Raw genomic sequence first — 57,123 nt, 5'->3', positions numbered from 1 at the left:
AGTACGAGAAAAAGGGCTATCTTTACTTCGCGGATATCTCCCGCCTCAGACGCTAGGTGAAAGCGAGCAGAGAATCGCCTGCAGTCCGCTATTCCTGTGCTAAGCTTTTTCCAGGTTTCAGGCGAGACGAGGAAATATGGAAAATAACCCAAACGAGAAAATGACCAATATCGTTATTGGCGAAGCCGTTATGCTGCTGGTGAGCGCGGGTGTAGATATCTCGTGGCGCACCGTGACGGAAACGCTGCAGCTTCAGCTTAAAATGGAACAGGACAGCGAGCGTCTGATGGCGATGCGCCATGCGATCAATCAGGTGCATAACGAACTGCGCGCCCACTATGGCGTGCATGGCGCAGTAACCGGTCGTCCGTTGCCAGAGAGACTGCTGCACTAACGCGGCAGTCACCGTTAAGCCTCTCAGAAAATTCCTTTTCTTATCATTGAGACTTTCGCTGACGCGCTGCCATGCCAGGCTGAAGAGAGTGAAAGCACTTAGAACAGGAGAGAGCGATGAAAATCTGGATTGCCGTTTCCCTTGCCGCCGCGTTGAGCTGTTCCGTTATGGCGTCGCAGGGGCAGTTTGAAACCACTGCGCCGGTGCCCGCAGGTCAGACGGCGCATCACTGATTAAATACCTTCGTCGTCCGGCGTGCGGCCTACCACGATCTCCAGGCAGTGACGCAGCACATCCAGTTGCACCACATCGGTGGTGCTCTCCAGTTCAGCGATGAGATAAAGAATAATCGCTTTGCTGGTAACGCGTTTGCCATGGATGACAATGTCGCGAATCACGCCATCCAGTACGCGAGACTCTGCTTCCAGGCGATCGCCCGCTTCACGGAAATGATGAATAATGTCGGCTTCTGCAGACGCGCTGTGCTGAGTATTCGGTTGAATTGACATAGTATGTTCTTTTAGTATGGCCTGCGATCATCGCGTAGCGCCGTTAAATAATGGCTGCTCAGGCTGAGCGCCGCGGCTCGGCCTGAACCAGTTGCGACATCCGGCGATTAGCGGCTGAACAGCATGCCAATGAGCAGATGAAGCTGCTGCTCTTCCTCTGGTCCCGTCGCCTGCTCCAGCCGACGGATCAGACGTGAGCACAACGCCTTGCGATTCAGGTTTTGGCCAGCGCGCAGAATCTCTGTCACAACCTGACCCAGGGTTTCCTGCTGCGAAGGCAGCGCGGTGGTGCTGATATAGCGAACTGTGTCTGCGATTACGACATTCTGGCGCATGGTGAACCCTCTGCGTTAACAAGCGATTAAATTATGGTCGTCAAAACCTGCAGTAAAGTTATACAACTCTTGCAAACTTGTACAGCCCTGCCGAGCTTGTACAGGTCTTATTTTTGTGCAAAAAGTGCTGGATCGCTGGAAAAGCTCGTATTTACAGGCTTTAAGCCGGTTAAAACGTTCAGATAAAGTTGTACAACTTTGCGGGCAGGGCAATCTGGCGCAGATAGACAGGTGTCGTCCCTGACAACGATCTCCGGCCGGGACGCGTCAGACGCGCCCGATAATGAGGTTATCTTTCATCGTCGTTTTCCGGCCGGAGCCGGATGACGTCCTCGCTGTGTTTTCCATCATCTTCCCGCCCTGCGACTGTTAGCCAGTGCAGTTCGGATCGATCCCGGATGTCATGATGCTGATAGCTCTTCAGCCAGCGTCTGGCCTCCGAGATAGCCGTTAGCCTTGCGGCGTGGGTTTCATTTTCAGCCATCCGACCCAGCTCAGCGATGAGTGTCTCAACGCTTATTTCTTTCTCACCGAGAGCCAGGCTAATGACAGCTTCGCCAATAATGGCGTGACCTTTCTCGTCGTTGTGAAATAACACGTAGTCTCCTTTTGTTTGCGAATTAGACATAACCTCATTTGTCAGTTTAGTAACCACAAACCTGGACAGAATTTTAATTTTGTAAAGGGCACCTCTGTAACGCAAAAAAAGCGCCCTTCGCTGGCCCCCCCCCAAAAAAAACTGTAACTTACCTTCAAGCGAAGCGGTAGACTAAAAAAAAGATCGCTGCTGAATTTTAATCCTTTTAAATACATAAGGTTAAAATTTTAAAAATCATAATCATAATCATGATCCCTTCTACCGCGTAAGTCGATGCAGATAACTATTATTTTTCCTCTTTTCCCGCCTGAATTAACAAAATTCATCTCGTCAGGGCACAAATACCTCAGCGTAAATTGGCGTTCGGCTACCTGTAACTGTTAATGTGGCGGCGACAATCACCAGAACCGGAGCATTCATGCTTACAACAATAATTTACCGCAGCCATCTTTCTGACGATGTACCTGTGAAATCCCTTCCTGGCATGGTGGATAAAGCCAGCCAGCTGAATGCATCCCATGAAGTGACCGGCATCCTGCTGTTTAACGGCACGCATTTTTTCCAGATTCTGGAAGGGCCGGAAGCAGGCGTGCTGGATATCTACAGCCGCATCTGCGCCGACAAGCGCCATCACAACGTGGTAGAGCTGATGCGCGACTACTCGCCAGCGCGCCGTTTCGGCAACGCCGGTATGGAGCTCTTTGATCTGCGCGAGCATGAGCGGTCCACCGTCCTGCAGGCGGTGCTGGATAAGGGCACCTCGCGCTATCGCCTCACCTACGACGATCGCGGCTTACAGTTCTTACGCACCTTTGTCGAGTCGCGCGAAAAAGAGAACTATTTTGAAGTGCCGCCGGTTGAATACTGGGACTTTATTGCCGACCAGACAGGCGCCTCAGACGCCTGGCCCGCCAATCACGGCGTGACCTTTAAGCCGGTTATCGACCCGCTGGGTCGTCAGGTCACGGCGATTGAGGCTATCGCTACGCTGAATGAAGAGGGAGAGGTCGCGCCTGAAGGTTTGCTGAAATATCAGGCCAGCCTGAACGCCGCCAGACAGGCGTTCAACCAGGCGGGCAGAGCCTGCCCGGAAGGCATGCCGCTCTACGTCAGCCTGCTGCCGATGACGCTGGTGGTCATCCCTGAGGCGGTGCGCGTGATTGTGGATGAGATCCGCAGTGCCGGACTGGTGCCGGAGCAGGTGATTATCGGCGTCAGCGAAACAGAGGTGATTTCTCAGCTTGATGCGTTTTCGGTTGCGGTAAGGCAGCTCAAGGAAGTGGGCATCAGCTTGTCGATCGATAACTTCGGTGACGGCTCTGCAGGGCTTTCCATGCTGACCCGCATTCAGCCCGATCGTATTCGCATCGGCGCGGGCATTATCCGCGACGTCCACCGCAGCGGCCCAAGACAGGCAGTGGTTCAGGCAATTATCAAGTGCTGCTCCGCGCTGGAAATTACCGTCATCGCCGCCGGCATTGAACGTCCGGAAGAGTGGATGTGGCTGGAAGCGGCAGGCGTTATCAACTTCCAGGGCCGTCTGTTCAGCGATACCGGCGCCGCCGTCGCCTGGCCGGAGCTTCGCGAAGCGATTTAACGGATTGCCCGTCGAGCAGGGATGCTCGTTCACTCTCTTCACTTCCCCTCCCTCGCCCTTTTTTATTGCATGCAGAGTCAGTATGCTGCTTCCTGTCTTTCTTTTTTACAGGAGTTGCCGTGACTGAAAAACGCTATTACGTCAGCGATGCGCTGGAGACTGAAAGCCAGGTAATAAGCTGCACGCCACAGGACGAGGATCGCTACTGCGTCATTCTTTCTGCCACGCTGTTCCATCCGCAGGGCGGCGGTCAGCCCTCTGACAGAGGCACCATTAACGACGTAAACGTGCTGCAGGTGGTGCAGGATGGCGACCAGGTGCTTCACTTTACCGATGGGCCGCTGGAGCCGGGTCCGGCACGGCTAAAGGTTGACGCCGGGCTGCGCGCCCTCCACTCCCGCTACCACTCCGCCGGCCATCTTATCGGCCTGGCGGGGGAGAAATATGGCTGGCTGGGCGTAAAAGGAAACCACAAGCCGGGCGAAGGTCGCATCGTTTTTGAGGCCGTCGCGCCTTTGACGCCTCTCACCCTTGATGAGCTTAATGCCGATGCGGCGGCGCTGGTTCAGCGCGGCGACAGTCGCGTTATCACCGACGCGGCGGGGAAACGTATGGTGACCTGGGGCGATCTCAAACCCTATGCCTGCGGCGGTACCCACGTGCAGAATACGCTGGAAATCGGCAACATCCGTATCCTTAAGCTCAAAGAGAAAAAAGGGCAGCTCTCCGTTCAGTACGAGCTGGATGCCTGAGTTTGCCCTGATCTCGATTAATCTTACCTTTCAGAGATATCGGCAAAACGTTGCGTATCTCGCCCAGGACATTCCTTACGCTGCACTATGATGAAGGGGTAACACACAGCAACGTGTTGCCTACGAAATCAAGATGCTAAAGACACGCTCTGTTGCCCGCCCCGTGCGGGCCTTTTTTGTGGACGGCATCCCTTGCCCTGGCTAGCGGCCGATGCAGGCGCGGTAATCCGCTGCGCCACTGCAGGCAATCTGTGCATTGATGCGCGCCATCATCTCGCTGAAAAAAGGATTGGAAGTGGCGCGCATAAACGTCTCCGGGCCAACAGTCAGGCTGCTGGTTTCGCCACGTAGCGAGAGAGTACCCAGCGAGATGCCGTAGCGGTTCTTCTCGCCTGGCTGCGTGCCATAGAGATCGTCGCTCAATGGAAAAGGCACGGCGATATGCGACAAAGAGAACATATCCTGCGGCCAGGCAAGGTTTAAAGGTTCAATCCGTTCGTCGACCTCGCCCGCATTGATGGTGCGCGCCTCAGTTTGATAGGTGGCTGGCGTTCGGTTAGTAATGACGGTCGTCGCGTACGCGCGCGGCGCGGCAGGCAGCAGACGACTGACCGCTGAGGGAAGCGGCGCGCGGAACAGCGCACTCATATTGGCCGCCTGGTTGATATCAAAAATCACCAGGCTGCTGCCGTTGCGCGGCAGATCGCGATAGAGCGCATCGACCACCGCGCGCGTGCTGACCGTGGCATCCATAACCGACTGAAAGGTGAGCACCGGCGCCAGCGCGCTAATCTGGCCGCTACGCGCGGCCTGAGCAATCTGCCCCTGCAGCGACTGAGTCAGCAGCCAGGACTGGCGCGCGGCGTTCACGGGAAACGAATTGTATTTGAAGGGGTTATATTCCGGTACAACGTTGAGCCAGGCGGTTCGGGCGAAGGCAGGAAACAGCGCAGGCCAGCCTGCAACACCGGCGAAACGGGCATAGCCGGTAACGCCAGTCATCGGCGACAATAAAACGATCTGCTGCGGGGCGCGCAGCGTTTTATCGCTCAGGCTCTCCAGCGCATATTTCATCGCCAGTGCGCCGCCGTTGGAGTAGCCCACCAGATGCAGCGGCCGCTGCGCGCCTGCCAGCCGGGTCGCCTCCCGCACCGCCAGCCGGGTCGCCGCCATCCAGCTCTGCCAGTTAACGGCGGTGAGGGATCCCGGCGCCGTGCCATGCCCAGGCAGCCTCGGCACAACCGCGACAAAGCCGCGCTGCTGATAATCGTGCGCCAGATAACGCACGCTGTAGGGGGAGTCGGTCAGGCCATGCAGCAGCACTACCGCGCCCCGAATGTCGCCTTTGGGCATCAGAATAAACGAGCGATTCCAGTCGGTATCGAAGCGCGCCGGATAAACTGCGCTGCCAGGATAAAAGCGGTTCAGCGCGTTTTTATCCTCATCGCTGAGCGCATCGCTCAGCTCGGTTTTCATCTCATGGAAAATGCGCGCTTCCCGCTGCTGATAGTCGGCGAAGCTGGCGCGATCAATCTCATCGGCGGACATCTCATCGGCCACCCAGCTGTGCCAGGGATGCAGCGGCGATCCCTGCTCTGACTGGTAAATACGACCGGTAAAGAAAACCAGCAGCAGAACAGCGCTGACGATCAGCGCCCGTCTGGTCAGCGTTAAGAGAGTCTGAGTCCGTGCCATCTGTTGGTCCTCCGGTAAGCTGACGGCGATTTTGTCCTAAAAGCCGCTGCGCCACCAGCCCGACATCGCCCTTAACTAAAATGCAGCCTTAACAGGTTTTAAAAAAACGTAGCCGTCAAGCCGTCGCATAAAAATGTGCGCAGCGGCACAGCAGCAATTTTTAAATCGACCATAGTGACAGGTTCATTTCAAATAAACCCTGCCATAAATAATAACAGGGTTATGTGGTAAATCATCGCCCTACTTATATACTCAACTTATAGAGTCCGAAGCATTAATTAGGCTGCAAACCGGCTTATCCGGCCTGAGCATTATTGAAAACTGACGGGGAGCTTTCCAATGCGTAATTTCAGGTTACCGCTGTTGATTGCCCTTTCTCTTTTAGGCGGCTGTCAGATGACGCCGCAGGAAGCAAGAATGAAATCTGCTGACTTTCATCAGGTTAGCAACCGAAGCGCCGGACAGTTAAGTGAATGCATCTATAGCGGCTGGTCATCCACCGAGGTTGTGCAAAAAGATAACACCACCCATCTTGAGCATGAAAACCAAAGAGTGACGGTCTATACCTGGGAAAATTCAATGTTCGCCGATGTGTATAAACGCGGCGCAGGATCGGAGGTGCATTTTTATAAAACCTTTACCATGGGGCCGGAAGTGCTCGCGGATCGCAGCCGCATAGTGAAACGCTGCGCCTGACGCGTATTTATATCGGCTGGCCGACGCCAGCCGATCATCCGTTAATTAATCTCAGCGACGGCCTTTAATTACCGAGGCTTTCCAGCTGAAATCGGGAACTTCGCTCTCTTTCATCGCTTCAGGTTTCTTTCTGCGCGCGGGCGACTTTTTAGCTTTTTCGGCCTGCGCTTTTTGTTTCGCCAGTTTCACGCTCATAATCTGCTGCCGGGCTTCGGCGGTAAACTCTTTCTCTTTTTTGACGTCCGGCTCTTTGCCGGTACGCTGGCGATACTTTTCCATTAATCCTTTTATAACGCCCTCTACCGCCAGCCGCTCATCCGGGTTGAACTGGTCGATGGAAATCATCTTTTTATCGTTCATAGCGTCGCGTCCTGAGTGAATGCACAGCGGTGAGTGTACGCTGAATAGTGATTGATTGCTGCTGCTTCGGCTTTCTTGTACCCTTCCCGCTCCCTGACAGAAGGAGTTCATATGACCGATCATCGCACGAAAGACCCGCTGCACGGCGTCACGCTAGAAATGCAGGTGAATGCATTAGTGACGCGCTTTGGCTGGCTGGAACTAAGTAAACGGAGCGCTATCAACTGCTTCAAAAACGATCCGAGCGTTAAGTCGAGTTTGAAATTTTTGCGTCGTACGCCCTGGGCGCGCGCCGAAGTGGAAGCCCTCTATCTCGATTCGCTGAATGAACCGGCTGTTGAAGCCAGCGCCGAGCCAGCATTTAATCCCTGGACGGCCGGTCGGAATAAGTAGAATAAGTAGTTGAGCGCTGAAACGGCTATCGTCGATCTATGAATATCGATCTGCTGGGTTTCTTGCCCGCCCTGCTGCCTGTGGCCCTCTCGCCCGGCGCCAGCTTTACGCTGGTGATGAACAGCGCGTTGGCCGGCGGGCGTAAAGGGCTTTACCGGACGCTGACTGGAACAGCGATAGGCATCTATACCCATGCGCTGCTTATCGGGCTCGGTATCACCGCTGTTATCGCGTCGGCACCGCTGCTCTCTGGCGCGCTGCAAATCGCAGGCACGCTCTATCTTCTCTGGCTCGGCATCCAGCTTATTTGCAGCGCTCTTCGCGCCAGCCAGACGGCGTCTGAAAAGCCTGTCGCTTCCGTTACGGTAAAAGAGGCCTGGCTCGCTAACCTCCTTAACCCCAAAGCCGTCATGTTCTATCTGACGGTGGTTTCGCCGTTTGCAGGCCGTCATGGTGGCCTTTCTTCCTTTCTGCTGCTGGCCTCAGTTCATATCGTGGTGATGAGCGTCTGGCTGCTTGCAGTTAGCCATACGCTGATTTTTTCGGCCAGGAAGGCCGACCCCGCCCGCCTTAAAAAATATGTCAATATCGCTGGCGGGCTGGTGCTCATTTTTATTTCGGTAAAAGGTCTGATGCGCTGACCTTATCGCATTCTCCTGAGGCTTATTCACCGCTTAAAGACGGAATGGCGAAACGAAGATGCGTAAGCCGGGTATCAGCAACGGCGCTGTCGGCATCATCCAGCGAGTGTCAGTCAGCGCGACTGCCGCGCGCGCGCCGCCGCGATCAGCCCGTCCAGCCACTCCTGATGACCATTGATCATGGGATTGGGTTTCGTCTTTGCCAGCTCTTTAGCGGGTTTGCCGTTCTGAACCTCTTGCGTAAGGATGCGCACGCGCTTGTCTGATAAATCTTCAATCAGCCAGGCGTGCAGGACATCCAGCCGATCGTCGCTGCCCTCTTCTCCCGCCCAGCCGTGCCAGGAAAGACGCGCGGGCTCGCCCTCTGTGGGCGCAACATATTCAGTCACCTGCGCCTCTACCGGGAAGCCGAAGGTTTCAAAGTAGAATCGGACATCCTGCGCCAGCTCGGGGCCTTTATCGTCATAAAAGCGCGGATTCGCTGAGTTCTGATAATAACTCGGCCATAGCGACGGCTGGTTCAGCAGCGGCCAAATCTCCCTGCTGCTCAGGCCGGAAACAATCACTTCGTTAGAACAAAAATTGTCGCTGAAGCCCGGCACAAAACCGTCGGGCCAGTTAATGGCATTCATTTTCATCGTTTTTTTCCTGGATTACGGGGCTACCAGCCTCGGTAGCGAACAAAACAAGTATCAAATCGCGCAAGAAATAAGGCCAATCGCCATTTATTATCTTTGATATTTGCCATGCTAATATCTGGTGATGCATCAACGCTCTTTTAACGCTCATCCCTTAACGCTGGAGTCTATGAAAACCGATATCCGCACCCTCGATCTCAATTTGCTCAAAACCCTCGACGCGCTGCTCGATGAGCGCAGCGTGACGCGCGCGGCAGAACGATTATCGCTCACTCAGCCTGCCGTCAGCGGCATGCTTACGCGCCTGCGCGAATGTTTTGACGATCCGCTTTTTACCCGCACGCAGCGCGGCATTATTCCGACGCTGCGCGCCCTTGAGCTGGCGCAACTGGTGAAAACCATACTGGCGGAAGTCGCGGAGCTGTTGCAGCCGAAAGCTTTCGATCCGGCGACGGCGGAGATGACCGTCCGGATTGCCGCCACCGATTATGCCTTGCGTGCGTTAATCGTGCCGTTTATGGCGGCGTTGCGCCGTCAGGCACCGGGCATTCGCGTGGCGGTCACGCCCGTCAGCAGCCAGCCTCTCACGGCGCAATTTGAGCGCGGCGCTATTGATATTGCCCTGATTACGCCCGACAGCACGCCCGATGGTCTGCATGCGCGCGCCCTGTTCGATGAGGAATATGTCTGTTTGATGCGGCAGGATCACCCGCTGTCGCAGCAAGACGGCTTAACCCTCGATAGCTTTTGCGCGCAGGATCATGCGTTATTCTCTTATGCGGATGGCAGTTTTAGCGGCATTACCGATGAGGCGCTAGCGGCCCTTGGCCGAACGCGCCGCGTGACGCTCTCGGTGTGCAGCTTTCTGGTGCTGCCGGAGATCCTGCGCGTTAGCGATTTGCTTAGCGTGGTGCCGCGTCGGCTGACGCGCGATCTGCCTGGCTTGAGCGTACTGCCGCCGCCGCTGACGATTCCCGGCTTTAGCAAGATAGCCGTCTGGCACGAGCGAACGCACCGGGATGCGGGACATCGCTGGGTCCGCGCGCTTCTGTTTGCGACTGCGCAACAGGGGTGAGGTTTACACCATCAGGATAATTACTCACTGCATGTTCGTAACGGCGTGGTATGTCAGCTGAAGAGGAAAGAAACCATCCCTGGTGATATGGAGAAAAAAGCGGGCGCGTTAACCGGCGTGACGGGAACTAAACAGCAGCGGCACCTTAGCTGCGCAGCAGCGCCAGCACCATGTCCGACGTCTGATTGGCGATTTTCATGACCGCATTTTGACCCTGTTGCAGGATCTGCGCCTGCGCCAGGCGGCTCGCTTCCTGCGCGTAGTCGGCATCCTGAATGCGGCTGCTCGCCGACTGCGTATCAATGCTCTGCTGCGCCAGCACCGTTCTGTTCGATTCATAGCGGTTAATCTTCGCGCCGTAGTAGGAGCGATAAGCGCTCACTTTCTCCAGCGCCGCATCCAGCGCTTTGCTGGTAACGGAAATATCACTGCTGGTTAACAGCGTCGTATTCTTCAGCCCCAGCGTTTTCAGGTCAGCGGGCGTCGGCTTCAGGGTATCGAACTGCATCTGCTGACCAAAATCGGCGCTGGTCACGACGTCAAAATGCTGGCTCTTAATGGGCGGTACTGCGGGTTGCGTTACCGGCTCCGGCAGATCGCCCCAGGTAAGCTGGCTGGTAAAAGAGCCGTTGCCCACCACGACCACAATCAGATCTTCCGTCACCTTATCCAGGCTGATGCGCTCCAGCGGATTGCTCTTGATGGTGCCGTTGTTATAGTCGCCGGTTGCGGTATCCTCATAACGATCGCCATCGCCGCTGTAGCTGATGTTCATGCCGTTATAGCTCATCGAGGCGCTGCCGCTCAGCGACCAGCTCGCCCCGCCCTGAAGCAGCTGGGAATCGTCATAGGTGGCGCCGCTGTCAAAACCGTTGGCGCTGGTCAGCAGTGACGTTGTCGCGGTAGCGTTATCGGTGATCCCTTTGCTCACCCAGGTAAAGTCTGGATCGCTGCCGTTGATCGGGGTGCCGACCAGATGCTTGCCGTCGCGCGTAAACAGTTGCAGGTCGTCATCCTGCGCCAGCGAGTCGATGCTGATGGTAATGTTAGTCGCGCCTGCCGGAATATAAGCGAGCGGTATCACGCCCGAGGTAAACGAATAGCTCTGATTCGCCACCGGGAACTTATTTTTGATCGGCTGCACGTTGCCCAACAGCGCAGGCGGCAGCTCCGGATCGTCTGTTGCCAGCGGGTACTGACCAAATATCTCCGTCTGCTGAGAAATGTCGGTGATGCTCGCCAGAATCTGCTGATACTCGTTGTTGACGCTGGCGCGGTCGGCGTCCGAGAGCGTGCCGTTCGCCGCCTGGATCGCCAGGCTTTTGGCGCGAATAAGTTTGTCGCTAACGGTGCTGAGGCTGCTTTCAGCGGTCTGCGCCAGGCTGATGGCATCGTTCAGGCCGCGCGAGACCACGCTATCAGCTTTAGCGGTCGCCGTCATCCGGTTACTTATCGCCTGTCCCGCCGCATCATCTTTTGCGCTGTTGATACGGGAGCCTGATGAGAGTCGTTCGATAACCTGCTCCAGCGCTGACGAGCTGTTATTCATCGATTTACTCGTCAGCGCGGCAAATTTGTTATGGTTTATTGTTAACATAGCCGCTACATACCTCATGGAAACTGTATGATTTATCGGCATGGCGAAAGGTGGCTTTAGTCACTTACCCAGCAGTGACGCTGCTTTGCGGCCCGTTTGCCTTTAAGTGGCTGATTGGAAATTGATTTAAGTTGCAAAAAAATTACAGATTTATGGGCAGAGAATAAGCTGATTATGACCGCTGGATACTTTATTGCGCGTTGACCTCAATGCCCGCCGCGATCAAACAGCCTTTGAGGACGCCAAACGCATCCTGACACTGCCGCTCATTGACGCAGGCGTAGCCGAGCAGCAGGCCGCGTGCGCGCTGCGGATGCATATAGTACTGCGAGAGCGGCCGCACCTTTACGCCGCGCTTGAGCGCCTCTGCGCTAATCGCAACGTCATCGCAACCCTCTGGCAGCCGCAGCACCAGATGCAGCCCTGCCTCGTGATTGACCGGCGGCAAAAAATCTGGCCCCAGATAGCGCTCGATCAGCCTGCATAAAAACTGACGCCGCTGACCATAAAGCAGGCGCATGCGGCGGATATGATCCATATAGTGCCCCTGGCGGATGAACTCTGCCAGCGCACGCTGGATCAAGAGATGGCCACCACGATAGAGCTCGGTCGCCGCGGTGCGCATCGGCTCCGCCAGCATCTTCGGCACCACCATGTAGCCAATGCGGAGCGCCGGATAGAGCGTTTTGCTGAAGGTGCCCATATAGATGACCGGCGCATCCTCTTCCAGCCCCTGTAGCGACGGCCAGGGGCTGCCTGAAAAGCGAAACTCGCTGTCGTAGTCATCTTCGATAATCCAGCTGCCGTGACGTCGCGCCAGCGCCAGCAACGCCTTACGCCGCGCCAGACTCAGGTGCGCGCCCAGCGGATATTGATGTGACGGCGTCACGAATACCATGCGAGGCGGCGCGCCGGCCACGGGCACGATGCCTTCATCATCCACCGGGATGGCGCGAATTTTCATGCCGTTTTTACGCAGCAGGTTGCGCGTGCCCCAGTATCCTGGCTCCTCCATCCACACCAGATCCCCCGGATCGCCCAGCACGCAGCTTACCAGGTCCACCGCCTGATGCACCCCTTCGGTGATCAGGATTTGATCGGCATCCGCCTTTACCGAGCGCGCCACGCGCAGATACTCCACCAGCGCATGCCGCAGATCGGGGCAGCCGCCGCCGCTGCTGTAGATCAGCCGGTGAACGTCGGGATCGCGATTGAGCCGCGCCTGGATCTGGCTAAATAGCTTATGCGGGAATTCGGTCACATCAGGCGCGCCGGGCACGAAGGCGCCCCACTGATAGGGCGAGGCGGTGGCATGCCCTAACAACGTTGCGCCACGTTTTGACAGGGTGGCCGGCAGCGGCGCGGCTGTCGGCTGAAGCAGCGCGATCGCCTGGCTTTGCAGACAGATCTCCGGCAGCGTCTCCACCACCCGGGTGCCGCTGCCGGTGCGTGCCGTCACGTAGCCCTGCGCCATCAAACTTTCATAAACATGCAGTACCGTATTTCGCGATACGCCCAGCTCGCGCGCCATGTCGCGCGTTGGCGGCAACCGCCCGCCGCGAGGAAAAACCCCTTCAATAATAGCGGCCTGTATGCAGGCCAGCAGTCGCTGCTGTAGCGAACCGCTCTGCAAAACCTGCAATCGCTCTAACAGGTGATCGGCATATAACAGCTGCAATTGGCTCCATCCCACTCTCTGAAATTGGCTCTGGCAACTTACCTCTTCGCACGCATTAATAAAAGCGTTTGTCGGGAAATGTAAATAAAACGTTTCAGCTTCCCGGCTCGCTAGCGCGAGTCTGGCCCCCCTGCTTGTCCCGGGCACCCAAGCCCGGCGCCGTTCTGGAGAGGTATTGATGACGAGAATGCAGAGTGCGAATGAAGGTGCACTGGCACAAAATCTTAAGCCGCGCCATGTGCGCATGTTGTCCATTGCTGGCGTGATTGGCGCAGGCCTGTTTGTGGGATCTGGCCACGCTATCGCCGAGGCGGGCCCGGCGGTGCTTATCGCCTATGCCGCCGCTGGCGCGCTGGTGGTGCTGATTATGCGTATGCTGGCGGAGATGGCGGTGTCGCTGCCCGATTCCGGCTCTTTCTCGACCTATGCTGACAAGGCGCTCGGCCGCTGGGCCGGGTTTACCATCGGCTGGCTCTACTGGTGGTTCTGGGTGCTGGTGATCCCGCTGGAGGCGAATGCGGCTGGCACCATCCTGCACGCCTGGTTTCCGCAGATCGCCATCTGGCAGTTTACGCTCGCTATTACGGTGGTTTCAACCCTGACCAATTTGCTGAGCGTAAAAAACTACGGCGAGTTCGAGTTCTGGTTCGCCCTGCTCAAGGTTGCGGCGATTGTCGCGTTCCTGTGCGCCGCCGGGCTGGCCGTATTGGGCTATCTGCCCAACAGCGGCGCCAGCGGCCTCCAGCATCTTTATGATACCCAGGGCTTTATGCCCAACGGCATTGGCAAGGTGATGGCGGCGATTCTGACCACCATGTTTTCATTTATGGGCACCGAAATTATCACCATCGCTGCCGCCGAATCGAAGAACCCCGGCAAACAGATTACCCAGGCCACCAATTCGGTTATCTGGCGTATCGCGCTGTTCTATCTGCTGTCGATATTCTTCGTGGTCGCTCTGGTGCCCTGGAATTCACCGTCGCTGGTTGAGCATGGATCTTATCAGACGGTGCTGCAGGCCATGAATATTCCGCACGCCAGGCTGATCGTCGACGTCGTGGTGCTGATCGCGGTCTGCAGCTGCCTTAACTCGGCGCTCTATACCTCTTCGCGCATGCTTTACTCCCTGTCGCGTCGCAAAGATGCGCCTGCGGCGGCCTCCCGCACCACGCGCAGCGGTACGCCATGGGTGGCGGTGCTGCTCTCGACGGCGGCGGCATTTGTCGCGGTAGTGGCTAACTATCTGGCGCCCAGCGTGGTGTTTGAATTCCTGCTGGCAAGCTCAGGCGCCATCGCGCTGCTGGTTTATCTGGTGATAGCTTTCTCTCATCTGGTGCTGCGCAAAAAGCGCGAAAAAGCGGGCGAAACGCTGAGTTACCGCATGTGGCTGTTTCCCGGTCTGACCTGGCTAACCATTCTGTTTATCGTCACCGTGCTGGTTTGCATGCTGTTTAACGCGCAGCATCAAAATGAGTTGCTGGCGACCGGCGGTCTGACGCTGGTGATTATCATCGCCAGCCTGCTGCTGCCGCGCAGAGCGCGGCGGCAGCAAACAGCGCGCTTCTACCCCGTGCGCTCCTCTGAAAACGGCTGACTGGCCAGGCTGGGCCGCGCCGTACGCAGGGCGGCGCGCTTCAGCCCCTTTTCCCACGCTAAATGAAGCTGTTAACCTTTGCTCCAGTAGGCCATAAAACTCAGGTTGTGGCTCGCCAGCTGCCGCTCCTCCAGCAGATAGCGCCGGATATGCCTGACGGCTGAAGACTCCGCCGCGATCCAGCCATAAAAACGATTCGCCTTGCGCGCCGCGCCGCGCCATAACATCGGCTGCTCAACCTCACGGCAGGCATGCGGTGAAGGGCTGAGCGCAAAGCCAGGCACGACGAGGTTCGCCTTAAGCGCCTGCAGCAGCGCTGCGCCGTGGGCCGAGCGGGTTTGATCCCGCGGGAGCCAGAAGACGTGTGCAAAGGCGTAGTCACGCCAGTCGATGCAGTCCTTCGTCCGCGGCACCTCCTGAAAAATCTGCAGCGCGGGCGGCGACGCCATTTGTGCCACCTGCTCAAGGATCCCTTTGACCGCCGGCAGCGCCGTCTCGTCGGCGACCACCAGACCGCGCTCTACCTCGGGATGAGGCTGCCATTCATATCCGCCGCTGTCGTCGACGTGCTGCCGGTTGGGCGCAACCATCTGCAGAGCGTCGCCCGGGGCGGCGCCGATAACCCAGGCCGAAGCGGGCCCCTCTGTGCCATGAATGACAAACTCCACCTCTACCCGGCGCTCGGCAGCGTCAACCGCGCGCAGCGTGTAGGTGCGCGGTATCGGCCTTTGCGCTGGCGGTAAGGTTTTCAGCTGCTCGCGCCACGGAAGATGCGCGGATAACGAGTCGGGAACGCCCTGTATCGACGGAAAGAGAAGCTTTATGCGTTGATCGGGCCCGTCGCGCTTCATCATCCCGACCTCTTCGCCCGTAAAGAGGCAGCGCACCAGCGACGGAGAGAGCCAGCTTTTGCGCAGCAGGGTGAGAGTGAATAAGCGGTAAGCGGGAATGGCGTCCATATGTTTTCCTGACGTTCAGCGCGCGCTTTCCGCGCTTGCTGTGAATTGCAGCCGACAGGCCAGCATGAAAAATATCGCTGCTGCGATCCATGCGCCCGCCAGCACGTAATGCTGTCCCCACTGCCACGTGATGAGGGGGATCAGCAAGGCGCTCAGGCCGTAGCCAAGGGTATGGCTGGTAGCGATCAGGCCCGCCCCTTTGCCCATTGAGAGTTTTTGATTCAGCATCAGCTGATAGGCAGGCGTCGCCATCGCGGCGCCAAAAGAGGTAATGGCGATGCCCACATAAAGCGCAATAAGGTTGCCGACGACCATGATGCCCAGCCCTGCGCTCATCAACACCGCCGCGCTAAACAGCAGCGGCTGAACCTGCAGCCGCTGCGGCCTGACCACCAGAAACTGCGCCAGCAGAGTGGCGATGGCGGCCAGGCTCAGCAGCCAGGCGATATGGCGACTGACGGCCCCCGGGGCGCTCATGGTATCGCGCAGCACGGGCGCCAGCCCGATTTGCATCAGGCTAATGCAGAGGGCGAGCAGCGCCGCCAGCGCCAGAAGCGGCAGCAAACTGCTGTGCCAGCGCGCGGCGTGATGCGCAACGGGCGCCAGCGGCGGATCGCCATACTCGCGGCCGATCAGCATCAGGGCGAAGAGCGGCGCGGCGGCCATCAGCCACAGCGGCGCCATCGGATAAAGGCTGAGCGCCAGCGCCGCCAGGGGCGGCCCCAGCAACCTTCCGCAGCTTAGCCCGGAGCTGATCGCCGCCAGCGCTGCCATGCGCCGCTCTGCGCCCGCGCGCTGCATCGCCCAGGTTTGCGCGGCGGGCACCATACCGGAGACGGTCAGACCGTACACCATCCGCGACAGGATCAGCGCGGCAAGCCCGACAGGCACGCCGACCTGCTTTTCCGCCATCAGCCAGACCGCCAGCGCCAGCATGCCAAAGCTGACCAGATAGCCTGACAGCGACGCCACCACGACAAACTTACAGCCCTTCACTTCGGAGATGCGTCCCCACCAGGGCGAAGCGGGCAGAAACAGCATCGAGCCAAACATCAATAAACCGGCCCAGGCCGAGAGCGTCAGGCCGGTCATCTCGACCAGCTGCGGCAGCACAACCAGTAAGCCGTTCTGACCTATTCCCAGCAGCCCGGCGCAAAACGCCAGCGGCCAGCTTGATCGACCCGGCCCTGTCATAGCCGCCCGCTCTGTAGTAACTGACACATAAATGTAAAGACACCGTTAAAAACAGGGATATAGCGTTCATTTTATGTATACAAATATTGCAAAAGTGATTGCCTTTGTAAATGAAATAATTATCATAACGATAATCATTATCATTTAAGAAGTGAGATTATCTTATGGACGGCTTCTCTCAATCGGCTGGCGTTGACGTGGCGGCGCAGTGCTTTCTTAATGCGCTTTTCCGCGAAACGCGCGACTGGATATACGTAGCCGACGCCGCGCCGGGTCAGATGCAACATATCGACCTGCCCCTTTCGTCATCGCAGACGATCCGGTTGCCGCTGCGCTACTTCTCTCCTACCCAGCACCATCACTATCAGTTTCCTGCGCGGCTCATCAGCCCCGATTCGCCCGAGGGAGAAGCCATCAGCTTTGCCACCCTGGTCTCGCTGATTCTGGCCAAACCGGCTATTCGCGCGGAGCTCGATTGCGACGTCATCGAACGCTTCCGGCAGCGCGTGGGCGAAAGCCATGCCCATACCTGGCAGGCGATCAATTTGCGTCATCGCTGGTCAGAGCTTCGCAAAAAAGCGCTTTCGTTTGCTGAGGCCGAACAGGCGCTGCTGGTGGGCCACGCGTTTCACCCCGCGCCGAAGTCGCATGAGCCCTTCAACGAAGCAGAAGCGCGCCGCTATCTGCCTGACTTCGCCTCCGACTTCCCGCTGCACTGGCTCTCTGTCGATAGCGACGCGGTGGCGGGCGAAAGCCTCGGCCTGTCGTTGCGCGCCCGTCTGCTGCGCATTGCCGCGCAGAGCGCGCCCGCGCTGCTGAGCCACTTTACCGACCGGCGCTGGCTGATCCCGATGCATCCGTGGCAGGCCCGCCACCTGCTGTCGCAGGCGTGGTGCCAGCAGCTGGTCGCCAGCGGCGCGCTGACCGACTTAGGCGAGTGCGGCAGCGCCTGGCTGCCCACCAGCTCTTCGCGTTCGCTCTACTCGCCTGCCAGCAGCGATATGATCAAGTTCTCGCTCAGCGTGCGGCTGACCAATTCGGTGCGCACCCTGTCGGTGAAAGAGGTCAAGCGCGGCATGCGCCTCGCGCGCCTCGCCCAGACGCCGCGCTGGCAGTCGTTGCAGATGGACTATCCCACTATGCGCGTGATGCAGGAGGATGGCTGGGCCGGGCTGCGCGCCGCGGATGGCGCGATCCAGGAAGAGAGCCTGATGGCGTTTCGCGTCAACAGCCTTTTCGCTACCCCGGCCGCCCAGACCAACGTGCTGGTCAGTCTGACGCAGGCCGCGCCAGACGGCGGTGACAGCCTGCTGGCGGCGGCGGTCAGAAGGCTGAGCCTCCGGCTCGGGCTGACGCTGGCCCAGGCGGCGCAGTGCTGGCTAGACGCCTACTGCGATCGCGTACTGCTGCCGCTGTTCGGCACTGAGGCCAATTACGGCCTGGTGCTGCTGGCGCATCAGCAAAACATCCTGGTGGAGATGCAGCAGGATCTGCCGGTCGGCCTGCTCTACCGGGACTGCCAGGGCAGCGGCTTCACGGAGAACGCGGCTGACTGGCTGGCGCAGATTGACGAAGCGGATGCGGAAAACCGCTTTAGCCGCGAGCAGGTGCTGCGCTACTTCCCCTACTACCTGCTGGTCAACTCCACGCTGGCGGTTACCGCCGCGCTGGGCGCCGCAGGCTTTGAGACCGAAGCGCGCCTGATAGCGCAGGTGCGCGACAGGCTGGCTGCATTGCGCGCTCGCGTCAGCGATACCCGCAGCCTCGATTACGTGCTCGACAGCCGGCACTGGAACTGTAAAGGCAATTTCCACTGCTATCTCCACGACCATAACGAAAACACCATCGCCGATCCGGCGGTGATCTACTTCGATTTCCAGAATCCGTTCTACAGGGAGAAGCCGTGATGCCAAACGCGCATATCGTACATGGCGACAGCGGTTTCCGCTGCGCGCTGACCGGCCAGGCGTTGCCGCTCATGCTTGGGCTGGACAACAGCGCCTCGCTGCAGTTTGTGCCGGCGATACCGGACGGCTGGCTTGCCGAGGCGATCGATCAGCTGCTGGTGGCCGCGCCGCGCCTGAGCGGCGTACATCTGCCCTGGGCGCAGTGGCAGCATGAGCCGCAGGCGCAGGCGCTGTTCGCGGCGGTCAACGGCGACTATATTTCCCGCGAAACCTTCTGGCAGCTGCCGCTGTGGCACCGCGGCGAACGGCCGACGGCCAGCGGCAAGATGCAGTTCGATGATGAGCGTCAGCTCTTTTACCCCGTGCGTCCCGCCAGGCCGGAAGGCGAAATTTATCGGCGCTACGATCCACAGGTCAAGCGGACGCTCAGCTTTCGCGTCGCCGACGTGGCGGAGGACGCCGCGCGCTTTACGCGCTGGATGAACGCCCCCCGCGTCAACGCCTTCTGGGAAATGGCGGCGCCGCAGCCGGAGCTGGAGAGCTACCTGCGCAAGCAGCTCGACTCGGCGTACTGCTGCCCGGTCATTGGCTGTTTCGACGACCAGCCGTTCGGCTATTTCGAAATTTACTGGGCGGCGGAAGATCGCATCGGCCGTCACTACCGCTGGCAGCCTTACGATCGCGGGCTGCATATGCTGGTGGGTGAAGAGGCGTGGCGCGGCGCGCACTTTATTCGCAGCTGGCTGCGCGGGCTGACGCACTACCTGTTTCTCGACGAGCCGCGCACGCAGCGCATCGTCGCTGAACCGCGCTACGATAATCAGCGTCTGTTCCGCCATCTGCCGGTTGCTGGCTATCACACCCTCAAGGAGTTTGATTTCCCCCACAAACGCTCTCGCCTGGTGATGAGCGAGCGCCACCGCTTCTTTACGGAGGTGGGGTTATGATGTGGGCGCGCGTCAACCGCGAGATGATCGCCAAAATCCTCGCTGAGCTGGAGTATGAGCAGGCGCTGCGCGCTGTAGAGCGTTCAGCAGACCGCTGGGAAATCACCGTGGGCACAGCGCGCTGGGCGTTTGCCGCCCGCCGCGGCATCTGGGGCTGGCTGCACATCGACCCCGCCTCTCTCAGCGGCGGGCCGATGGAGGCGGACGCGCTGCTGCGCCAGCTGGCCGTGACGCTGGAGATGAGCGATGCCCAGACGGCTGAGCATCTGGAAGATCTCTACGCCACGCTGCGCGGCGATCTGCAGCTGCTGGAAGCGCGCCAGTCGCTGAGCGCCGACGATCTGATCGCGCTCGATGCGGATGAGCTACAGTGCCTGCTCAGCGGACATCCCAAGTTCATCTTCAATAAAGGGCGTCGCGGCTGGGGGCTGGATGCGCTGCGCGCCTATGCGCCGGAGTACCGCAATCGGTTTCAGCTGCACTGGGTGGCGGTGCGCCGGGATAAGCTGGTCTGGAGCCATGAGGAGACCTGCGACATCGCTACCCTGCTCGCCAGCGCCATGGATGACGCCGAGCTGACGCGCTTTCACCAGCGCTGGCAGTCGGCCGGGCTCGACGACCGCTGGCTGCCGCTGCCCGTTCATCCCTGGCAGTGGCAGCAAAAAATCGCAATTCACTTTCTGCCGCAGCTGGCGCGCGGCGAGATAGTCGAGCTGGGCGCCTTCGGCGACCGCTATCTGGCGCAGCAGTCGCTGCGCCCCCTGACCAATGTCAGCCGCGCGGCGCGGTTTGATATCAAACTGCCGCTGACCATCTATAACACCTCCTGCTATCGCGGCATTCCCGGCAGGTATATCGCTGCCGGGCCGCTCGCCTCCGGCTGGTTAGCGCGGCAGTTCGCGCAGGATGAGACGCTGCGCGCCACCGGCGCCCGGATTCTGGCGGAACCGGCCGCAGGTTACCTGTCTCATGAAAGCTACGCCGCGCTGCCGCAGGCGCCCTATCGCTACCAGGAGATGCTCGGCGTGATCTGGCGCGAAAGTCCCGGCTGCTCTCTGCAGCCAGGCGAGCAGGCGGTGCTGATGGCCGCGCTGATGGAAACCGATAACGCCGGGCGCCCGCTGATTGACGCCTGGATTAAGGCGTCGGGACTGGATGCGGCAAGCTGGCTGAGTCGGATGTTTGAGGTGGTGGTGATCCCCTTCTATCACCTGATGTGCCGCTACGGCGTGGCGCTTATCGCGCACGGTCAGAACGTCACCCTGGTGATGAAAGAGCATATTCCGCAGCGCATTCTGCTGAAGGATTTTCAGGGCGATATGCGCCTTGTGGATCGCGATTTCCCGGAGGCGGCGTCGCTGCCTGCCGCGGTGAAAGAGGTCACCGCGCGCCTGGGCGCCGACTACCTTATTCACGATCTGCAGACGGGCCACTTTGTTACCGTGCTGCGTTTTATCTCCCGCCTGACGCTGCAGTCGGGCATTGACGAAGGCCAGTTTTACCGCCTTCTCGCCAGCGTGCTGCAGCGCTATATGGCGCAACACCCGGCGATGGCCGATCGCTTTGCCCTGTTCGATCTTTTCCGGCCTCAGATCATTCGCGTCGTGCTTAATCCGGTCAAGCTGAGGTTCGCCGAGCATGACGGCGGCAGCCGCATGCTGCCTAACTACCTTACCGATCTCGATAACCCTCTCTATCTGGTGACCCAGGAGTCTGCAAAATGAAGCCTTATGATTTCATTGGCATAGGCATCGGCCCGTTTAATCTCAGCGTCGCCGCGCTGGCGGAAGGACTGGACGGTTTTAGCTCGCTGTTTCTTGAGCGCAAACCCGATTTCGCCTGGCATCCGGGCATGATGGTGCCGGACTGCGCGATGCAAACCAGTTTCCTTAAGGATCTGGTGAGCGCGGTAGAGCCAACTAACCGCTATAGCTTTGTGAACTACCTGGTGCAGCAGAAGAAATTCTACCGTTTTCTCACCACCGAGCAGCGCACCGTTTCCCGCGAGGAGTTTTCCGACTATCTGGCCTGGGTGGCGAAGCGTTTGAGCAATCTGGCATTTAACCAGCTGGTCACCCGCGTGAGCTTTGACGACGCGACGCGCCTCTTCACGGTCGACACCGCGCACGACGCTTTCCAGGCGCGCCATGTCTGTCTCGGCATCGGCAAGCAGGCCAGGCTGCCGACGTGCGTCACTGAACAGAGCGATCGCTGCTTTCACGCCAGCGAAATGATGCTGCGTCGGCCTGACCTGCACAACAAGCGCGTCACCATCGTCGGTGGTGGCCAGAGCGGCGCCGATCTGTTTCTCAATATCTTCCGCGGCGAGTGGGGCCAGCCCGCCGCCCTGAACTGGGTGTCGCGCAGGAACAACTACAACGCGCTGGATGAAGCCGCCTTCGCCAACGAGTACTTTACGCCGGAATATCTGGAAAGCTTCTCAACGCTGGACGAAAGCGCGCGCCAGCAGATGCTGAACGAGCAGAAGATGACCTCAGACGGCATCACCAGCGAGTCGCTTCTCGCCATCTATCGGGCGATGTACCACCGCTTTGAGGTGCTGCGCGAGCAGCCCTGGGCGCGTCTGATGCCGTCGCGCTCGATGATCGCGCTCGATCGGACACCGGACGCGCAGCAGCTGAGGCTGCGTCACCATCTCGATCGCGGCGAAGAGCAGCTGACGACCGACGTGGTGATTTTCGCTACCGGCTACCGCTCGGCGCAGCCCGCTTTTCTGGCGCCTGTCGCGCATCGCCTGCAGCTCGACCGCGACGAAAATTTCCAGATCAACACCGACTTCACCCTTAACTGGGACGGCCCGGAAAGCAACAGCCTGTTTGCCGTCAATGCCGGGATGCAGCGCCTGGGCATTGCAGAACCCCAGCTCAGCCTGATGGCCTGGCGCGCCGCCCGCATTCTTAACCGCGCGCACCCGGCGGAGCCGTTTGAGCTGAGTACCACCCCTGGCGTGATCCAGTGGCGCACGCAGCAGCCGGAAAATCACGATCGGGATCCTCAACACACCGTTAATTCCGTTCAGTTTTGAACACGTCACTGGAAAAAAATAAAAAATGAAACAGCCGTATCTGTGGGTTTTAAATCCTTGTTTACTTGCCATGCTCTCTTCCGGCGCCTGGGCCGAAGAGGTAAAGGGAGATCAGATGGTGGTCTCCGCCAGCCGCTCGCACCGCAGCGTGGCGGAGATGGCGCAAACCACCTGGATTATCGAGCGGCAAGAAATTGAGCAGCAGGTTCAGGGTGGCAAGGAGTTAAAAGAGGTGCTGGCGCAGCTTATTCCCGGCATGGACGTCAGCAGCCAGGGACGCACCAACTACGGTATGAACATGCGCGGTCGCTCGATGATGGTGATGGTGGACGGCGTTCGCCTTAACTCGTCACGCAGCGACAGCCGCCAGCTGGACGCGATCGATCCGTTTAACATCGAGCGTATCGAGGTGATTTCCGGCGCGACCTCGCTCTATGGCGGCGGCAGTACCGGCGGTTTAATCAATATCGTCACTAAAAAAGGCCAGCCGGGCACACAGGCGGAGCTGCAAACCGGCGTCAAAAGCGGATTTAACAGCCATAACGATCGCGATGAGAACGTGGCGGCGGCGGTGAGCGGCGGTGACGACAAGGCCTCGGGCCGTCTGTCGGTAGCTTATCAGCGCTACGGCGGCTGGTATGACGGCAAAGGCAACGAGGCGATTATCGACAATACCCAGACCGGGCTGCAGTACTCCGATCGTCTGGATGTGATGGGCACGGGCACGCTTAATATTGATGAGAACCAGCAGCTGCAGCTCACCACGCAGTACTTCAAGAGCGAATCGGACGGCAGGCACGGCCTCTACCTGGGCGAGGATTTCTCGGCGGTGACCGGCTCGGGCAGCGCCTATAACGCAGGCAACCTCGACTCTGACCGCCTGCCCGGCACCGAACGCCATCTGATCAACGTGCAGTATTCCAATACCGACTTTTTCGGCCAGGATCTGGTGGCGCAGGTCTACTATCGCGACGAGAGCCTGACCTTCTATCCTTTCCCTACCCTCACCCGCAACCGCGTCTCCAGCATCGGCGCCTCGCAGCAAAAGACCGATTTCTACGGCGGCAAGCTGACCCTTAACAGCCAGCCGATCGATGCCCTGACGCTGACTTACGGCGTTGACGCCGACCATGAGACTTTTGACGCTAACCAGCAGTTTTTCGACCTGAATACCGCGGCGCAAAGCGGCGGCATGACGCTGAGAAACGCCTATAACGTCGGGCGCTATCCGGGCTATAGCATCACTAACCTTGCGCCGTTCCTGCAGTCGAGCTATGACATCGACGCCATTACGCTGAGCGGCGGCGTACGCTATCAGTACACAAAAAACAAGGTAGACGATTTTGTCGGCTACGCGCAGCAGCAGGCGATCGCCACCGGCCAGGCCAGCTCGGCGGATGCGGTGCCGGGCGGATCGACAGACTACAATAACCTGCTTTTCAATGCCGGCATTCTGGGTCGTCTGACCGAGCGCCAGCAGGTCTGGTTTAACTTCTCCCAGGGTTTCGAGATCCCCGATCTGGCCAAATATTACGGTTCCGGCACCTATCGCCTGGCGAACGGCCATTACAACCTCACCAACAGCGTTAACGTCAATGATTCGAAGCTCGATGGGATCAAAGTCGATTCTTATGAGCTCGGCTGGCGCTATACCGGCGATAACCTGCGTACCCAGCTGGCGGCTTACTATTCGCTGTCGGATAAAACCATCAGCATCAATAAAACCGATATGACGATTAACCTGGATGACGATAAGCGCCGCATTTACGGCGTGGAAGGCCAGGTTGATTACTTCTTTGACGACAGCGAATGGAGCACCGGTTCTAACTTCAACGTCATTAAATCTGAAACGCGCGTCGAGGGTAAATGGGAGAAGCTGACGATAGACAGCGCCAGCCCGTCTAAGGTCAGCGCCTGGCTGAACTGGGCGCCGGGCGACTGGAACCTGCGCGTGCAGAGCACGCAAACCTTTGACGTTTCCGATGCGGACGGCAAGAAAATCAACGGCTATAACACCGTTGACCTGCTGGGAAGCTACGCGCTGCCGGTCGGCAAACTCAGCTTTAGCGTCGAAAACCTGCTGGATAAGGATTACACCACGGTGTGGGGCCAGCGCGCGCCGGGGCTCTATAGCCCGACCTATGGCGATGCGGCTCTATATACCTATAAGGGGCGCGGACGCACCTTTGGGCTGAACTACTCGGTGCTGTTCTGATTGAGGTCAGGCATCTGCTCAGGCGGATGCCTGAAAGCGCTGTGACGCGGCGCGTAAGCCTTAGCCAGTTAAGCAGGCTACCGGCTTACGCGTTTCATCTGGTGCTGCGAACAAAAAAGTGGCGAACGGGAAGAATTAAAGTAAACTTAAATTTAAATCCCTTTTTAAGGATGGTTCCCATGCCAGTGTATGACATCTCAATTGAACTCCGCGGGAAAATAGACGCGGCTGGAGAGTACAGGCGTCTTCGTAACGCGATGAACAGCAATGGATTCCGACACAGCATTTCTGACGACAGTGACAAAAGCTACTGGCTGCCCAGAGATGTCTTTACCTATCAAGGCGATATTTCAAAACAGGAGCTAATGGATGCCGTCTACAACCTGTTAACTGAGTTCGTGCCCGCGCCGGGGGTGATGGTGACCGAGTCAGTGGGCCGATGCTGGCGCGGCCTCAGAGAAATTGAGGATTTCTGAGCTTTGTCGGTACTGGATAACAGCCATTTTAAGATATCTTAACCTGAAGGGGTTCTTAGCCGTTTCAGACGAATCCCTGCGCCAGACCAGACACAAGCGTCTGATCCCCGGTATGGAAAAGCGCAGTGCATTCAGAGCGCGGACTGCGTTGCCGCAGGCAAAGCAAGATGATAGCAAGCTGCGACATTATTTTGCGCTTTGCAGAATAAATGGGGGAATAAGCCAGAAATATTAACCGCTGCCGGCTTGAGCGCCTGTACAGATAGTCGATTTATTTTCACATTAATTTAACAAAGTTGTGTAAATAAAGACCATGGCAAGATGGTGAGGGTTAATAGCTGATAGCCAAAAAACAGCAGTTTAGCTGAGACATTAAAAAAACAGAGCAGTTAAAAATGGCCGGGCCAAGGCTATCATTCTTAAAACATAGCCGACTTATTATTGCAGAAATAATATTACAGTCATGTTTTAGCATGGGCATATTATCGCCAGTGACACACAGAGGTGAAACCATTTCTATTTGTTCGCCAGGTTTCCAGGATAATTCTGGTTGAGTGTAAATTTGCGTCAGTTTTAATTTCACATTTACAATTTGCACTATTTTTCTTTATTAAGGGCACCTATGCACCCACGTATTACGCATCTTGACGGCATGCGCGGCTTAGCCATTCTAATGGTTATTGCTTATCATGCTTATGCACGATGGCCAGAACTCTTGCCTTACGTGGCGGACACGCAACACATTCCCCTGCTGGCATTTGGCTGGGTGGGCGTGCAGCTATTTTTTATGATCTCTGGCTTTGTCATATTTATGACGCTGGATAAATCGCGCAGCTATAACCATTTCCTGAAAAAACGCTGGCTGCGCCTGTTTCCGGCAATGCTGATTGCCAGTCTGCTGCTCTATATCGCTGGCGGTTTTTTTACCGAATCCTCAGTGATTACCACAGAGAGCAGGAATCTTATTCCCGGCCTGATATTTGTTAATCCAGAAACCCTGACGCAGTTTACCGGGGTTGAATTCAGCTCTATGGCGGGCTCATTCTGGTCATTATATGTCGAAGCGCTGTTTTATCTGATTATCGGCGCCGTTTATTTCACCTTTGGACGGAAATATTGCCTGCCAGCGCTGCTCGTGCCGATGTTATTACTTTCGGCATCATCGGTACTGAAATCACTGGGCCATCCCTTAATAATCGATGTGATTTCAAAATTCGGTTTTATCCATTACGCCTGGTTCATGGTAGGTTGTCTGGTGTATGAACGCTTACACGGACGCGATAAAGGTTATCACTATCTCCTGGTATTACTGGCGCTGCTGATTAACTTCAGTTACTACGTTAAGCATGACGGCGTTATTTCAGTGGTACCATTATTAATGGTGATGCTCTTTTTTATTGCCAGCTTTTATTCAAAACAGATGGAGCGCTGGCTTTCGGTGCGCTTTTTCACCGCCATCGGCTTTGTCAGTTACGCGCTCTATCTGATTCATGAAAACCTGATGATCGCCATGATGATTAAGCTGAACGGTTATATTAAGAGTGAGGCGGTGATGATAGCGCTGCCGGTGGTGGTGGTCGCCGCGCTCTATTATATCGCCTGGCTCATCAGCAAATATGCCGAGCCGGCGCTGCGGAATGCGTTGGGAAATGTCGTTGACAGACCTGTCAGGGCGTAACGTCATTCTTTTTGTGCGCTGGCTACGTATTGTATATCAGCATCTCAATAAAGCGACGCTGAACCGTTATAGACAACATGCAGCCAGCACTCAATCGACCCGTTCAGATCAGTAAGAATGTTAATGCGCAGGGGCAAATCAATCAGGCTAAGCTCCCTGTTTATCGGACATTTTTAGCTGTGACCTGCCGTTGTAGAATCGTCGATAGGATAAGTAGACCGCGATGATGGTTGAGAGGCTGGCGGTCCCTATAAGCATAAATGTCACCATAATCTGATATTTAATCGCCTTTAGCGGGTCTATTCCGGCGAAGATCAGCCCGGACATCATACCCGGCAAACTGACCAGCCCAACGGTTTTGGCCGCATCTACTGTCGGGATCATGGCTGCACGAATGCTGTCGGCAATAATGCGGCCCGACGACATTTTTACCGACGCGCCAAGGCTCAGCATCTCCATTATTTTCTGGCGGTTGTCGCTGAAGCGCTGGTTCAGATTGCTGTAACACAGCCCTACCGCGACCATGGCGTTCCCCGCGATCATCCCTGAGATGGGAATGACCTGCATCGGCACAAAGGCTATCGCACCACTTAATACCAGAATAGTAAGCGTGATAGCGGTGCCGCTAAAAATAGCGGCAAAGGATATCGCAAAAACGTTAGCGATATTTCTACCGCGTTTACGGGCATTGATCGCGGCATTAACGCAGATAAACAGCACCATCAACACCGTCAGCCAGCTATTATTGACATCAAAAATTGACTTCAGCACAAAGCCGACGATAACCAGTTGAATAATCGCCCGGCAAACACTCCAGAGAATATCTTTGCCCATGCCGAGCTTTTCTTTCTGGCTGATAAGCAGCGCTATCATGACCAGAGAGAGCGACAGTATTAGCGAGGTATCACTGATATTATGCTGATTCACGCCTGTTCTCCTTTTTTGGCGGCTCAAGGCGAAGCACATGCTCAGCCTGCTGAATATCATTTACATCATGACTGATCCGCACCACGGCTACCTTCTCTTCGGCTGAGATCCGGTTAATCAATGAAAGCACCGCCAACCTGTTCTCTTCATCGAGGGCGCTAGTGACTTCATCCAGTAACAGTAACTCAGGCATAAACTGCAGATTACGCAGCAGTCCGATACGCTGCTTTTCTCCGCCTGAAAGTTGTTCTACAGATTTATTCAGCATATCCGCAGAGAGATTGACGCTTTCCAGCCCAGCAACCATTTTATCCCGCTGGGGTTTTTGCCGGCGAATCTGCCATGGCAACGCAAGGTTTTCATATACCGTCTGGCCAAACAGCTGCGGTGTCTGAAAACAGTACGAAACCTGCTGACGATAGCTCTCTGGACTGAGCGTCGTGATATCACTGTTTTTAAAACGGATATGTCCGGTCGTTGGGGTGACAAGCGAAGCAAGAATTTTCAAAAGTGTGCTTTTTCCGCTTCCAGAGGGGCCGGTCAGTAACAGGGAGTCGCCCTGATGTAAATGCAAAGATACGGGTTGCAGTAGCTGACGTTCACCAACGGAAAAAGCCACGTTTTGCACATCAAGCAGGGGCAAAACATTCTTCATAGTTACCATTCAAGTTTTAATAAAACGGGAAAGAGGTGTGTTGTGGCTGCAGCACACCCATTGAGTCTGCTTTTCGCTTTTGCATGTGTCTGCTCTGTGCCACCAGCGATAATAGCTTACCTCAGGCGAAGCTTTGCATAACAGTCACGCTAACAATCAACGTCCTGGTGCAATAAGTTGCAGACAGATTTGCGTTTTCCGCTGGTGACTGGTCAGCGATACCAGGCGCAGTGGGAAGATATCGATTCTGATAAGAAAGTTACGGCTTCAGCATTAGGTTGCAACGTCACGTGCGAGGGAGAAGCAGATAAAATTTCACCTCAGTTTAGCGGCAAATATCTGTTAGTTAAGTGTCATGAAACTAACGAAGGTCAAGCGGGAAGCCATAACAAACTCGCCTGGCTGCAAGACCTTAATATTTTCGTTCCGGTCGCTATGCAGGTAGGTGATAAACCTGAAAGTCCCGTGACGCTAAAAGATGTTAGCGTGACGCATTGATATACAAGCAGGCTCACTGCTTTAACCGGTGAGTCTGTTGCTAATTAGCCGACTAAAGCCGCCTCTCGACTTCTCTTTTATACGGCAAACTGGCATCACGCGCCCCTGTTTAGTCTGATTTTTACAGGTTATAAGCCTGGCCGCTGTACGAGCGGACCGGTTAAACGCAGGCGTTGCGCCTTCTGCCGACAATCGCCCTTCGCAGCCGCTGAAAATTCAGTATCATGACCCATCCGCCGCCTACTGAAATGAGTGCCCAGCTGTTATGACCGATCACAACGCGCTATTTTCGCGGCTTACCGCCACGCTGGCGCAAGAGAGCCGCACGCCGCTGTACAAACGCTTCGCCAGCACGATCAAAGAGGCGGTGCGCGACGGCACCCTGGTACATGAAGAGATCCTGCCGGGCGAACGGGAGTTCAGCCAGTCGCTAAACATTTCGCGCATCACCGTGCGTAAGGCGATGGATGAGCTGGAAAAAGAGGGCGTGGTGCATCGTTCACGCGGCTATGGCACGCAGATTTGCAGCCAGTTTGAATACTCCTTAAAAGAGCCTAAGGGCCTGTCGCAGCAGGCGGTATTGCGAGGCAAAAAGCCCGACACCGTCTGGATTAACAAAAGTAAGATCGCTTGCAGCGCGGATATCGCAGAAAAACTGGGCGTGAAGAGCGGCAGCGAAGTTTATCTGCTCAAGCGCATTCGCTACGTTGACCAGCAGGCGGTTTCCGTTGAGGAGTCGTGGGTGCCGGCGCGCTATATCGCCGACCCCGACAAAATTGGCATTTCGCTGTATGACTACTTTTACCAGCAGCAGATTTTGCCGGTAAAGTCGCAGAGCAGAGTGAGCGCACGCATGCCGGACGAGGCGCTGCAACAGCAAATTGCCCTGCCTGCCAGCGTGCCTGTGCTGGTCATTAAGCAGCTGACGCTCGACGCGCAGGGCAACCCGCTGGAGTACAGCATCAGCTATTGCCGCAGCGATATGTACGTGTTTATCGCGGAGTAAGGCGCTGCTGCCAGTAGGCGCGCAGCGCCGTGCGATCCGGCGCGCAGTCGCCGCCGCGCCGAGAGACCACGTATGAGGCGACCGCATTGCCCAGCGCCACGCTCTCCGCCAGCGACCAGCCGGACGCGAGCCCCGCTAACAGCCCGCCGGCGTGGCTGTCGCCTGCGCCGATAGTATCGACGACCTGGGTCGCCAGCGCGGGGATCCAGCCCGTACCGGCGTCGTCGATAAAGCCCGCCCCTTCGCTATCCAGCCGTACCACCATCGCGCCGCTAAATTGCTGCCGCCAGTGCGCCATCAGCTGCTGCGCGTCGAAAGGCGCCGAGAGAGACAAACGCTCGCGCCATAACAGCTCAGCCTCCTGGCGGTTGACGGTGATCAGCGGCCGCAGCGCCATAATGCGGTCAAAATGCGCCTCGCCGATATCCGCCAGCCGCGGGCCAAAATCGATCAGCAGCTGGAAGGGCTGCGCCTGCCGCTCCAGCCAGTCGATCAGCACCTCACCGCTTTTGCTGGTGAGCTGATAGCCGGAAAGATAAATCCAGCGATGCTCAGGCTGCGGCAGCGTGCACAGCAGCGCCGTTTCCCACAGGTTCTCAACGCCGCTCACCGATAAAAAGGTGCGTTCGCCGTCCGGCTCCACCAGCGCCAGGCACCAGCCGTTATCGCCTTTGGCGCTTTCCAGCACGCTGTGAATGCCGTAGTCAGCGAGTTTCTGCCGCACGATACTGGCCCAGATGCCGTTGCCAAGCGGCAGCGCGTTGATTGCCGGGATGCCGAGGCGATGCAGCGCAATCGCCACGTTGAGGGCGCAGCCGCCAACGTTGACGCCTTGCTGATGCAGTTCGATATCGCTGCCGCGATGCGGCAGCGTGTAGGCATCGGCAATCACATCTACCACCGCCGCGCCGATAACGCACACCGGCAGCCGCCCCTCCAGCCGCGCCAGATCGTCAGGCGTCAGCACAGGCGGCCTCGCGCTGCTGGCGGAAGCGCAGGAAAGCGCGGCTGTAGTGGGTGAAATCCAGCGCGTTGGCGGCGTCCAGCTCGGCCTTCAGCGTCTCGTCAATCGCGTCGATGCCGTGCAGCGCGCCGCAAATCGCCACCGCCATCGCGCCGATGGTGTCGGTGTCGCCGCCCAGGTTGGCGCACAGGATCGCGCAGCGGTTCGGGTTGGTCTGCGCCAGCTCGACCATGGCGATGGCCGCCGGTACGGATTCAATGGTGCTGGTGCCAGTGCCCACCACATCGTAGATCTGCTGCATAGCGGATTCTACGCCTCGGCTCTGTGATACAACCTGCAGCGCCAGCTCGATACGCGCCGCGATCGACGCGCTAAAGGTGGTGATGCGTTTCTCCTGCGCCGCGCGGGCGATGGCCGGCAGTTCGTCACGAATCGTCGCCCAGTCGCCGCCGTCGATGGCGCGCGAAACCGCCCAGGCGATGGCCGTGGCGCCGGCGATCGCCACATCCGACTTATGCGTCGGGCTCGACGCCAGCGCGACGGCGTCGATAAAGGCGCTGAGATGGCGCGCGGGCAGCAGGCAGCCCAGCGGCGAGACGCGCATGGCGGCGCCGTTGGTCATGCCGTTGTTCTCCAGCTGCGCGACCGGCGTGCCGTTTTTCAGCGCATTCAGCGCGATTTTGGATGTCGGCCCCAGGACGTTTTTGTTGAAGGCGTCGAAGCCCTCTGCCCAGCGCAGGATATTGGCGCCAATGGTTTCGGCATTAATTTTGCCGTCATGGCTGATAATCGCATCCGCCAGCGCCAGCGCCATCGAGGTATCGTCAGTGAACGCCGCGCGGCCGAAATAACAGGCGGCGCTGTTCTCAGCGGGCCCCGGCAAAAAGCGATCGATCCAGCCAAAGTGCTGCTTAACGCGGCTGCGCGGCCACAGCTCCGACGGCATGCCCATCGCATCGCCCAGCGCCTGGCCGTAAAACGCGCCTAAAATCCTTTTTTCCTGGTCTGTTGTTGTCATGTTTACATCTCTTATTTATGGCTGTCAGCGGTGGCTGAATGGTCGAAAGTGGTTAGTTCGTCGCTGCGCTTTTTGCCGTCGCGGAACAGTACGATAAAGGCGACGGTGATAATGACGATCATGATGCTGCCGAACAGCCACATGCCTGCCCAGTTAAATGTCTGGCCGTTGCGCGGCTGGTCATAGGCGAACATCTCCTGCATCAGATAACCGCCGAGGCGATAGCCCAGCAGGCTGCCGACTCCCTGGCACGCCAGCGTAATCAGCCCCTGCGCCGCGTTACGCATCGCTACCGGCGCTTTTTTATCGACATAGATATAGGCGGTGATGAAGTAGAAGTCATAGCTGACGCCGTGCAGCAAAATGCCCATAAACAGCAGCCCGAATGTCAGGAGGTTCTGATCGCTGCCGAAGATGAAGAACAGGTAGCGCAGCGCCGCTGTCGTCAGGCCGAGCAGGAGAACCTTGCCGATGCCGAAACGTTTAATAAAAAAGGGCAGCGCCAGCAGAAAGAAAATCTCCGACACCTGGCCAAGCGTCATCCATCCCGTGGCGTGCGGCAGACCGACTTCGGTCAGGTAGCCTTCGGCAAAGATGTAGTAAAACGCCAGCGGCATACTGAACAGAAAGGAGCAGACAAAAAACACCAGAAAGCTGCGATCTTTCAGCAGGTGCAGCGCATCCAGCCCCAGTGCGACGCGCAGGCTAAATTTCGCCGTGCTTTTCGGTTCGGTGGCGGGCAGCGTCAGCGCGAACAGGCCGAGCATCAGCGAGCTGGCGGCGGTGATCAGCAGCGGAACATTGCTGGCGGAGATGTCGCCAAAGCCGAACAGCGGCGGCAGAAAACCGCAGGCGATGCCGGAGGCGATCCAGCCGATGGTGCCCATCACGCGGATGCGCGGATAGTCGCGCTCGACATCCCCCACGTGGGAGAAAGCGATGCTGTTGGTCAGGGCGATAGTCGGCATGTAGGTGAGCGCATAGAGCAGTAGCAGCGGAAAGAAGCCGCTGAAGTGGGTTTGCTGCGCGGCGAAAAACATCAGTAGTGCGCCGACAATGGTCAGCAGCGACAGCACCTTTTGCGCCTGGAAAAAGCGATCCGCCAGCGATCCCACCAGGATCGGCGACAGAATGGCGGCGATAGAGGTACAGGCGTAGCACCAGGCGATCTCAACGGGTGAAAAGCCGTTTTTGCTGAGAAAGGCCCACAGCGGCACGAACCATGCGCCCCATATGAACCACTCAAGAAACATCATAAAAGCCAGTTTTGGTATTGTTGTTTTCATTAGAAAGGACTCCCCGGTGTTGGTAGAAGCAACCTAACACCAATGACAATACCTTTATAATACCTTTAGCGGAAAGCTTGAGCTACCCCACAACAATTTTGCGGGGCAAGCGACCGCCCTTTCCGGCAGAAAAACGGAAAAGGCGTCCCGATTCAGCATTCGCAGGAGAAGCCGCCAACGGGAGCGGTGCCGTTTTCCTGCTGCAGCGCAAGCCCTTCGTCAACCCAACCGGTCATGCCGCCAATCATCTCTTTAACGAAGAATCCCAGGCTCGCCAGGCGAACGGCGGCGCGATGGACGCCGTTGCAGTGCGGGCCGGCGCAGTAAACGACAAACAGCGTGTCGCGCGCATATTCAGCCATGCGCGCTTCAGTGATGGCGCGCGTCGGGATATTGATCGCGCCCGGCACGTGCGCCTTTATAAAGGCTTCATTGCTTCTGACATCCACCAGCACATAGTCGATATCGCCGGTTTTCTGGCTGTGATGCACATCAGCGCAGTCGGTTTCAAAGGCCAGGCGACGGCTGAAATGCTGTAAAGATTCCGCAGGGGTGGCTGGTGCAACTTCGCTGATTAAACTGGTCATCGTTTATCTCTCCTGTCTAAAGGGATGTTGATTGTATGAAGCGTCATCAGACTGATAAAGTGGCGGTTCTGACAATAACCGGTAGTTTTCCGCCAATGATGAATGAATCAGGTTTAGTGGCCATTCTGGCCTATAACGGACTCTGTACCTTTGAGTTTGGCATTGCGGTGGAGATATTTGGCCTGCCTCGGCCTGAATTCGATTTCCCCTGGTACCGTCACCGCATCGTCTCGGTCGACGCCTCGCCGATGCAGGTGGCAGAAGGGATTCAGATCGTATCGGGTTTTGGCATTGCGTCGCTCAGCGAGGCGCAGACCATTATTATCCCCGGCTGGCGTAACCGCGATGAAAAGCCGCCCCAGGCGTTACTCGACGCCTTATGCGATGCCTGTCAGCGTGGGGCGCGCCTGCTGTCTATCTGTTCGGGCGTCTTTGTTATCGCTGCCGCTGGCTTGTTGAACGGCAAGCGCGCGACCACCCACTGGCGCTACACCGACGAACTGGCCGCGCGCTATCCTGAGGTGACGGTCGATCCCAACGTGCTGTATGTCGACAGCGGGCAAATCATCACCTCGGCGGGCAGCGCGGCGGGCATCGATGCCTGTCTGCATCTGATCGGCCGGGATTACGGCACCCATATCGCCAATATCGTCGCAAGACGCCTGGTGATGGCGCCGCAGCGCTCCGGCGGGCAAATCCAGTTTATCCCCTCTCCTGTAGCGCAAAAGCCGCGCGATGAGATTGCGCCGCTGCTGGACTGGGTGCTCCAGCATTTGCACTGCCCCTTGTCGGTCAGCCAGATGGCGCAGCAGGCGCTGATGTCGGAGCGGACCTTCCTGCGACGCTTCAGAGAAGCGTCAGGCACGACGCCCAAAGCCTGGCTGCTGCAGGCGAGAATGAATCTGGCGCGCGAGCTGCTGGAAAATAACCAGCTTGCTAATGAGCAAATCATGACGCGCTGTGGATTTGCATCGATGGAGAGTTTCCGCGCCGCCTTCCGTAAATCGGTGGGGATTTCCCTCTCATCTTATCGCAAAACGTTTGGCGGAAGGCGTAGTGGAAGAGCGAGCGCTGTGGAAGCGTGCTAACGCGCCACGTTCAGAATGGGCATGAAAAACGCTAAAGGATACCTCCTGGCCAGCCGATAGCGATCTACACGACGTTTATCCGTTCTGACACGATCGGTAACCGTAAGAACGGAATCACTACAAGGATGAATAATGACCGACGCCCCTTTTAAATGGACATGTATAAAGTGCGATAACGAAATCTCTCAGTATCAGGAATATTGCGCTGAGTGTGAGGAGAAACGTTAGCTTCTTCGCGCTGCTCTATATTATCTTCACGGTTTCTCTCTTCGTACGTAAAAAGCGATCGTTACCCCTGGCCTATACGCTCTTGCTCGCCGTCGGCGTGGCGATCATGCTGCTTGATCTGGCCTGCACGCAATATCTTTTCCCGGAGGTTTCGCTGGGTTATGAGCAAATCATGCCGATTGTCAGGCATATCCTTCACGCCTGTATCTGGATACCTTACTTTCACTATTCGGTGCGCGTTAAAAAGACCTTTATTCGCTAGCCAGAAGCGCGCCTGCAGACTGGGAGTCTCAACGCCGGTCTGCAACACTATTGCGTTTTAGCCTGCTCGCACTGTATGTTCACTCGAAGCTGAAAACGTATTAGGGGCGTTTGTGTCTCTTAAAATCAACAAAGCGCCAGGTGATACGATGAAACGAGAGACGCTATTCAAATATGCCCTTGAGCACTACCAGGCGGAACCGGAATATTTATGGGGCAATCTGCCTGGCTATGCTGTGCTCCGGCATCACGACGGGAAAAAGTGGTTCGGTATCGTGATGAACGTGCCCGCCAGCAAGCTTGGGCTTGAAGGCGAGGAGGAAATTGACGTGCTGGCGGTCAAAATCCGGCCGGAACATATCGGTTCCCTGAGGCAAAAAAAGGGCATCCTGCCCGCTTACCATATGAATAAAGAGCACTGGATAAGCGTTGTCCTCTCTGGCCCGCTCTCCTCTCAGGAGATTTACGATCTGCTGTCCGAAAGTCACGGGCTGACCGCTGGCGGTCGTAAGCGTTGAGCATTCCCGGCTGACCGCAACCCGCTGCATCTTCAGGCGACACGCCCTGAGACAGAAAAATTCTCCCCCAATATCAATAAGCTGGAACGCAAACACCCTCCGGCTCCGGACGCTTTTCGATTTTTAACAAGGTAAACCAGGCAGGCGACTCACTTTTTCATAAACTAAGGGAGTTAATTACGTCATCAGCAGATAGCCGTGATGACAACGGTTACTGACATTTACCACTTCGCTGACAGCCTTGCTGTCAGCCGAACATAAGGGAAAATAATGGCTTTACTATCTGGTGAGTTCTCTGACATGCCAACATGGGTGCCTGCTGTATTGCTCGTCATCTTCTCGTTAACCGCAGGTTTTCTCTCCCGTTTTTTACTGCTGAGATTCATTCGTTACTGGCAGGGTCGCGACAGAAAGCTATTCAAATCCCTTGAAAAACATCTACGCGGTTCCATGTTTCTCTTCATCCCGCTGATCATGATTAATGTCGGCGTGAATTATATCGAGATTCACCCGGAATCCTTTTCGTTTGTCACCACCACGCTCAATATATTTATTATATTATCATTGTGCTCGGTTTTAATTCGCCTGATTAACGTCGCGCAGGATATGCTTTTTATCCGCTATGATATTAATCTTTCGAATAATCTGCGCGCCCGTAAAATCCGCACGCAGATTATTTATGTCAAAAAAGTGGCGATTGTGCTGCTTGTTTCCGTCTGTCTTTCTCTTATCCTGCTCAGCTTTCCCGGCGTGCGCAAATTCGGCACCACCATCCTCGCCGGGGCCGGTGTGGCGGGCATCATCATCGGCTTTGCCCTGCAGAAGTCGCTCGTCAACCTCTTCGCCGGCATTCAAATTGCCTTCACCCAGCCGATTAAAATCGATGACGCGGTGGTGGTTGAAAAAGAGTGGGGATGGATTGAAGAGATTAACCTGACCTATGTGGTCGTTCGTCTCTGGGATCTGCGAAGACTGGTGCTGCCCATTACCTACTTCACCGAAAATCCCTTTCAGAACTGGACGCGGACAAATGCGCAGATTTTAGGTTCCGTCTTCCTGTACCTGGATTACTCTATGCCGCTGGAGCCGCTGCGTAGGCAATTTGAAAAGATCCTGAGCGAAACCCGGCTCTGGGATCGAGAGACGCAGGTGCTTCAGGTCACCGATGCCGATGACAAAACCATGACCATCCGACTCCTGATGACGGCGCAAAACTCCCCCACGGCCTGGGATCTTCGCTGCCATGTGCGGGAGAAGATGATTGAATTTGTCCAGCAAAACTATCCGCACAGCCTCCCTCGCATGCGGGCGACGCTGACGGATCCCGCGCTGGACAACCCGGCAGGCGACAAAGAGGGCGCTGAAAACAGGGGGGTGAAGGTCTAGCGCGAAGCGGCCGCCCAGCGCGGCCGCCTGCATATCACCGCTTACCGCGCTTAAGACACCGCGAGACGGCGGGCTGCGACAGGCCCGCCTTGTCCTGAATGAGGTTGGCACAGACGCCATACTGCTCACAGAAACAGAGCTGAGCGTAATCAGCAAAGGCTTCGTCAGGGCTTTCCAGCCATTTAAACACCGTAATCCGCCCAGAACTGGCCAGTAATTTACTGATGCGGTCTGCCCTCCACGTGCGACCTCCACTCAGCGCGACATTGCGCACTGGCTGGCGCTCACGCCGTCATCCCGCCATCAATCACCAGCTCTGCGCCGCTGACGTAAAGGCTTTCGTCCGAGGCCAGGTATAAGGCAGCAGCCGCCACTTCATCGGCATTTCCCAGACGCCCGGCCGGTATCCGGGCGCTCAGCGTCAGCCGCACATCGTCGCTGGCCTGGTCGAACATCGGCGTGTCGGTCGGTCCGGGACTTAGCGTATTGACCCTGATGCCGCGCGGCGCCAGCTCCGTGCTCCAGGTGCGGGCATAGGAGCGTACCGCGGCCTTGCTGGCGGAATAGGCGCCGTAGCCTGGATTGGCGATGCTGCCGGCAATGGAACCGACCAGCACGATAGCGCCGCCCTCGCCCATGTGCTGGACCGCATGCTGTACCGCAAACACCATGGCACGCACGTTCAGGTTGAAGGCGCGATCGAAATGCTCCCCGGTGGTATCGACCAGGCTCGCAGGCTCGGAGACGCCTGATGAATTGACAAAAATGTCGAGACGTCCTGCTCTGGCGTGGAGGGTCTCGAACAGTCGAGCCAGGTCGCTGGCGCAAGTGAGGTCGCCGACTATCGCCTCGACGCTGCCGCCGATAAGCCTGACCGCCTCAGCCAGCTGCGCTTCGCGTCGGCCGGTAATAAAAACGTGGGCGCCTTCTTGCACAAAGCGGCGCGCGACCGCAAAGCCGATACCGCTGCCGCCGCCGGTCACCAGGGCGGTCTTTCCTCTGAGTTTCAACATGGCTGCTCCAGAAATAGAGTGGAAGCCAGATAATATATTTCGTATATTTAGTGTCAATTACGCACTTAATCTATACCAGATATACAGAGGGAAACTTGATGGCGACCGATATCCCGGCCCTGCTGGCAGAGATCAACAGCACGCGCCCTGTCCTGGAACAGGTGGCGAACAAGTGGTCGGTATTGATCCTGACTGTGCTGTGCAGCGAACCGGCGCGCTTCAACGCCATCAGGCGCAGGCTTGATCCGATCACGCACAAGGCCCTGACAGAGGCGCTGCGCCGACTGGAGCGCAACGGTCTGGTCAGCCGCCGCGTGATCGCCTCCTCCCCCGTGGCGGTGGAGTATGCCATCACGCCGCTGGGCCGCACCTTGCAGGCGCCTTTCGTGGCGCTGGTGGGCTGGGCCAGGGAATATGGCGCGGCGATTGAGCAGGCGCAGGCGGTTTATGACGCGCAGCGTGCCGATGAAGCGGAGTGAAAAGAGGTGACCTGAACGATCGGCCTGCAGCGGCAAGTCGATCGTTGTTTTACGTCGTTACTGGCCCTTCTCCACATATTTCTGCATATTTTCGCGGGTGACCAGCTCAAACGGAATCCACAGGTGAGAATCGACTTTCTCGCCTTTGATCAGTTTTTGCGCCACGTCCACAGACGCTTTACCCTGACCAACAGCATCCTGGAAAACGGTCACCTGCATTTTGTCTTGCGCAAGGGCTTTCAACCCGTCTGGCGTAGCGTCAATGCCCCCTACCAGAACCTTTTTCTTGCTTTTAGAGAGCGCTATCGCTGCGCCAATCGCCATCTCATCATTATTGGCCGCGACGATGTCGATATCTTCACCATTGCCGAGCCAGTTCAGCATCAGATCCATGCCTTCGTTACGCGCATAGTTGGCAGGTTGCTTCTGTACCACTTTCATTCCCGGGTATTTCGCGACAACCTGCTCTACATCTTTGGTACGCTGCAGCGCGCCGGCGTCGGTCAGGTTACCGATCATGATCGCCACGTTGCCTTTGTAGTTAGCCATTTTCGCCAGCGCCTCCATCTGCAAGGTGCCCGATTCCCGCTCGTCAGACCCGACGAACACCACGCCCTGCGGCAGCGTTTTATCGCCCGGCGTCCGGTTTACATACACCAGCGGGATCTTCGCCTGCTGCGCCAGTCGGGTCAGCTGTGGCGTGCTGGCTGAATCAACAGGATCGACAATGATGGCATCCACGCCGGAACTGATAAAACTTTGCACCTGATCGGTCTGGCGACCTACATCGCCGCGCGCATCCTCAAACTGCACGTCGAGCCCGCGTATTTTGGCCTCTTTATCAATCGACTGGCGAATAATGGTTAAAAAATTCTGATCGAAGTAAGCCATCGACACGGCAATTTTCTCTGCCGATACCGTGGCGGAAACAGACAGCAGACCCAGTAACAATAATGGCTTAAGCATTTTCATCGCGGACTCCAGAGTAAGCTTTTTAACGAAACGATTTTTTCATTGAGATACAAAACGGACTAATAAAATCGTTTTCAGCCTACGAGGCGCCTGCGATGCTGACAATCAATATCGGTGGATTTTGCTGATAAGCGCACACATTACTCGCTGCCGCGTAACGATTCTCACACAAGCCGTGCTGCCTGATGGCTGACAGCTCAGCCTCTCACTTTTTTGTTATTCGGCCATAGCGCGGATAAACGCGCTATAACCTTTTTGCCTATTGTTTCGTCACGGATTCGATGATCCTCAGCGCCGCTTCGAACTGGGCGTCTGGAATAGTCAGGGGATAAAGGAAGCGGATCACGTTGCCATATTGCCCGCAGGTCATCAGCAGGAGCCCCTGCTCAAGCGCCAGCTTCTGCACTTTTTGCGCCGCGGCGGCGGAGGGCTCGCCGGTCCGCGCGTCGCAGAATTCTGCCGCGACCATCGATCCCAGACCGCGCACTTCCGCCAGCTCGGCGCACCACGCCTGACAATCCCTCAGTACCACGCGCAGGCGCTCGCCCAGCGCATCGGCGCGCTGACAGAGCTCTTCATCCTCAATGATATCCAGCACGGCGTGTGCGGCGGCCACCGCCATGGGATTGCCCGCGTAGGTGCCGCCCAGACCGCCCGGCGCCGGTGCGTCCATAATCTCCGCTTTGCCCACGACGCCGGAGAGCGGCATCCCGCCCGCCAGGCTTTTCGCCATGGTCATCAGATCGGGCTGGTGCTGATAGTGATCCATGGCAAACAGCTTGCCGGTGCGGGCGAAGCCGCTCTGCACCTCGTCCGCGATCATAACGATGCCATGCTTGTCGCAGATCGTACGGATCGCGGCAATCAGCTCTGGCGGCGCTACATTAAACCCGCCTTCGCCCTGCACCGGTTCAAAGATAATCGCCGCGACCTGCGTCGGCTCGATATCGCACTTAAACAGGCGCTCGATAGCGTTGACCGCATCAGCGGTTGTCACCTTATGCCGTTCGGCAGGATAAGGCACATGGAAAACCGACCCTGGGAAAGGCCCGAAACCGATTTTATACGGCGCCACTTTGCCCGTTAGCGCCATCGTCATATAGGTGCGCCCGTGGAAGCCGCCGCCGAAGGCGATAACGCCTGGCCGTCTGGTATGGGCGCGCGCAATTTTGATCGCGTTCTCCACCGCTTCGGCGCCGGTGGAGAAAAAAGCGGTTTTCCGTTCGCCCTGGATCGGCGCGGCGGCATTGATTTTCTCCGCCAGCGAAATGTAGCTCTCATAAGGCACGATCTGCCAGGCGGTATGGGTAAAGGCCTTGAGCTGTTGCTCCATTGCCTGCACCACACGAGGATGACGATGGCCGGTGTTGAGCACGGCGATGCCTGCAGCAAAATCGATATAGCGATTGCCCTCAACATCCGTCAGCGTGCTGTTGTCGGCCGAGTGGGCATAGAAATCACACATCACGCCCACGCCGCGCGGCGTGGCATTCAGGCGACGCTGCTGAAGATGGTTATTACGCATAGTAAGCTCCTTCCCTTCACAATTTATTTGAACTGTTGGAGACAATCTGTCAGCGTTTGGTACCTTATTCGAGAGCCAAATCATTTTATTTGCAGGATCCAAATGCGTTCACTCGGTGGGGATGTGATCAGACAGGCATTTTTTAACGGCACGGAAGGAAAGCTGCATAAGCGATTGTATAGCGCTATTTGCAACGCCATTCTTTCAGGCAATCTGACGCCCTCTTCGCGCATGCCGCCGACGCGCGATCTGGCCAGTGAGCTTGAGCTGTCGCGCAATACGGTACTGCGGGTCTATGAGCAGTTGCAGGCGGAGGGCTATATCTCCTCGCGTACGGGCAGCGGAACGATCGTCACGCACAGCGTGCTCGATAATCTCGGGGGGCGACCGACCGTGCGTCAGGATGAGGTGCCCGCAGAGGACGCTTCCCAACTCTCTGAGCGCGGCCTGCTGTTGCTGTCGCACGCCAGCGCCAGCCCCAGACAGTGGGGGGCCTTTTTACCCGGCGTGCCCGACGTCGCGAACTTCCCCCACCGCGTGCTGAAAAAATTCTACGATCGTCAGGCTCGTCAACTGTCGCCTGCGCTTTTAACCTATGACACCACGGGCGGTGCCGAGGTGCTTAAAGCCGCGCTGACCGATCACCTGCGCACGGCGCGCGGGGTGCAGTGCACGCCGGATCAGATCCTGATTACCGAAGGCATTCATCAGGCGCTCGATCTGGTGACGCGCTCGCTCTGCAATCCCGGAGAGCGGGCCTGGACAGAGGAGCCCGGCTACTGGGGCATTAAACATATCCTCCGTATGAACGGCGTCGAGATCGTCACCATGCCGGTAGACGAGCAGGGGCTGATCCCCGACGGCGAAGGGGCCGTTCCGCCCAGGCTGATTTTTGTTACGCCCTCTCACCAGTATCCTCTGGGATCGGTGATGAGCCTGAGCCGCAGGCAGCAGCTGCTGGCGCAGGCGCGCAAAACCCATAGCTGGATCGTAGAGGATGACTATGACAGCGAGTTTCGCTTTGCCGGCCAGCCTATTCCTGCATTACAGGGGCTAGAGGCCAACAGCCCGGTGATTTACGTCGGCACCTTCAGCAAAACCCTCTACCCCGCGCTCCGGCTCGGCTATATGGTTCTGCCTGAGCAGTTGAAAACGCCGCTGAAAAGAGTGCATAGCGAGCTCTATCGCGGCGGGCATCAGCTGACCCAGGCAGCGCTGGCTGATTTTATCCGGGAAGGCTATTACGCGGCGCATATACGGAAAATGCGTCAGCTCTATAGCCGACGCCGGCAGGTGCTGGTCAGTTTGATTAACGACAAATTAGGCGGCAGTTTTTTAGGCCAGTACAACAGCAATGCCGGGCTGCATCTGATTTTGCAGCTGCCAGCGGGGGTTGACGACCTTACGCTGGCGCAGCGCGCTAATCGTCAGGGCATCCTGGTGCGCGCCCTGTCGAGCTATTATGTCGGCGAAAAGCGTCAGGCCGGTTTATTGCTGGGCTTTGCCAGCATGGCGGAGAGCGAAATCGTTACCCAGTTCCACCGGCTGGCCGCCCTGATCAAAGAAGCGCAACACCCTTAGCTCCCGCCAGGCGTTGATTTACCGCTCGCGCAGCACGCTGGCCACGACTCATTCAGTCAGCGCGGCTCGTTTCCTCAGCAGCCATGCGTCCAGCGCCTTCTCAGCCATGGGCCGCGAATAAAAATAGCCCTGCGCCTGGTCGCTGCCATATTCCGAAAGGATTCGTCCCGTTTCCGCGTCCTCGACGCCTTCGGCCAGTACGACATAATCGAGCGCCTTGAGCATGTTGATAATGCTGCAGGCGATAATTCGCGAGGCGGTATCCGTTGAAAGATTGCTAATCAGAGAGCGATCGAGCTTGATAACATCCAGCGGCATCTGCCGCAGATAGCTGATATTGCTGTAGCCGGTGCCGAAGTCATCGAGCGAAATAGTAAAGCCGCGCTGCTTAAGCCGCTCAAGCCCCTGCATCGCACGCGAACTCTCCACGATACGCTCGGTTTCCAGACACTCAATGCCGAGCAGCGAAGGCGGCAAGCCATACTGGTTTAATTTCCTCTCTAGATCGTCGGCAAACCCTTCGCACGCAAAATCATTGAGGCTGATATTGACGGTAATCGGCAGCTGGATACCCTTATCGCGCAGATGCGCCAGGCGAAGAATGGCGCGATCGATAACCCAGGTTGTCATCATCGGCAGCTGTCCCGTCTTCTCGGCCAGCGGCACAAAAGCCCCAGGCAGCAGCTCGCCATGTTCGGGGTGGCACCAGCGAATCAGCGCCTCCAGCCCGACAGGGGCGCCGGTTCTCAGGCAAATTTTGGGCTGATAAACCAGATAAAGCCCCCCTTCCTGATGCAGCGCTGCAGCAAACTCACGCATAAGCTTAAAATCGCGACCCTGCTGCACATCCGCTGATTCGGTATAGGCCATGGCGGGAGTGCCGCTGCCTGTTGCCTCATACAGCGCGCTGGCGGCGCGGCGCAGAATTTCCTGAGCGTTGCAGCAGCCTGCGGTAAAATCAACCTGCCCGGTATGCGTACTCAGCGCGAGCGACAGGCCTTCACCCAGCTCGGCGCTCATGCCCGTTAACCGCTCCGCTATCGACGCTGCGCTCAATGGGCTTTTGCCATGGGTCAACAGGGCGAAGCGTCCGGTCGTGACGGTGTAAAGCCGCTCGTCAGACGCGGGCAGCAGCAGCCGCGGCAGCAGCGCAGCGACATTTTTAGCAATGTCTCAACCGGGCCCATCCCCATGGAGCGAGCCAGCTCATAGGCGCGAGGCATATCGATACAATCGATTAGCACCAGACGACGCAAGGAGACATCGCCCGAGTCGGCGAGATACTGTAGATCGCGCATCAACCGCTGCCGGTTTGGCATGCCGGTGGCCGGGTCGGTAAACCCCGCCGCATGCCAGGCCTCCATAAAAGACATCATTAAGTTGGCCAGCTTCTTGAGGGTCAGCAGCTGCTCGACGCTAAAAGTGTGAGGCTCGCCATCCGTTACGCAGAGCGTCCCAAACAGGCGACCTTCGCGGTCTTTCAGCGGCACGCCAGCATAAAAGCGGATGAACGGCGCGTCGGTAACATAGCGGTGCGCCATGAAGCGGCTATCAAGTAAGGTGTCTGGTACCACTATCTCGGCGTCGTTATCCGCGACGTAACGGCACAGAGCATCTTCGCGCGCGGTCTGTTTCAGCACGAAATTATGCGCAGCCTGAATATACTGGTCGCTGTCGTCCAGCACAGAGATAAAACTGCCCGGAATTCCCAGTACCTGACTGGCGAGCTGCACAAACTGATGCAGCACATCGTCACGGCTCGCATCAGGCTCGCGCAGCGCCTGCAGCACGCAGTAACGATAGCTGTCGTTATCAAAATCTATCAACACATATCCTCCGCCTCAGACTACGTCTCAGAGCGAACTTGACCATGAAAAAATCGGTAGGTTTATTACTCATGCGAACAGACCGCTGTATCGGGCAACAGCCTCTGAAAGGCTTCTGGGCTAAGAGGCTCGCCAAGCGCGTTGCCCTGAACAATGTCGCACTGCGACTGGGCGGCGAAATCGCGCTGCGCGCCATTTTCTACCCCTTCCGCCAGTACCGTCAGGCTCAGGCTTTTCCCTAATGCCGCCAGCGCGCGGAACATCATGCGGATGCGTCCGCTGTCGGCCAGTTGTGCCGTAAGCGACTTATCTATTTTGAGACCGGTAACAAATTCATGTTGCAGCAGGTTAATCGCGCCCAGCGTGCGTCCATAGTGGTCGATAATAAAACTGGCCCCGGTTTGCCTGATGGCACTGAAGCGAGACGGAACCTCCTGCACCAGCGTGGTCAGCATCGACTCGTCGACCTCAAGGTTGACGAAGCTGGCGTCATTGGCCGTCAGTTCGCCCAGCAGCCTGTCGAGACGGCTGTCATCCAGCTGGCGTGGAAAAAGATTGATGCTGACGCGCAGCGCAGGCAGGTAGCGTCGCCATTCGCTGACCTGGCGTAGCGCGCTACGTAAGATCCACTCGCCAAGCGTGAGGGAAAGCGAGCTTTTCATCAGGATGTTTAGAAACGCGCCGGGCAGCAACATTCCCCGCGCAGGATGCTGCCAGCGCAGTAGCGCCTCGCAGCCGGTTAATTCACCGCTGACGGCATCATACTGAGGCTGATAAAAGAGCACGAACTGCTGCTGACGCACAGCCATCTCAAGTTCACGTTCAAAACGGCGGCGCTGCTGGTCAGCTTCGAGAAAGCTCGGCAGAAAAAGCACGCTACAACCTTTGCCTGCCGCCTTGGCGCGATAAAGCGCAAGATCCGCCGCCGACATCACTGCCGAGGCGTCCCGACCATGTTCTGGGAAACAGGCGATGCCCAGGCTGGCTCCAACGGTGACGGAGGTGTCCTGACAGGTAAAGGGGGCCTGCACCGCCAGAATCAGCTGTTCCGCAACCCGCTGCGCTGCCTGACCGTTTTCCGGCAGCAGGATCACAAACTCATCGCCACCCAGTCGCGCCGCCATAACAGCGTGTGCGCAGACAAGGCGAATCTGATCGGCCACATGGCACAGCAAGGCGTCGCCCGCTGCGTGCCCAAGCGAATCATTGATCTCTTTAAATCCGTCCAGATCGGCCATCATGAGGGTGAAAGGCACGTCGGCGGCCGTCAGATGCTCAAGCTGATCCATAAACGCGCCGCGGCTCGCCAGGCGGGTCAGCATATCGAGCGAGGCAAGTTCGCACAGGCGCGCCTCGCTTTCGTGACGCTCCGTGACATCGCGAATGATCATCCCGACCAGCCTGTCCTGATCCTCATACCAGCCTGAAAAGGAGACTTCAGCCGGAAATTCCTGCCCGTTGCGCCGCTTTGCCCAGACCTGAATCCGTCGCGGCTGCGAAATGGCCGACCGATCGGCCATCATGCGCGCCAGCTCCTGACGATAGTGGGTCTGGGATCGCTCTGAAACCAGCCCGGCCACATAGTCGCCCGTCATCTCCTGCGCGCTATAGCCGAACAGGCTGGTTGCCGCCGGGTTCCAGAAAATGACGCCCTGTTTAATATCTGTGCAGATAATGGCATCGGATGAGGTCGCGGATATCGCTTCCAGCCGCTGCTGGCTGCTATGCCGCAGCAACTCCAGGCGATGCACTTCCATACGGTCCATCACCAGTGAAGCGATTGCCGCAAGGTGACCTCTGTCGGCTGCGCTTAGCGGCGGCCGCGGCTGGGTATCGACCAGACAAACCGTTCCAATGCGGTGCCCCTCCGGCGTCACCAGCGGAATACCGGCATAGAAACGGATATGGGGGTAGCCGAGCACCAGCGGATTTTGGCGAAACCGAGGGTCCAGATGGGTATCCGGCACGCAAAGGATGTCGTCCTGTTCCAGGGTGTAATGGCAAAAAGCGACGCTGCGCGACGTTTCGCAAATATTCAGTTCATAGCGCGCTTTAAAAAGCTGCTTTTCGCTGTCAATTATCGAAATAAACGATACCGGTACCCGAAACAGGCTAGCCGCCAGCAAGGTGAGCCGATCAAGCGCATCGGAGTACGGCCTCTTCATCAGCTGATACTGATCGAGGGCGTAAAGGCGTGCCGCTTCCGTATGGATAGTGGATTTCAAATCTATCCCCTCCTTAAAAATGCTGGGGTCGGCATGAAACAGCAAGCTGGAGACAGGTTCCGTCAGACGGATCGTTAACATCGCCAGAAGAAAGCACCTGAGAGGCCGCCTGAAACGTCAGGACGTAAAAGCAGGCGTGGTGCCGCATCCCTACGCGATTAAAAACAGCGATAACGTCAGCCATTAAGCGCGTTACCTTGCGTTTACAGTATCGACAGACGAGGCGATAACTTCAGCTGAGTTTGATGAAAACGGTAAGTAACTGTTTCTGCCGGCAGCCTGAATAAATCGCGCCTCTGGAGCCGACGCGGCGGGATAAAGTCGCTGCTCTGCACCGCACGCGTAAAAGTAGCGTTAAAAAAAAGAGCGCCATGATAAACATGTCGCCCTTTTTGCCTCTGCTATGCCTGCAGTCAACCCGGCCCGAAATCGAGAGGATCAACCGCGCAACGATCGCCAGCCGCTATCGTCATGCAGGAATAGTTTGCGCCTTCTGGCTGCGCGACCAGACGCGGTGCGCTTTCATCGCCTGTGTGAATTCAGACATCAGCGCGCTTTCCGCTTTATCGCCTTGCACAAGGCCCTCTTCACGATCCGCCTCTTCCAGGCCGAACTGCGTTTTGAAGCGGCGCGCCTCACCCACCAGACCAATCACCTTCAGGTGCTTATAGGCTTCCAGCAGGAAGTAGCGCGCATCCCCGCTCTTCAGCAGAGCGTCGATATTGCCATCCGGCACGATCGCCGCGTCAAAGGTCAGAGAAGGCAGACCGGCAAAGGTCGCGTCGACCGGCAGTACAGAACCGTCGTCTGCGCGCACCTGGCCCATATGCGGCGCCAGCAGTTTGGCATGTACGCCCGCGGCTTTAAGCGCCTGCAAGATATTCAGCACATCGTCCGCTTTCACGCCGTCGCTGAGCAGCAGGGCAACCTGACGCCCTTTGATCTCGCCGTCTGGAATCGCATAGAGGCTCAGGCTATCGTCTTTGGTGAGGCCGTTGACTGCCGCTGGCGGCTGAATATTCAGCTGTTCGTCGGTCAGGGCGATACCGAGGTTATCCGCGACGCCCTGCGCCAGGGCGATGTCAATGCGCGCCAGATGATCCACCACGCGTTCACGAATATAGGCGCGCGCGACTTTACTCAGCTCAAACGAATAGGCGCCGATAATGTGCTGCTGCTCGACCTCGGTCTGGCTGAGCCAGAACAGGCGCGGCTGGGCATAGTATTCGCCGAATGACGGGCTACGCTCACGCACCTTGTGGCCCTCAACCCGCTCCTGATAACTTTCAAACCCACCATTTTTAGCCGCTGGCGGCGTTTCGCGCGGCCAGTTGTCGTTGATCGAGTTCGGCTCGTAGTTGGCTGGATTGGTATCAATATCCTGACGATGCATGCCCTGACGCTGGAAGTTATGGTAAGGGCAGGTCGGGCGGTTGATCGGGATTTCATGGAAATTCGGTCCGCCCAGGCGGCTGATCTGCGTATCGGTATAGGAGAAGAGACGGCCCTGCAACAGCGGATCGTTAGTAAAATCCAGGCCCGGCACAATATGGCCAGGGTGGAACGCAACCTGTTCGGTTTCAGCAAAGAAATTATCGGGGTTACGGTTGAGCACCATCTTACCGACGATCTCGACTGGAACCAGCGCTTCTGGAATCAGTTTGGTCGCATCGAGAATATCGAAGTCAAATTTAAACTCATCCTCTTCCGGGATCAGCTGCAGTCCCAGTTCATATTCCGGATAGTCTCCCGCTTCAATGGCTTCCCATAAATCGCGGCGATGGAAGTCAGGATCGCGCCCGGTCAGCTTCTGCGACTCATCCCACAGCAGCGAGGCTTTGCCCGCTACCGGCTTCCAGTGGAAACGCACAAAGGTCGCTTTACCTTCAGCATTAATCAGGCGGAAGGTATGAATACCGAAACCTTCCATGGTGCGATAGCTGCGCGGAATACCGCGATCGGACATCGCCCAGATGACGTTATGCATGGTTTCCGGCTGCAGGGAAACGTAATCCCAAAAGGTGTCATGGGCGCTCTGGCCCTGAGGGATTTCGTTGTGCGGTTCCGGCTTAACGGCATGCACGAAGTCGGGGAATTTATGCGCATCCTGAATAAAGAAGACCGGCGTATTGTTCCCGACCAGGTCAAACACCCCCTCTTCGGTATAGAACTTGGCGGCGAAGCCGCGGATATCGCGTACGGTGTCGGCGGAACCGGCACCGCCCTGCACCGTGGAGAAGCGGACAAAAACGGGCGTGGTCTGGTTAGGGTCGCTCAGGAACTGCGCTTTGGTCAAATCGTTGAGTGAACGATAAGGCTGAAAATAGCCGTGTGCCGCTGAGCCGCGAGCGTGCACGATTCGCTCTGGAATTCGCTCATGATCGAAGTGCGTGATCTTTTCACGCATGATGAAATCTTCCAGCAGCGTAGGACCGCGGGAACCGGCGCGCAGCGAGTTTTGATCGTTGGCGATGCGCGTGCCCTGATTAGTGGTAAGGGCGCGGTCGATGCCGTTTTTACGGTGTGCTTCGAGCTGGTCAAGTTTGGCGTTATGCGTCTGCGGGGCTTTCAGGCTGCCGGGTGCGGTAGGCTGTTTGCCGGGCGGCGTGGGTTCGGACTGCGGCTGATGCGAACCATCACTGGGTGCCAGCGAACCCATACCGGCTTCTGAGGATTCCGGGCCAGTGTGGGGCGCACGGTGGCTAAGCGATTTCTTTTCTGTTTCTTCCGACATAAACCCTTACTCCAGCAGTTGTTTTATTATGACGACATTAAAGATAGAACAACCTGAGCAATACTGCGGGTTAAAACGCGCAGGTGATACCCTCAAAACAGCGAATTTGCAGCAAACGCCTGCTGCTGAGCGCATTGATGCTTCTTAATTAAAAAATGCAATATCCGTTGGCGTAGAGATTTTCGCCGCGTCACCCGCCGCTTTCATCTCGCCGGTATTCTCATCGAAATGGAACAGAGAAATAGTGTTAGTGAAGACGTTAGCCACGTAAAGATATTTACCGCTAGCGTCGAAGGCAAAGGCACGCGGTTCAATTCCGTTAGCCTTATAGCTTACCGGTTTACCTAACATGCCATCAGCTTCAATTTTGAACACCAGCAATTTATTATCTGATCCGCGGTTCGAAGCAATCACATATTTGCCGTTCGGACTTAAAATAATCCCCCCACCGCTGCGATATTCTGCGCTGCTATTCTCTCTATTCAGCCTGATATGGCCAACCGGTTCCAGCCGATCCTGATCCACACTGAACACGACAATCTCACCGGCCATCTCAGTGATGACATAGGCATGCTTGCCCTCTGGCGTAAATACCATGTGGCGGGGGCCTGAACCGGCAGTAAAATTCACGTCGCGCGCGCTATCCGCCTCCAGCGGCTCAGCTTTGTCAGCGTAATAGCGGTAGGCGTGCAGCTTGTCACCGCCGAGGTCGGCTGCGTAGAGATATTTGCCATCACGGGTAAACGCGGTGGCGTGCGCATGGCCGCTATCCTGACGCCCTGCAACGGCGCCGGTGCCGTGCTCGAACGGAAAATGTTGTACCTGCTCGCCCAGTTTGCCATCGTGATGGATTGGGAAGACCGATATGCCCGCCCCACCTTTCGCCACGGAGTAGTTAGAGACAAACAGGAACTTACCGTCCGGGCTGATGGTGGCATGGGTGGGCTGCTGGCCGTGACTGTTCACGCGATTAAGCACCCGCACCTGGTCGCTTTTATCCACACTCAGCGCGGTGACCGCCCCATCATTCTCTTCATTGGTGGTGTAGGCAAAACGCCCATCGCGCGATTTCACAATCCACGACGGACTTTTCATCTTGATCACCTCGAGTGGCGTCAGCGTACCGTCGCTGTTCACCTTCAGGCGATATAACCCCTCACTGGGATGGTCAGGTTTTTGCGCTGACGGCGCATCTGGAAGCGATGTCCAGGTGCCAACCAGCGCTGTTTGATGATCGATCGCGGCATTTGCCATTTTGCTTCCCGCCAGTGAAAAAACAGCCAGGGATAATGCCATGGTGATGTTTGTGGCTAAACGGTTCTGCACCGTTTTATTATTTCTTTTCATTTTAGTTACCCACCGTAATCGGAATGTTAATGACTATAGTGGGGTTCGTTTAGATATCGCCCGGCGAGGAGGTGACCGGGTTCACAATACAGAAGATTAAATGCTGGCAGGTGCCGACTGACGCTGGGGCTGAATGAGAGAGGTCTCGCTCACTCTTTTTTTAGCCAGTCGATAAAAAAAGCACTGAAGGCGGTCACCTGTAAAGGCTGAAGCTTGCGCTGCGGGTAGACAAACTGCAGCCCAACATCTTTGCGATCGAAGCGGCTGAACCCTATAAAGCTTTCTGCAAACAGCACATTAAGCCTGCCCTGTTCAACGTCTCTTTTTACATCCCACCAGGATTTACAGGCAATCCCTCCGCCCTCAAGCACCCACTGACGGAGAAGCGCGCCATCGTTACACACCATGGCAGGATCCACGCGGATCGTTCTGCTGACACCTTCTTCCTCAAATCGCCACTCATTTATAACAACACCGTGTCGCTCAAGAGCCAGGCACCTGTGATGGTGAAGCGCATCAGGCGTAGAGGGCATCCCACAGGTCTGGAGATAGGAATTTGAGGCAACCAGCACCCTGTGGTTAGGAGCGATATTCCTGACAATCAGGCTGCTATCCGGCAAATTACCGAAACGGATGCTCATGTCCAGCCGGTTAGCAATTAAATCCTCAACGCGTTCGCCCAGGTAAACCGACGTATTTACTTCAGGATGAAGGCGGGAAAAATCCAGTAACGCAGGGCTCAGATATTGTCTTCCAAAATCTGACGGCGCAGAGATGCGAATGTTTCCGCTGAGTACCCCCTCTTTCTGCATCAGCAGCGATTCTGCGTGTCGGGCCTCATTCAGTACCCGCAAAGCGGCGTGGTAAAAATCCTCTCCCGCCCTGGTCAGCGTAAGGGCGCGCGTGGAACGATGAAAAAGCCGGGTCTGGTAGCGCTCTTCAATTGCTTTCAGTCTTGCCGTCATTGAGGCCGGAGAAAGCGACAGCCGACGTCCGGCGGCCGACAGGCCACCGGTCTCGGCTACTTCAACGATCAGCGCCATATCCTCGAGCTTTCCCATATTTCATCTTTTCCGAAAAGTCATTGCACCTGAGGCGCCATTATCAAAGAAAGCCTGGGTAAGTAAAGTGCTTTAACCCCTTTTCACAACCGATATACAGCCATCCACTTTTTAAGAAGATGAGGAGTAAACCGATGAGTAAAACGTTAATTATTGGTGGTGCGTCAGGCATTGGTTTTGCTGTGGCCAGCGCGCTGGCGGAACAGGAAAACAGCATTATTCTGGCAGGACGAAGTCAAGAGAAGCTGGAAGCTGCGCGCCAGTCGCTTACTCTGAGGCCAGCAGATGTCAGGACATTAACGCTGGATGTCAGTAACGAAGCAGAAGTCGTTGCGCTGAGTCACTCGCTGGGTGATGTTGATCATATTGTGTTTACCGCAGGTTCCAGTGCACCCGGTGGCCTTCTGACGGACATGGATCTCAGCGCGGCGCGGCGCGCTTTTGATACCAAATTCTGGGGCAGCATCTACACGGCCAGGCATCTCAGCAGAAATATCCGGCAGCGTGGAACGCTGACGCTGACCAGCGGTTTTTTGGCTCGACGCACTCTGAGCGGCACGCTTGTTAAATCAACGATGAACGCTGCCATTGAATCGGCCGCAAAGGTGCTGGCAAAAGAACTCGCGCCGTTGCGCGTAAACGTCGTGAGTCCCGGCCTGACGGATACGGAGGCGTACGCCACGATGGACCCTGCCGCTCGTGAAAAAATGCTTCAGGCGGCGGCTGAGAATCTGCCGGTGAAAGCATATGGTCGCGCACAGGACATCGCTGAAGGTTATCTGTTTTTACTGAATAACCCGTTTGTCACTGGCACGGTCATTGATATTGAAGGCGGTGCGCTCATCAACTGACTCCCCGACAGGGGGTGACTCATCGCGCGAATGCCGAATCATAACTCTTCGGCATTCACGTGACAGCAAAGAGAAAACAGTTATGCCTGAAAAAGCATCCTGTCCTCCTTCGCCAGCCTTTCTGTTCGCCGGCGATACTCGCCCGGTGTGCAATTAAACTCCCGCAGAAAAGCTTTATGAAAGGATGACTCACTGGCATAGCCAACATCGAGGGCGATATTGATGACCGGCGCGGAATCGCGCGCCAACTGCTGGGCGGCCAGCTGTAGACGAATAGAGGTCAAAACGGCGAGCGGCGTGGTGGCGCTTAGCTGGCGGAACAGCTGCGCAAATGAGGCGCGCGACATAAATACGCGCTGTGCCATTTCTGCCACGGTCCACGGCAGCGCTGGCGCTTCGCAAAGTTGGGCGATCAGCGTCCCGATGCGCGGATGGAGTGCCAGTGTCAGCAGACTTTTATTCTGCAGCGTATCAGAAAGGGCGCTGCGAACGGCAAGCGTAAACATTGCGCTGATTTGATGACTGCGCAACGCCTCATCGCCCGGCGCATCGGTGGCATCATGCTGAGTGACTAAAGTCAGGGCGGCGGCCAGCCAGCGTGCTTCATGGCTCCCGGCTGCTGGCTTAAGCATCAATACTTCCGGCAGCGCCGTAAGAAAAGCCTGAGCCGATGCAGGTAACGTCAGTCCGCCGCATACCAGATGGGTTGGCGACCTCTGCTGCTGATAGAGGCGATGTGCGGCATTCTGCGGCAAAAAGACGACGCTCCCGGCAGAGATCTCAACTTTTGCTGAGCCCGGCATGTCCAGCATAACTGAACCGCCAGCGACAGTGTGCCAGCGCACCGAACACAGATGCCCTGCCCGATGCGGCAGCTGCCATTCGCCACTCAGTACACAGTTTTTGTCAATGCTGCTCCGGGGATTATGCAATAACAGCAGATGACTCAGTGGATCCATACTCGCCCTCTGTTTTTCATTTCTTATCCTGAAATCCGGTGATTCAGACGCAAAGACAATAAAGCCAGCGTTACGGCGTAAAAGCGCGTCGCCGTTAATCGTAAGCTGGTGACGTTGACAATTTTTACCGCTATTTATACCGGAGAGCATTATGAACCATTATCAGGCAGCAATTATCGGTTTTGGTAAAGCAGGTAAAACGCTGGCCGCCGCCCTGGGGCGTGCCGGCTGGCGCGTGGCGATCGTTGAGAAATCAAAGGAGATGTACGGCGGCACCTGTATCAACGTCGGCTGTATTCCCACTAAGGCGCTGGTGCACGATGCGCAAACCGCCGCCGACTTCGGTGAGGCGATGCAGCGCAAAGCCTCAGTCGTCGCGTTTTTGCGTGAAAAAAATTATCTCAACCTGGCGAATATCGCGCAGGTCGAGGTGATCGATGGCCAGGCGGCGTTCATTGATCCTCACACGCTAAACATCACGACGGAGCAAGGAAGCAGCGAGATCACTGCCGATCGCATTTTCATTAATACTGGCGCCGAAGCTGTGTTCCCGCAGATTGAAGGCCTGGTGCCCGGGCCACGCATTGTAGACAGCACGGGCATCCTGAATGTATCCAGCCTGCCCAAACGTCTGGCCATCCTTGGTGGAGGCTATATTGGCGTAGAGTTCGCTTCAATGTTTGCCAGCTTTGGCAGTGAGGTCACCTTACTTGAGACGTCATCGCAGTTTCTGGCACGTGAGGATGCAGATATCAGCGCGGCCATCAAAACCGTTCTGCAGGACCAGGGGGTAAAAATTGAGCTGAACACCCGGGTGCAGTCGGTTTCCAGCGATGAGAACAGCGTTACGATTCACACGGATCAGGGCGAACGTCAGGCTGACGTCTTACTGGTGGCAACCGGGCGGCGCCCGGCGACGCGGGAACTGAAGCTGGAGAACGCCGATGTAGCAACAGATGCGCGTGGTGCCATTGTGGTTGATAAGTATCTGAAAACATCTGTGGATCATATATGGGCGCTGGGTGATGTCACCGGCGGCCCGCAGTTTACCTATATTTCGCTGGATGATTTTCGCATTGCGCACGATCAGTTGCTGGGTAAAGGAACGCGCACCACAGACGATCGCATAAATATACCTTATTCGGTCTTTATGACGCCCACGCTGTCACGCATCGGGCTTACAGAAGCGCAGGCGCGTGAGCAGGGCCGGAATTTTCAGGTGGTGTCATTGCCCGTGGCGGCGATTCCACGTGCTCGGGTTATTGACGATACGCGAGTCATCCTCAAGGCGCTGGTAGACAATGACAGCAAGAGAATTCTTGGCGTGGCGTTGCTGGCAGCAGACTCTCATGAGGTGATCAATATCGTGAAAACCGTCATGGATGCAGGCCTGCCGTATACCCTGCTCAGGGATCAAATTTTTACCCATCCCACCATGAGCGAATCGCTGAATGACCTGTTTGGGCTGGTAAAAGAGGCGTGATGAAGGATGCCTGCCAGCCTCTCTTGTCCTTTCTGGGTATGAACCAGACCGGTGGCAGTCAGAGGCTGATTCGGAGTGCTGCAAGGGTCAGCATTTTATCTTTTCGAGATAAAGTGCTGACTCTTACAGCCGGTTTTTCCTCTCTTTTAGCCGCAGTACTCTTCTCCTTAACGCAGCGCGACCGCGTCTTCTCCGCAAGAAAGCGCCGTCGCCTCTGCCTGTATACCTCAATCAAGGAGCTTATATGAGCCGTTTGCATACCATTACTGAAAGCGACGCCACCGGCAAAACCGCCCAGCTTTTTGGCGCCATCAAAGGCAGCATGGGTAAAGTCCCCAATGCCTATCTGACCATCGGCAGCAATTCACCTGAGGTTCTGGGTCAGATGCTTCAGCTGAACGCAGCTCTGCACAAAGGCAGCCTGAGCGCCCGTGAGCTGGAAGCGATTAATCTTGCTGTCAGTGAAGAGTCGGGCTGTGACTACTGCCTGGCCGCGCATACGCTGATGGCTAAAAAGGCGGGTTATACCGACGAGCAAACGCGGGAGCTGCGTGAAGCCCGCTTCAGCGGCGATGCGCGCATCGATGCGCTGGTGCAGTTTGTTCAGTATCTCGTTTCCTCTCGTGGAACGGTATCAGCCGAGCGCGTTCAGGCTTTCCGCGAGGCCGGATTCAGCGACCAGCAGGTTGTGGAAACCCTTGGTGCCGTCAGCGCCATTCTGTTTACCAATATGGTGAACCGGGTGAACGACACCGTTGTTGATTTTCCAAAAGTGAGCTGATGCTCAGGACGCCCGTGGCGCAGAGGCGGTACCCCCCCACCGCTTTTGCTCCTCGCCCTCACCTTTTACCTTGTTAGGGAGAAAGTGAAATGACGGATATCACTTCACAGAAGTCAGCGCGTTTTAGACCGGCCGAAATCGCAACGAATCTGCCGGCGTCGGCCCCCACAATGCTGGCCGATATCTATCTAACCGATCGCCCAGCTGCCAGCAGCCGCGTATTCCGGGCTTATCGGGGCGTGCCCCCTCATTTTCACCGCGAATGCGATGAATACCTGTACGTGCTCTCAGGCCGCGGAACGTTCTGGATGGAGGATGCGTCGACTGAAGCTGAGTTCGGGCCAGGCGACATGCTTTTTTTCGAGCGCAACGTCGTTCATGCGCTTCCCGTTCTGCTGGAAGAACCCGTGATATTCCTGACGCTGGACACTCCGCGCCGCTCACCCGATGACGTCGTGTTTATTGACCCCAACGTCGGCTCTGCCGGTACGTTTATGGAGAGAAACCGCTGAGCGTTCCCTCAGAGGTTACAGATTGGCTGCAACAGGCCCCGCACGTTATGCGCCGGGGCTTCCACACTTCCCCGCCACCCTCACACAGGCAACTGACCGTGTCCCTGAGGCCCGGTCAGATATGATCTGCTCTGAACGCCGCCCGGTGAATATCGACAGCGTTATATTGCCTTGAATGCCAGGCTCGGCCGGTACAACGCAGCAAAAGCCTGGGCTTCAAGCACAGGTACGCCTTGCAAACAAGCATGATCTTTACAACTCAATGATGATAAAGTCGCATTAAGCATACACTCTTAACACTTTGAATATAGATCATGATTAATAAGCAAACATCATACAGGGGCTTACAGGCGCTCAGAGGAATTGCTGCGCTAAGCG

The 57,123-nt window shown here is 56.9% G+C and carries 52 protein-coding genes and 2 pseudogenes (1 of these 54 only partly in view); 28 read left to right on the top strand and 26 right to left on the bottom strand.

All coding sequences use genetic code 11. The annotated features are described in order from the left end of the window. Together Q9R34_RS11020 and Q9R34_RS11015 are read left to right on the top strand one after the other, a co-directional pair. On the top strand, nt 1-56 hold the 3' end of the coding sequence (locus tag Q9R34_RS11020) for a YlaC family protein (RefSeq protein ID WP_434123618.1). Its footprint begins 406 nt before the window's first position; only the last 56 of its 462 coding nucleotides appear in the window; its start codon lies beyond the left edge, outside the window; it ends in the stop codon at nt 54-56. Between the two features lie 80 nt (nt 57-136). Further along, nucleotides 137-394, top strand: coding sequence for a hypothetical protein (locus tag Q9R34_RS11015; RefSeq protein ID WP_434123617.1), 258 nt, complete (start codon nt 137-139; stop codon nt 392-394). Nucleotides 395-627: 233 nt separating this feature from the next. Here Q9R34_RS11015 and Q9R34_RS11010 read toward each other — a convergent pair whose 3' ends face one another. From Q9R34_RS11010 to Q9R34_RS11000, 3 genes are all read right to left on the bottom strand, one after another. Continuing rightward, nucleotides 628-903: a biofilm/acid-resistance regulator YmgB/AriR gene (locus tag Q9R34_RS11010; RefSeq protein WP_485893644.1), complete on the bottom strand. Its 276-nt coding sequence runs from the start codon at nt 901-903 to the stop codon at nt 628-630. A 107-nt stretch (nt 904-1,010) separates the two neighbouring features. Beyond that, nucleotides 1,011-1,238 (bottom strand): regulatory protein YcgZ, encoded by a 228-nt coding sequence (ycgZ, locus tag Q9R34_RS11005; RefSeq protein WP_033748467.1) that lies wholly within the window; start codon nt 1,236-1,238, stop codon nt 1,011-1,013. A 289-nt stretch (nt 1,239-1,527) separates the two neighbouring features. Beyond that, complete coding sequence (locus Q9R34_RS11000) at nt 1,528-1,836, bottom strand: hypothetical protein (RefSeq protein ID WP_485893642.1); 309 nt, start codon at nt 1,834-1,836, stop codon at nt 1,528-1,530. 418 nt (nt 1,837-2,254) lie between these two features. Between Q9R34_RS11000 and Q9R34_RS10995 the strand changes: the two genes are divergently transcribed. Next, a complete protein-coding gene (locus Q9R34_RS10995; RefSeq protein ID WP_485893640.1) occupies nt 2,255-3,433 on the top strand; it encodes a diguanylate phosphodiesterase in 1,179 nt (392 codons plus the stop codon). A 119-nt stretch (nt 3,434-3,552) separates the two neighbouring features. Beyond that, nucleotides 3,553-4,185 (top strand): alanyl-tRNA editing protein, encoded by a 633-nt coding sequence (locus tag Q9R34_RS10990; protein WP_485893638.1) that lies wholly within the window; start codon nt 3,553-3,555, stop codon nt 4,183-4,185. A gap of 201 nt (nt 4,186-4,386) precedes the next feature. On the opposite strand, the gene Q9R34_RS10985 is transcribed toward Q9R34_RS10990, so the two are convergent. Then, nucleotides 4,387-5,880 (bottom strand): alpha/beta hydrolase, encoded by a 1,494-nt coding sequence (locus Q9R34_RS10985; protein ID WP_485893636.1) that lies wholly within the window; start codon nt 5,878-5,880, stop codon nt 4,387-4,389. Between the two features lie 339 nt (nt 5,881-6,219). Between Q9R34_RS10985 and Q9R34_RS10980 the strand changes: the two genes are divergently transcribed. Then, entirely contained in the window at nt 6,220-6,576 is a 357-nt protein-coding gene (locus tag Q9R34_RS10980) for a hypothetical protein (RefSeq protein WP_485893634.1), read from the top strand. 51 nt (nt 6,577-6,627) lie between these two features. Here Q9R34_RS10980 and Q9R34_RS10975 read toward each other — a convergent pair whose 3' ends face one another. Then, on the bottom strand, nt 6,628-6,936 hold the full coding sequence (locus Q9R34_RS10975) for a hypothetical protein (RefSeq protein ID WP_485893632.1): 309 nt from the start codon (nt 6,934-6,936) through the stop codon (nt 6,628-6,630). A 111-nt stretch (nt 6,937-7,047) separates the two neighbouring features. Here Q9R34_RS10975 and Q9R34_RS10970 point away from each other — a divergent pair, with 111 nt between their 5' ends. Further along, on the top strand, nt 7,048-7,329 hold the full coding sequence (locus Q9R34_RS10970; protein WP_485893630.1) for a VF530 family protein: 282 nt from the start codon (nt 7,048-7,050) through the stop codon (nt 7,327-7,329). A 38-nt stretch (nt 7,330-7,367) separates the two neighbouring features. Beyond that, on the top strand, nt 7,368-7,970 hold the full coding sequence (locus Q9R34_RS10965) for a LysE family translocator (protein ID WP_485893628.1): 603 nt from the start codon (nt 7,368-7,370) through the stop codon (nt 7,968-7,970). Nucleotides 7,971-8,083: 113 nt separating this feature from the next. Here the strand turns inward: Q9R34_RS10965 and Q9R34_RS10960 are convergent, their stop codons facing one another. Then, on the bottom strand, nt 8,084-8,608 hold the full coding sequence (locus tag Q9R34_RS10960) for an SRPBCC family protein (RefSeq protein WP_485893626.1): 525 nt from the start codon (nt 8,606-8,608) through the stop codon (nt 8,084-8,086). A 169-nt stretch (nt 8,609-8,777) separates the two neighbouring features. Between Q9R34_RS10960 and Q9R34_RS10955 the strand changes: the two genes are divergently transcribed. Next, nucleotides 8,778-9,683 (top strand): LysR family transcriptional regulator, encoded by a 906-nt coding sequence (locus Q9R34_RS10955; protein WP_485893624.1) that lies wholly within the window; start codon nt 8,778-8,780, stop codon nt 9,681-9,683. Between the two features lie 145 nt (nt 9,684-9,828). Here Q9R34_RS10955 and Q9R34_RS10950 read toward each other — a convergent pair whose 3' ends face one another. Further along, entirely contained in the window at nt 9,829-11,280 is a 1,452-nt protein-coding gene (locus Q9R34_RS10950; protein WP_485893622.1) for a flagellin N-terminal helical domain-containing protein, read from the bottom strand. A gap of 190 nt (nt 11,281-11,470) precedes the next feature. Beyond that, entirely contained in the window at nt 11,471-12,958 is a 1,488-nt protein-coding gene (gene pdxR / locus Q9R34_RS10945; protein WP_485893621.1) for a MocR-like pyridoxine biosynthesis transcription factor PdxR, read from the bottom strand. A gap of 178 nt (nt 12,959-13,136) precedes the next feature. On the opposite strand from pdxR (Q9R34_RS10945), the gene gabP reads away from it, so the two are divergent. Next, nucleotides 13,137-14,552: a GABA permease gene (gabP, locus tag Q9R34_RS10940; protein ID WP_485893619.1), complete on the top strand. Its 1,416-nt coding sequence runs from the start codon at nt 13,137-13,139 to the stop codon at nt 14,550-14,552. A 71-nt stretch (nt 14,553-14,623) separates the two neighbouring features. On the opposite strand, the gene Q9R34_RS10935 is transcribed toward gabP, so the two are convergent. Next, nucleotides 14,624-15,511, bottom strand: a complete 888-nt coding sequence (locus Q9R34_RS10935; RefSeq protein ID WP_485893617.1) for a siderophore-interacting protein — start codon at nt 15,509-15,511, stop codon at nt 14,624-14,626. Nucleotides 15,512-15,526: 15 nt separating this feature from the next. Then, nucleotides 15,527-16,705: an MFS transporter gene (locus Q9R34_RS10930; RefSeq protein ID WP_485893615.1), complete on the bottom strand. Its 1,179-nt coding sequence runs from the start codon at nt 16,703-16,705 to the stop codon at nt 15,527-15,529. A gap of 164 nt (nt 16,706-16,869) precedes the next feature. On the opposite strand from Q9R34_RS10930, the gene Q9R34_RS10925 reads away from it, so the two are divergent. The 7 genes from Q9R34_RS10925 (at nt 16,870) to Q9R34_RS10895 (ending at nt 26,974) form a co-directional block, all read left to right on the top strand. Next, entirely contained in the window at nt 16,870-18,612 is a 1,743-nt protein-coding gene (locus Q9R34_RS10925) for an IucA/IucC family protein (RefSeq protein ID WP_485893613.1), read from the top strand. After that, a complete protein-coding gene (locus Q9R34_RS10920; protein ID WP_485893611.1) occupies nt 18,612-19,559 on the top strand; it encodes a GNAT family N-acetyltransferase in 948 nt (315 codons plus the stop codon). Before Q9R34_RS10925 ends, Q9R34_RS10920 begins: the two co-directional genes overlap by 1 nt. Then, complete coding sequence (gene iucC, locus Q9R34_RS10915) at nt 19,556-21,283, top strand: aerobactin synthase IucC (RefSeq protein WP_485893609.1); 1,728 nt, start codon at nt 19,556-19,558, stop codon at nt 21,281-21,283. The genes Q9R34_RS10920 and iucC overlap by 4 nt, the downstream gene beginning before the upstream one ends. After that, a complete protein-coding gene (locus tag Q9R34_RS10910) occupies nt 21,280-22,605 on the top strand; it encodes a lysine N(6)-hydroxylase/L-ornithine N(5)-oxygenase family protein (RefSeq protein WP_485893607.1) in 1,326 nt (441 codons plus the stop codon). The genes iucC and Q9R34_RS10910 overlap by 4 nt, the downstream gene beginning before the upstream one ends. A gap of 25 nt (nt 22,606-22,630) precedes the next feature. Beyond that, nucleotides 22,631-24,820: a TonB-dependent siderophore receptor gene (locus Q9R34_RS10905; protein WP_485893605.1), complete on the top strand. Its 2,190-nt coding sequence runs from the start codon at nt 22,631-22,633 to the stop codon at nt 24,818-24,820. Between the two features lie 179 nt (nt 24,821-24,999). Then, nucleotides 25,000-25,296 (top strand): hypothetical protein, encoded by a 297-nt coding sequence (locus Q9R34_RS10900; protein WP_485893603.1) that lies wholly within the window; start codon nt 25,000-25,002, stop codon nt 25,294-25,296. 622 nt (nt 25,297-25,918) lie between these two features. Further along, nucleotides 25,919-26,974, top strand: coding sequence for an acyltransferase family protein (locus Q9R34_RS10895; RefSeq protein WP_434123590.1), 1,056 nt, complete (start codon nt 25,919-25,921; stop codon nt 26,972-26,974). 147 nt (nt 26,975-27,121) lie between these two features. Here the strand turns inward: Q9R34_RS10895 and fetB are convergent, their stop codons facing one another. Both fetB and fetA read right to left on the bottom strand, forming a co-directional pair. Then, on the bottom strand, nt 27,122-27,901 hold the full coding sequence (fetB, locus tag Q9R34_RS10890; protein WP_485893867.1) for an iron efflux ABC transporter permease subunit FetB: 780 nt from the start codon (nt 27,899-27,901) through the stop codon (nt 27,122-27,124). Beyond that, entirely contained in the window at nt 27,888-28,556 is a 669-nt protein-coding gene (fetA, locus tag Q9R34_RS10885) for an iron efflux ABC transporter ATP-binding subunit FetA (protein ID WP_485893601.1), read from the bottom strand. The genes fetB and fetA overlap by 14 nt, the downstream gene beginning before the upstream one ends. Before the next feature lie 177 nt (nt 28,557-28,733). On the opposite strand from fetA, the gene Q9R34_RS10880 reads away from it, so the two are divergent. Beyond that, the gene (locus Q9R34_RS10880; RefSeq protein WP_485893599.1) at nt 28,734-29,054 is read left to right on the top strand and encodes a hypothetical protein; all 321 of its coding nucleotides are present in this window, start codon (nt 28,734-28,736) and stop codon (nt 29,052-29,054) included. Nucleotides 29,055-29,319: 265 nt separating this feature from the next. Further along, a complete protein-coding gene (locus Q9R34_RS10875; protein WP_485893598.1) occupies nt 29,320-30,060 on the top strand; it encodes a GntR family transcriptional regulator in 741 nt (246 codons plus the stop codon). On the opposite strand, the gene Q9R34_RS10870 is transcribed toward Q9R34_RS10875, so the two are convergent. From Q9R34_RS10870 to Q9R34_RS10855, 4 genes are all read right to left on the bottom strand, one after another. After that, on the bottom strand, nt 30,047-31,027 hold the full coding sequence (locus tag Q9R34_RS10870) for a PfkB family carbohydrate kinase (RefSeq protein ID WP_485893596.1): 981 nt from the start codon (nt 31,025-31,027) through the stop codon (nt 30,047-30,049). The two genes, Q9R34_RS10875 and Q9R34_RS10870, sit on opposite strands and share 14 nt — an antisense overlap. Continuing rightward, on the bottom strand, nt 31,014-32,042 hold the full coding sequence (locus Q9R34_RS10865) for an ADP-ribosylglycohydrolase family protein (protein ID WP_485893594.1): 1,029 nt from the start codon (nt 32,040-32,042) through the stop codon (nt 31,014-31,016). The genes Q9R34_RS10870 and Q9R34_RS10865 overlap by 14 nt, the downstream gene beginning before the upstream one ends. Nucleotides 32,043-32,053: 11 nt before the next feature. Further along, nucleotides 32,054-33,328, bottom strand: a complete 1,275-nt coding sequence (locus tag Q9R34_RS10860; RefSeq protein WP_434123582.1) for a nucleoside permease — start codon at nt 33,326-33,328, stop codon at nt 32,054-32,056. A gap of 152 nt (nt 33,329-33,480) precedes the next feature. Next, nucleotides 33,481-33,915 (bottom strand): rhodanese-like domain-containing protein, encoded by a 435-nt coding sequence (locus tag Q9R34_RS10855; protein ID WP_485893592.1) that lies wholly within the window; start codon nt 33,913-33,915, stop codon nt 33,481-33,483. 95 nt (nt 33,916-34,010) lie between these two features. Between Q9R34_RS10855 and ftrA the strand changes: the two genes are divergently transcribed. The 4 genes from ftrA to Q9R34_RS10835 all read left to right on the top strand — a co-directional run bounded on the left by ftrA (nt 34,011) and on the right by Q9R34_RS10835 (nt 37,396). Beyond that, nucleotides 34,011-35,003: a transcriptional regulator FtrA gene (gene ftrA, locus Q9R34_RS10850; RefSeq protein WP_485893590.1), complete on the top strand. Its 993-nt coding sequence runs from the start codon at nt 34,011-34,013 to the stop codon at nt 35,001-35,003. A gap of 211 nt (nt 35,004-35,214) precedes the next feature. Beyond that, the gene (locus tag Q9R34_RS10845; RefSeq protein ID WP_485893588.1) at nt 35,215-35,493 is read left to right on the top strand and encodes a DUF2569 family protein; all 279 of its coding nucleotides are present in this window, start codon (nt 35,215-35,217) and stop codon (nt 35,491-35,493) included. 148 nt (nt 35,494-35,641) lie between these two features. Then, nucleotides 35,642-36,010, top strand: a complete 369-nt coding sequence (locus Q9R34_RS10840) for an MmcQ/YjbR family DNA-binding protein (RefSeq protein ID WP_485893586.1) — start codon at nt 35,642-35,644, stop codon at nt 36,008-36,010. Between the two features lie 270 nt (nt 36,011-36,280). Continuing rightward, complete coding sequence (locus Q9R34_RS10835; protein ID WP_485893584.1) at nt 36,281-37,396, top strand: mechanosensitive ion channel family protein; 1,116 nt, start codon at nt 36,281-36,283, stop codon at nt 37,394-37,396. Nucleotides 37,397-37,445: 49 nt separating this feature from the next. Here the strand turns inward: Q9R34_RS10835 and Q9R34_RS10830 are convergent. Beyond that, nucleotides 37,446-37,622 (bottom strand): annotated as a pseudogene (locus Q9R34_RS10830) (transcriptional regulator); the annotation flags it as partial. A gap of 58 nt (nt 37,623-37,680) precedes the next feature. Then, nucleotides 37,681-38,409, bottom strand: coding sequence for an SDR family NAD(P)-dependent oxidoreductase (locus Q9R34_RS10825; protein ID WP_485893582.1), 729 nt, complete (start codon nt 38,407-38,409; stop codon nt 37,681-37,683). 98 nt (nt 38,410-38,507) lie between these two features. Here Q9R34_RS10825 and Q9R34_RS10820 point away from each other — a divergent pair, with 98 nt between their 5' ends. After that, on the top strand, nt 38,508-38,888 hold the full coding sequence (locus tag Q9R34_RS10820; RefSeq protein WP_485893580.1) for a winged helix-turn-helix transcriptional regulator: 381 nt from the start codon (nt 38,508-38,510) through the stop codon (nt 38,886-38,888). Nucleotides 38,889-38,945: 57 nt separating this feature from the next. Here Q9R34_RS10820 and Q9R34_RS10815 read toward each other — a convergent pair whose 3' ends face one another. Next, entirely contained in the window at nt 38,946-39,860 is a 915-nt protein-coding gene (locus Q9R34_RS10815) for a sugar ABC transporter substrate-binding protein (RefSeq protein WP_485893579.1), read from the bottom strand. 259 nt (nt 39,861-40,119) lie between these two features. Then, entirely contained in the window at nt 40,120-41,385 is a 1,266-nt protein-coding gene (gene puuE / locus Q9R34_RS10810; protein WP_485893577.1) for a 4-aminobutyrate transaminase, read from the bottom strand. Between the two features lie 102 nt (nt 41,386-41,487). Between puuE and pdxR (Q9R34_RS10805) the strand changes: the two genes are divergently transcribed. Then, nucleotides 41,488-42,966 carry a MocR-like pyridoxine biosynthesis transcription factor PdxR gene (gene pdxR / locus Q9R34_RS10805; protein WP_485893575.1) on the top strand — a complete coding sequence of 493 codons (1,479 nt, stop codon included), beginning with the start codon at nt 41,488-41,490 and terminating at the stop codon, nt 42,964-42,966. Between the two features lie 48 nt (nt 42,967-43,014). On the opposite strand, the pseudogene Q9R34_RS10800 reads toward pdxR (Q9R34_RS10805), so the two are convergent. From Q9R34_RS10800 to Q9R34_RS10780, 5 genes and pseudogenes are all read right to left on the bottom strand, one after another. Next, a pseudogene (locus tag Q9R34_RS10800) lies at nt 43,015-44,795 on the bottom strand (putative bifunctional diguanylate cyclase/phosphodiesterase). Between the two features lie 62 nt (nt 44,796-44,857). After that, a complete protein-coding gene (locus Q9R34_RS10795) occupies nt 44,858-46,957 on the bottom strand; it encodes a putative bifunctional diguanylate cyclase/phosphodiesterase (RefSeq protein ID WP_485893865.1) in 2,100 nt (699 codons plus the stop codon). A gap of 529 nt (nt 46,958-47,486) precedes the next feature. Continuing rightward, a complete protein-coding gene (gene katE, locus Q9R34_RS10790) occupies nt 47,487-49,751 on the bottom strand; it encodes a catalase HPII (protein ID WP_485893573.1) in 2,265 nt (754 codons plus the stop codon). 144 nt (nt 49,752-49,895) lie between these two features. Next, on the bottom strand, nt 49,896-51,098 hold the full coding sequence (locus Q9R34_RS10785; RefSeq protein ID WP_485893571.1) for a lactonase family protein: 1,203 nt from the start codon (nt 51,096-51,098) through the stop codon (nt 49,896-49,898). Between the two features lie 149 nt (nt 51,099-51,247). Beyond that, on the bottom strand, nt 51,248-52,159 hold the full coding sequence (locus Q9R34_RS10780) for a LysR family transcriptional regulator (protein ID WP_485893569.1): 912 nt from the start codon (nt 52,157-52,159) through the stop codon (nt 51,248-51,250). A 134-nt stretch (nt 52,160-52,293) separates the two neighbouring features. On the opposite strand from Q9R34_RS10780, the gene Q9R34_RS10775 reads away from it, so the two are divergent. Continuing rightward, on the top strand, nt 52,294-53,010 hold the full coding sequence (locus Q9R34_RS10775) for an SDR family oxidoreductase (RefSeq protein WP_485893567.1): 717 nt from the start codon (nt 52,294-52,296) through the stop codon (nt 53,008-53,010). A gap of 80 nt (nt 53,011-53,090) precedes the next feature. Here the strand turns inward: Q9R34_RS10775 and Q9R34_RS10770 are convergent, their stop codons facing one another. Then, on the bottom strand, nt 53,091-53,969 hold the full coding sequence (locus Q9R34_RS10770; RefSeq protein WP_485893863.1) for a helix-turn-helix domain-containing protein: 879 nt from the start codon (nt 53,967-53,969) through the stop codon (nt 53,091-53,093). Between the two features lie 151 nt (nt 53,970-54,120). Here Q9R34_RS10770 and rclA point away from each other — a divergent pair, with 151 nt between their 5' ends. The 3 genes from rclA (at nt 54,121) to Q9R34_RS10755 (ending at nt 56,745) form a co-directional block, all read left to right on the top strand. Further along, on the top strand, nt 54,121-55,452 hold the full coding sequence (gene rclA / locus Q9R34_RS10765) for a reactive chlorine resistance oxidoreductase RclA (RefSeq protein ID WP_485893565.1): 1,332 nt from the start codon (nt 54,121-54,123) through the stop codon (nt 55,450-55,452). 244 nt (nt 55,453-55,696) lie between these two features. Further along, complete coding sequence (locus tag Q9R34_RS10760) at nt 55,697-56,233, top strand: carboxymuconolactone decarboxylase family protein (RefSeq protein ID WP_434123562.1); 537 nt, start codon at nt 55,697-55,699, stop codon at nt 56,231-56,233. Nucleotides 56,234-56,322: 89 nt separating this feature from the next. Then, entirely contained in the window at nt 56,323-56,745 is a 423-nt protein-coding gene (locus Q9R34_RS10755; RefSeq protein WP_434123561.1) for a cupin domain-containing protein, read from the top strand. Nucleotides 56,746-57,123 lie beyond the last annotated feature (378 nt).

It is taken from the genome of Enterobacter sp. BRE11, assembly GCF_031844285.1.
Taxonomy (GTDB): domain Bacteria; phylum Pseudomonadota; class Gammaproteobacteria; order Enterobacterales; family Enterobacteriaceae; genus Pantoea.
This window is presented reverse-complemented; position numbering and strand designations above follow the sequence as displayed.

Bases quoted from the DNA above. Each gene is read 5' to 3' on its own strand.
- Q9R34_RS10970 (WP_485893630.1), top strand. From the start codon at position 7,048: ATGACCGATCATCGCACGAAAGACCCGCTGCACGGCGTCACGCTAGAA.
- puuE (WP_485893577.1), bottom strand. From the start codon at position 41,385: ATGCGTAATAACCATCTTCAGCAGCGTCGCCTGAATGCCACGCCGCGC.
- Q9R34_RS10905 (WP_485893605.1), top strand. From the start codon at position 22,631: ATGAAACAGCCGTATCTGTGGGTTTTAAATCCTTGTTTACTTGCCATG.
- Q9R34_RS10925 (WP_485893613.1), top strand. From the start codon at position 16,870: ATGGACGGCTTCTCTCAATCGGCTGGCGTTGACGTGGCGGCGCAGTGC.
- Q9R34_RS11015 (WP_434123617.1), top strand. From the start codon at position 137: ATGGAAAATAACCCAAACGAGAAAATGACCAATATCGTTATTGGCGAA.
- Q9R34_RS10815 (WP_485893579.1), bottom strand. From the start codon at position 39,860: ATGAAAATGCTTAAGCCATTATTGTTACTGGGTCTGCTGTCTGTTTCC.
- katE (WP_485893573.1), bottom strand. From the start codon at position 49,751: ATGTCGGAAGAAACAGAAAAGAAATCGCTTAGCCACCGTGCGCCCCAC.
- Q9R34_RS10965 (WP_485893628.1), top strand. From the start codon at position 7,368: ATGAATATCGATCTGCTGGGTTTCTTGCCCGCCCTGCTGCCTGTGGCC.
- Q9R34_RS10835 (WP_485893584.1), top strand. From the start codon at position 36,281: ATGGCTTTACTATCTGGTGAGTTCTCTGACATGCCAACATGGGTGCCT.
- rclA (WP_485893565.1), top strand. From the start codon at position 54,121: ATGAACCATTATCAGGCAGCAATTATCGGTTTTGGTAAAGCAGGTAAA.
- Q9R34_RS10755 (WP_434123561.1), top strand. From the start codon at position 56,323: ATGACGGATATCACTTCACAGAAGTCAGCGCGTTTTAGACCGGCCGAA.
- Q9R34_RS10935 (WP_485893617.1), bottom strand. From the start codon at position 15,511: ATGGACGCCATTCCCGCTTACCGCTTATTCACTCTCACCCTGCTGCGC.
- Q9R34_RS10875 (WP_485893598.1), top strand. From the start codon at position 29,320: ATGACCGATCACAACGCGCTATTTTCGCGGCTTACCGCCACGCTGGCG.
- Q9R34_RS10860 (WP_434123582.1), bottom strand. From the start codon at position 33,328: ATGAAAACAACAATACCAAAACTGGCTTTTATGATGTTTCTTGAGTGG.
- Q9R34_RS10985 (WP_485893636.1), bottom strand. From the start codon at position 5,880: ATGGCACGGACTCAGACTCTCTTAACGCTGACCAGACGGGCGCTGATC.
- Q9R34_RS10785 (WP_485893571.1), bottom strand. From the start codon at position 51,098: ATGAAAAGAAATAATAAAACGGTGCAGAACCGTTTAGCCACAAACATC.
- Q9R34_RS10820 (WP_485893580.1), top strand. From the start codon at position 38,508: ATGGCGACCGATATCCCGGCCCTGCTGGCAGAGATCAACAGCACGCGC.
- Q9R34_RS10920 (WP_485893611.1), top strand. From the start codon at position 18,612: ATGCCAAACGCGCATATCGTACATGGCGACAGCGGTTTCCGCTGCGCG.
- ftrA (WP_485893590.1), top strand. From the start codon at position 34,011: ATGATGAATGAATCAGGTTTAGTGGCCATTCTGGCCTATAACGGACTC.
- Q9R34_RS10950 (WP_485893622.1), bottom strand. From the start codon at position 11,280: ATGTTAACAATAAACCATAACAAATTTGCCGCGCTGACGAGTAAATCG.
- Q9R34_RS10855 (WP_485893592.1), bottom strand. From the start codon at position 33,915: ATGACCAGTTTAATCAGCGAAGTTGCACCAGCCACCCCTGCGGAATCT.
- Q9R34_RS10865 (WP_485893594.1), bottom strand. From the start codon at position 32,042: ATGACAACAACAGACCAGGAAAAAAGGATTTTAGGCGCGTTTTACGGC.
- fetA (WP_485893601.1), bottom strand. From the start codon at position 28,556: ATGAAGAATGTTTTGCCCCTGCTTGATGTGCAAAACGTGGCTTTTTCC.
- Q9R34_RS10900 (WP_485893603.1), top strand. From the start codon at position 25,000: ATGCCAGTGTATGACATCTCAATTGAACTCCGCGGGAAAATAGACGCG.
- iucC (WP_485893609.1), top strand. From the start codon at position 19,556: ATGATGTGGGCGCGCGTCAACCGCGAGATGATCGCCAAAATCCTCGCT.
- pdxR (WP_485893575.1), top strand. From the start codon at position 41,488: ATGCGTTCACTCGGTGGGGATGTGATCAGACAGGCATTTTTTAACGGC.
- Q9R34_RS10895 (WP_434123590.1), top strand. From the start codon at position 25,919: ATGCACCCACGTATTACGCATCTTGACGGCATGCGCGGCTTAGCCATT.
- Q9R34_RS10960 (WP_485893626.1), bottom strand. From the start codon at position 8,608: ATGAAAATGAATGCCATTAACTGGCCCGACGGTTTTGTGCCGGGCTTC.
- Q9R34_RS10910 (WP_485893607.1), top strand. From the start codon at position 21,280: ATGAAGCCTTATGATTTCATTGGCATAGGCATCGGCCCGTTTAATCTC.
- Q9R34_RS10975 (WP_485893632.1), bottom strand. From the start codon at position 6,936: ATGAACGATAAAAAGATGATTTCCATCGACCAGTTCAACCCGGATGAG.
- Q9R34_RS10930 (WP_485893615.1), bottom strand. From the start codon at position 16,705: ATGACAGGGCCGGGTCGATCAAGCTGGCCGCTGGCGTTTTGCGCCGGG.
- Q9R34_RS10795 (WP_485893865.1), bottom strand. From the start codon at position 46,957: ATGAAGAGGCCGTACTCCGATGCGCTTGATCGGCTCACCTTGCTGGCG.
- Q9R34_RS11010 (WP_485893644.1), bottom strand. From the start codon at position 903: ATGTCAATTCAACCGAATACTCAGCACAGCGCGTCTGCAGAAGCCGAC.
- Q9R34_RS10840 (WP_485893586.1), top strand. From the start codon at position 35,642: ATGAAACGAGAGACGCTATTCAAATATGCCCTTGAGCACTACCAGGCG.
- Q9R34_RS10760 (WP_434123562.1), top strand. From the start codon at position 55,697: ATGAGCCGTTTGCATACCATTACTGAAAGCGACGCCACCGGCAAAACC.
- Q9R34_RS10780 (WP_485893569.1), bottom strand. From the start codon at position 52,159: ATGGGAAAGCTCGAGGATATGGCGCTGATCGTTGAAGTAGCCGAGACC.
- Q9R34_RS10955 (WP_485893624.1), top strand. From the start codon at position 8,778: ATGAAAACCGATATCCGCACCCTCGATCTCAATTTGCTCAAAACCCTC.
- Q9R34_RS10980 (WP_485893634.1), top strand. From the start codon at position 6,220: ATGCGTAATTTCAGGTTACCGCTGTTGATTGCCCTTTCTCTTTTAGGC.
- Q9R34_RS10775 (WP_485893567.1), top strand. From the start codon at position 52,294: ATGAGTAAAACGTTAATTATTGGTGGTGCGTCAGGCATTGGTTTTGCT.
- Q9R34_RS10995 (WP_485893640.1), top strand. From the start codon at position 2,255: ATGCTTACAACAATAATTTACCGCAGCCATCTTTCTGACGATGTACCT.
- gabP (WP_485893619.1), top strand. From the start codon at position 13,137: ATGACGAGAATGCAGAGTGCGAATGAAGGTGCACTGGCACAAAATCTT.
- ycgZ (WP_033748467.1), bottom strand. From the start codon at position 1,238: ATGCGCCAGAATGTCGTAATCGCAGACACAGTTCGCTATATCAGCACC.
- Q9R34_RS10825 (WP_485893582.1), bottom strand. From the start codon at position 38,409: ATGTTGAAACTCAGAGGAAAGACCGCCCTGGTGACCGGCGGCGGCAGC.
- Q9R34_RS10770 (WP_485893863.1), bottom strand. From the start codon at position 53,969: ATGGATCCACTGAGTCATCTGCTGTTATTGCATAATCCCCGGAGCAGC.